Source organism: Paenibacillus oceani (assembly GCF_014705615.1).
GTDB classification, from domain to species: domain Bacteria; phylum Bacillota; class Bacilli; order Paenibacillales; family NBRC-103111; genus Paenibacillus_AB; species Paenibacillus_AB oceani.
The window spans coordinates 1-57,671 of the sequence record NZ_JACXJA010000010.1; the positions used below are offsets into that span (position 1 = coordinate 1).

The window sequence follows — 57,671 nt, forward strand, 5'->3', positions numbered from 1 at the left end:
CTCTCTTCCCTCTCCTTGTCTCTTCAAGGTAAATTCCTCTTTTAATTCCAGTTTCTTTACCTTTCACTTTTTTGTACCTAAGTAGTTACTACAAAACACTCTTTACTTAGAAAAGCCGCCGCGTACGTAAGATCATTCATTGTGGCAACATGGCAGAGGTTTCGTTTTAAGAGGGGGCTGAATAAGAGGTAACAAAAGGCAAAATAGTAATTAAAAGGTAAAAAGAGAAAATAAGAGTGTTTTGCACCCTTTATTTTGTACGAAAACCCGCCTGGACACGGAATAAGAGCGGTTTGAGGCTTCTAAAATTGACGAAAAGGATGTACACCCCATCGGTTGGTTGAAATAAGGGGGACAAACCGCCTTTATTTGACTCTATCATCCCATTCGGTCGAAAATAAAGGGTACCAGAGACTCTTATGATGTAGCCTGCCCGTGTTTCGTATAGAAGCAACTGGGCTCACCATCACACACATTTTACTATAACGTAACACTCCGTTAACGATGCGATAATAGTCGGCTTGTATACTAATAGAAACGATGAAAGGAGGTGCTGCGGAAATGTACTACGAAGAAGACCGGGTTCCTTTCGACCAGCCGGACGAAGTAACCGAAGACAGCGCCAAAGACAAGAGCCAGGACCCGAAAGAAGCAGTTGTCTAAACGACAGTGCTTTTTTTATTTGTACATGTCATTGAAATGATCTGCCCTCGCTGCGAAGAACAATAGGCTTCCGAGGAAAATCTTGGGACAACCTCCCCCTTTCAGTCCGCAAACCTCTATTCCCCAATCGCTAATTAATAGGCAGATCGATTCGTCCTGCGACGCCCCCCGATCGCCACGAGACAAACTTTCGCTTCCAATAGAACCTCTCCTTTCTCTATAAAACCCATTGTTAGTTGGTAGTGAACGATTTCGATACAGTCGTTTGATCCGCTTCCCGCCACTCCTCTAGGAACCTTTTCCGGCTGGGTGAATATCATAGTGTAGCACACTTCGGGGGAGGGATGCGTTTGTACTACTACGATCCTAGATGGGGCAGATGGATGTATAGCCCTGCGGCGCCACGGCCGCTTCTTCCTGCTTATTCCGCCAACGTTCATCCCGGCCTCACCGCCGATCCCCTTTCAGGTTACGCATCAGCCCCTGGGAAGGAAGCTTCGACAGCAGCGGCTTCCGACTCCGATCAAGGAACAGACGACCAACGCGCGGCCCGTGCCGGAAAAGCAGGCGACGTCGTCGTCATCTGCATCAACGGACGCAGCGGGATGAACAGCCCCGGAATATCCAAGCTGCGCGATACGTTGTACATCCGTCTGTCCCCACTCGGCGTCCCGGCCCGCAACGTCTTCCGGAGAAGCTGGAACCAGAACGAAGACGGCAATCCGCTGGGCGCCCCGTGGATCTGGGATTTGAACAATGAAATCGAGGAAAGAAGCCGCAATCCAAGCTATTTGGCCATCATCGGCCATTCGTACGGCGGTTGGGCGGCTTGCCGGCTGTCCCGGGTTACGCCGAAAGTTCCCAATTATATCGGTCTGATCGACCCGGTGTTCGGCCCGGGCAACACGATGAACGCCGCCGATATCCCCAAAGCTCACATGATCAAGAACTGGTATCAGCGCAACGGAGTGACGAGCGGCAACCCGTGTACCGGCTTCGGCATGATCCCTTGTTTTCCCGTCGAAAACGGTCTGTCCTGCGGCTATCAGGACGTTCCCGGCGCGCAAAATATGCTCGTCCGTTATATGCGCAGCTGGGACGGCACGCCCACGACCGTCGAGTGCCCGGGCATCGGAGAAGTGCCGGTACCGGCAACGCACGGCAATATCGATGACGACCTCTGGATTCAGCGGCAAATCACCGAGCATATCGTTCAGGATGTTAAGAAGCTGCTGTACAGCGGCTCCAAGCGTTGACAGATCCCCGGCAAGCCGGCAGCTCCCGTTACAACGAAAGAAGCCTTGAGACCCGCCCGGAGCGCGGGAGCCGAAGGCTTTTTGGCTAATTTATCGACGCTTTCCTTCCATCACATTCCGGTGCCAAGGCCATTCTCACGAGGAAGGCTCCTCCATCGCTGCCCATCCCCCTTCACCGGCTATTCTCCAAGGTTTTTATAGTAATACACCGTAGCATGAAGCTCACCGTCTGCCGATCTGGCATACCCGGGAATCCGACCGGCCATCGTATAGCCGATCGAGCTGTACAGCCGGTTGGACGGGTCCCCTTCCCTCGTGTCGAGCACGAGCAGCGTCCTGCCTAATTCGGCGGCTTTCGCTTCAGCCTGAAGCATCAGCCGTCTGCCGATTCCATGCCTGCGGTAATCGGGGTGCGTCATCAGCTTGGCGATCTCCGCCCGGTGCGAGCCGTTCGGCTTCGTACACAGATGCATCTGCACGCTGCCTACGACCCGACCGCCGGCCAGCGCCGCATACAAGACCACATCCGGGCCGGGCACGCCCTCCCAGTACCGGGTCGCCTCCTCAGCTGAAAGCGGCGGCATAAAGCCGACCGATGCCCCATCCTCCACGACACGAATTAACAGCTCGGCGAGCTCGTTTATCCTAGAACGGACCGAATGAAGCGGTACGATTGTCACGTCCATTTGCATCCTATCGCCTCCATTGGAAGTTTGCACTGCATCGTCTTAGTATAATCCGCCACAGCTGTCAGTCCAATCTTCAAGGATTATCGCACGCACAGAAACGCCCCTGCCGTCGCGGTCGCACCTTTCACCAGCAATATGGACCGGTGAAACCCGCTGCAAGCTGAAGGTGATCGGTACGCCCGACCGGAGAATCCGTGCTTCTTTCCCAGACACGAAAACCGAGAGAGCCTCCCGGTCCCCTCGGTATTAACGCTATATACGCCCATCTTCGATGCCTTCTCCTGCAGCCTGCCTCTTCTTACAACACCCCGTAAGACTTGAGCGTCTTCAGCCGCTCCACAGTCACAAACCCGCGCCATTCCTGCTCCGCAGCGATGCTCGGCGGCTGCCAGCTGATCGGCCATCCTCCGTCCTCCTGCTGCTGTTCGGCGAGCGCCTTCAAATGAATCTGCTTGTCTTCCCCGGATACGAATTTGCCGGCATAACTTTCCCGTTGAGGCGCCCAATCCAGCACTTTATGCACATATCCAGAAGCGTGCGGGTCCTTCTCGATAACGCCGGGACCACCCAGCCAATCATCGACTTTACGCCAATAGACGGCCGCCCGCCCGGTATCCGGCGTATGCCGGAGAAACTGAATCCAATGCGTGCCGTCATGAAAGCCCGACGGTTCGTTCGACTCCATATAGCTCCATACATAACGCACATTCTCCTCGAACCACCGCTCCCGCACGATCGCCTGGTCCCCGTAATACTTGTACAGCAGGCCGAAAACCGTGCCTGTCGGGTTCATCGAAGGACAACGGTCGTCCTCCGTCGACCACCACGACGTATGGGCGTAACCATGGACGCTGCTTCGAATGAGCGGCAGCCCGCCGTTCTCAAGCGTAATCGTCCGCAAATACCCGGCGATCCCTTCCATCATCGCCGGATCGAAGCAATCGATCTCCTCCATCACAAGCAGCGCCATCTCGGTCGGGACCGGCTGGCTGTGCGGATCGCGAATATCCGGCTCCAGCGCGTTGCCGAACCCTCCGTCGGCATTTTGGTAAGCTCGGAGCGCCTGGATGACCGCCTCCTTCGTTCCCCCTTCGAAATGATACTCGTACCGCTTCCGGTCCAGCAGCCGCGCATGGCTGTACAGGAACGATCCGGCTTTGTCCAAAATGGAATGGGTAGTCATAACTTGATAAGCCTCCTTTGAAAATAGATCTGATTACAGCGAGTTACGCTCCGAATCTGGCTTGTATCGTTCATACAATTGCCCGGCCATCTCGCGAATCCCGGCGCGAAGCTCGTCCGGCTCCAGCACATTCGCCTGCATGCCTAATGTAAAGAAAAAACGAACCGCCCAATCCCACTCGGAGGCGGGACAATCGAATTCCACCGTCCACTCATCATCGGCTATTTGCTTGACATGCTCTCCGATATGGTAGTCCTGTTCGGCCAGCAACGCGCCGCGGTAGGTCAGCTTGGCGGCGATGCGCACAGCAGGCTTCGCCGGCGCTTCCTCGTCTTCCGCCCTCTGAAGCTGTTCGTTCCCCCCCTCATCTGGCTGGGCGATCACTTCCAGCTCCTCGATCCGGTCGACACGGAAGTTGCGTACTTCCTTGTGCAGAGGGGAGAACGCCTCGCAGTACCAGAACCCGTGCGCCGTATAAATTTTGCGGGGATACAGCCGGAGCCGCCGGTGATGGTTTTCCGACCGGTACAGCACATGAACCCAACGGGATTCGGCCGTATGCTCGAGCAAGGCGGACAAGTGGGGCGTTTTCGTTTTGCGGACGGGCACTTCGAGCTCCATTCTGTCGAGCAGCGGCTCGACCTGCTTCAGTGTTTCCTCCGGCAGGACCGACCGGATCTTGTCGAGGACCGTCCATCTGGCCTGGTTAAACGGGGTTTCCATTATGTTCGTCATCGCCCGGAGCGCAAACAGGACCGTCAGCGCTTCCTGGGAATCGAGCTGCAGCGGCGACAGCCGGAACCCTTCCATCATCCGGAATCCTCCGGACGGTCCCGTCATCGAATACAGTGGGATGCCGATCTCCGACAACGACTGCATATCCCGCAAAACGGTCCTTTTCGAAACTTCGAATTTGTCGGCCAGCGACTGGGCCGTCTCCGGTCTTTGCTGCAGGGCGATCAGGATCGCCATCAGCCGGTCTGCTCTCTTCAACGCCTCTCCCCCGTTTCTTACTACCCCATTATATCCGTATATTAGTGACAGCTTGGATGTCACTAATTGTACCCGGCTTCCAGCAAAAAGGAGAGCATTTGTTTCAAATTCGCACAAACCCGATTTTTTGTTGTTAAAAAAAGGGAGTATATTGATAAAAAGGTTGACTTGACGTCCTTCATTCAATACAATAACAGTACGCTTAATTTCCGATTCTCCAATCGGAAAGCGGGGGAACCATTCTTTAGGGGCGAATCGTCCGGTCCGTTCATCGGGACCGCGTAGGGAACCATCTTTCCCGAGTCCGTCAGCTAACCTCGTCAGCAGTAGATGGGGTCATTCTGTATGTTCATTCTGCACACATGACCCTGGATACAGGGTCTTTTTCTATTTGTATAAGACCCTGTCGAGCGCAGTAGGAGGACATTTCCTCTTCGCCCGGGGTCTTTTCTTGTTTGCATCCTTGACCTCAATCATTATCTTCTGCTGACCGGAACGGCAAATTACGAATGGATTGGACGATAGTAGCACGGAAGGGAGGAGTCGCAAGCACACGGTCCCTAAGATCTGACTAGCATGCCGGGTAGATCGAAAATTAGAAAAACGGGAGGAATGTGCATGGCACAGCCAAAGTACATTACAGATATCGATAAAATTGCAAACATACCGGAGACGGAAAGAAAAAGACTGAAGCAAATTACCGAGAAATTCGTGTTCCGTGTCAACGATTATTATTTGAACCTCATCAATTGGGAAGATCCCCGAGATCCCATCAAAAAACTGGTCATTCCGAACGAAGGCGAGCTCGCTGAATACGGGCGCTGGGACGCCTCCGATGAAGATACGAACTATGTCGTGCCCGGCTGCCAGCACAAGTACCGGACAACGGCTCTCTTGATCGTATCCGAAGTATGCGGCGCTTATTGCCGTTATTGCTTCCGCAAGCGGCTGTTCCGCAACGACGTCAAGGAAGCGATGTCCGACGTCGAGCCCGGCCTCGCTTATATCGCCAAACATCCCGAAATCAATAACGTGCTGCTTACGGGCGGCGACAGCCTGATCCTCGCTACCCCAAAACTTCGAATGATCCTGGAGCGGCTGCGGGAGATGGAGCATGTGAAAATTATCCGTCTCGGCTCGAAAATCCCCGTCTTTAATCCGATGCGGATCTACGAGGACGAGGAGCTGCTGGAGACGATTCGTACTTACTCCACGGCCGACAAGCGCATCTATGTCATGGCCCACATCAATCACCCCCGCGAAATAACGCCGGAGGCGAAGCGCGGCTTCCAGGCTTTGCACGAGGCGGGAGCGATCGTCGTCAACCAGACGCCGGTGCTCAAAGGCATCAATGACGATCCGGCCGTACTCGGCGAACTGCTCGACCGGCTGTCGTGGGCGGGCGTCACCCCGTATTATTTCTTTATTAACCGGCCGGTGGCGGGAAACCGCGATTTCGTGCTTTCGCTCGAAGAAGCGTACCGGATCGTGGAGCAGGCGAAAGCCAGAACGTCCGGTCTCGGCAAGCGCGTCCGCTTGTCGATGAGCCATACGTCCGGCAAAATCGAAATACTCGCGGTTGAAGACGGCAAAGCATATTTGAAATATCATCAGTCCCGCGACGATGAATACGGCAAATTTATGGTGCTCGACTGTCCGAAGGACGCCGCCTGGTTCGACGATTTGCCGGGCAACGAGAAGTTTTGGAAGAAACCTAAGAAGAAAACGAACGAAGTGGTCTCTGTCAACGAGCTTCCCGACATGCCTGCAGCCAGAGTGGCTCGTAGCAGATAAAAACGCCAGCAGAAAAGCCGTCCGGCTTGCATAATGACCGGACGGCTTTTTGATAATCTCACTAACATTTCATGTTTCAGCAAATTGCGTTTATTCTTAATTTTTTCCGCTAACTCCATGTTTCCTTCCATCAGTACTTCAAGCCATTGTTTGTTTAGCAGATCAAGTCTATATTCAGCAAGCCAAATATCTTGGACCTGCTGTTTCGTTTTCACTTTTTCTTCTTTCTGAGTTGTAATCATAGGATACTCACCTTTTCATATTCTCATCACTACAAATAGAATATGAAAAAGATGTGTTGGCAAAATGTCGGAATTTTATTTATACGGCAAGGTTAAGGTGACGACCGTACTTTCGGACGAAGAATGCTTCAAATAAAGCGATCCATTTTGCACCTTTGCCAGCATTAGCGAGAACGGAAGCCCTAATCCCAATCCTGTTTTATATTTTTTATTGCTGCCTCGATAAAAGCGTTCAAAGTTATAAGGTCGATCCTCTTCCGGTATTCCTCTCCCGCTGTCTTTCACATCTATACCCACATACCCGTCTCCACCCTACGTTCCATGGCAAGCAGCTTGTGCTCTACTCCATGCGGCATGAATCTGTTGTTCCTCGAAACGATGCTCAGTCGCAAATTGAATCAATGCTTCTATAGAAGCCGGGATATCTATTGAAGGAATATCGACCATGATTTGATTCAGGGTCGACGTATCATATTCGTAACATGGTCCTGTAAGATAAGGGCTAAAGATACTTCCTACTGACCTATAGTAGATTTTCTCAAGGCCTTTCAGGTTAATAGGCTTCTTATCGACAAATGCATAATTTGTAAATCCAACCACATCCAATATACGGGATAAATACTCCGCATGATGTATTGATTTGGTCTGGACAATGTTTAATTGACTCCGGTTTGTGTGACTCAATCTCAAGCAAGCTTTTGCTACATAATCAACCGGAACGATATTCATCCCCGAGTTCGGGTTGATATGAATTCTTATCCCGTCTCCCGTATTTTTCTCTTTCATCATCCAGAAGAAACGTCCCCACCCGTAAATCACATCAAATTTAGAAGTATAATATAGAGGGGCGGTTAGCAATCGGCCAACGACAACACTTGGCCTCGCAATTTGAATCGTCATCTGCTTCTTGGCACCATACTCTTGAATCATCGTTTCAATAGCCGCTTTAGATTGTTCATAAGGATTTCGATATACATCGGATGGAGAGTGAAGAAGATGATCATCGATTAATCCTGTTCGAATACCCGATGAGAACGCCGTACTGATAAACATAAACCTGCAGTCATAGCTTTGCAGTGCATGCAGAAACGACTGTGTGCCTAAAAAATTATGGTGAAACACGTCTTGTTCTGCTGCTTGACCCACATGCAAATTTACACTTCCGGCACTATGAAACACTTGGAGTCTAACACGGTCTGGAATATGCTTCTTTAAAATCTTTGCCAAGTCACGGTCTCGAATATCGCCCTCTATGATCTGTATATAATCCATGGCATGGTTGACAGATCCCTGTTGTAAAAAATCAGGAGTCCATGCATTTTGCAACAAACCGCGGATAAATGCCGCTCCATCTCTGCCTTCTTGCCTGCGAATAAGCAAATAGATTTTCCCCTGCTTATGCCCTCTTATGTATTCGGGTAGTTGTTCGTACAATATATGCTGACCAATTAATCCTGTACTTCCTGTAATTAAAATATTCTGTTCCATTGTATTCTCCGATCTGGCCAGACTCTCCCTCTTCTTTTACGAGAAAGCGACCCGCGCCTATTCCTTAAGGAATCTATCTGCTTCTGCTATAGTGAAAAAATTCTGCCCAGAAAAAGTGAGTTGCATCCGGTATACAGTGCGCTTAGTGAGCGTTGGGCTAAGCGGCGGCACCTTCTTTGGCATTAAGCTCGGCGATGAGCTTATCTCCCTCGACATCCAGGTTTAGCAGCAATCTGTCCAGCCATTTAGGCATCCACCAGGCCTTGTCACCGAAGATGGTCATTTTAGATTCTACCACATTATGGAAAGTAATCTCTGTGCCCGTATAAAGCGCCTCGATCGGTTGATTCATTGGTACTGGAGGCACCACGGTTGAAGCGAATGCCTTTAGTGAAAAAACAGTTGAAAACCCGCTTACCACTAAGACCATACATAAGAACAATAATAATTCCTTTCTCAACCCCTTCGTAATTCGCATATCATTTCTCCTCCTGATCCAAATGGAAATTCCGATTAAATCCGCCCCTTTTCGCGGCAATTGCTCTCATTTCAAGCAAGTATAACCGACAAATGTCGAGATCTTATGCAGATTTTCCTCTTTTTTTGCGTGAACTTCTTCAAGAATCTGCTAGATCACGGTATAATTTTAGGTAAACGGTGTATTCTCGCGAGTGGAAGCAGAAGCAGACTACCTTGAAATGATGTGATTGGAATGGAACCGAAATTGTTGCTTGTGGAGGACGAACCGGACATGCTTGAGGAGATGCAAACCTATCTGCAACGTGAGGGGTTTCAGGTATTGACCGCCTGTACCGGCAAGGAAGCGCTCACGATTGCCAGGTCTGAACGGCCTGATCTCATCTTGCTTGATTGGATGCTCCCAGAGAAAAGCGGCATCGACGTATGCCGGGAAATCAGACAATCCTCGCATTGCGGGATTATTATGATTACGGCCCGATCGGATGAATCGGATAAAATCGTCGGTTTGGAAATCGGCGCGGACGATTATTTGACGAAGCCGTTCAGCCTGCGCGAGCTCACTACGCGCATCCGTGCTTTACTTCGCCGCTTGCGTGGACCTGAAGACAAGTCGATGTTCTTGGAAAGAGACAACCTGATCATTTCCGAGGCCAAATGTCAGGTATTCAAGGACGGCCAGGAGATTCAACTGACACCGACAGAATTCAAAATTTTGTACACGTTGGCGGCGCGTCCCGGAATGGTTTTCAGCCGCCTGCAATTATTGAAAACCGCACTCGAGAACGAATATATGGGCTACGAAAGAACGATGGATTCCCATATCCGGAATCTTCGCCGCAAGCTGGGAGACGACCCGGCCAATCCCCGTTATGTTCAAACGGTTTACGGCTTCGGTTACCGATTCGGTGTATAACCATGACGCCCACGGTACGCCAAAAAATATTTGTCTACATGGGACTGCTCGTTTTTATTATCGGCGGTGCCTATGCCTTATATAATCAGGTTTACTTGGAGTTTTTGTTCGATCAATTTCGTAAGGAAGAAATCAGTGCAACTTTTTTGAATGCCCCGCCCGGGGAACAAATCGAGATCTTGAAAATTTACGTTATGGGCAAGATGAAGCTGTATTGGTTTGGGAAATGGGGCATTTTCTTAGCTACCTGCCTATTCTTCAGTTTATGGATTTCGGGGGTGCTGACGCGTCCGCTTCGAAAGCTCATTGCCGCGATCGAACGCGTTGCACAAGGGGATCTGGAGGTGAGCGTTCCTGTACAAACAAAAGACGATTATGGGAAAGTTATCCAGACATTTAACGATATGACGCTTCGCCTGCGGGAAGCTGAGGACGCCCGCAGACGATTGGTGGCCGATGTCGCTCACGAGTTTCGCACGCCGCTGTCCATTATGCAGCTTAAACTGGAAAATTATCAGCAGGCCGGTCATCATGTCCCGCCTGAAATGCTTCGGATTCACGATGAAGTGATTCGATTGAGCCTGCTTGTAGATGATCTTCACGTCTTGTCGCTCGCAGAAGCGGGCCGGTTATCACTCGATCGCAAACCGCTCGATCTGACGGCACACCTTGAACGAATCGTGGACGACGTGAAATACGAAGCGGAAGAAACCGGGTTGGAAATTCGCCTCTCTACGACTTCAAGGCCGGTGACCGTAATGGCCGATGCCAGACGGATTACGCAGGTATTCATCAATTTGTTGACGAATGCAATCCGCTACACGCCGGAAGGCGGAAAGATTTCAGTTGTCATTCAAGACAAGGTCGTAGATCGCAATGCAGTCTATACATGTGTCTCCGTGATCGACACCGGCATCGGTATTCCGGCCGAAGAGCTGGCTCACTTATTCGATCGTTTTTATCGCGTGGAAAAAGCCCGTTCACGGCATACAGGCGGAACGGGGCTCGGATTATCGATCGTTCATCATTTTGTCAGAGCCCACGGCGGGTTCATCCGCGTCGTTAGTGAGCCTGGTCAAGGTACGACATTTACCGTTTATTTGCCTATTAATAATGATCTTTAACATAAAGACTCTTTTCTGAGATAAACAATGTTTCGTTCACATGTTACCGCCTATCTAGTTACCCTGAAAAAGTCTGGCTTAGTCGAAACATCCTTGAACTAAAGTGGCCTCACTTATTTAGGAGGGATTCGATTGCGAATCAACTAGGCTGCATTACAATAAAAATTCGTATTTCCGTTTGCCATGCAATATACGCCTGATCTGCACCACATCACCCATGACCACATAGAACACCAGATAACTATGCACAACCAGCACGCGGTAACCTTTGGCTCGAAGAACAGGGGTTTTCATCAACGGATACCTAAATGGCAACTCCCCAAGTAATGCCGCATGCTCCACGATCTCATCGTACAATTTGATTTCATCATTTATGATAATTTCAACCTCTAGTTCTCAGCAAAAAACCAAGTGCTAAACAGGCACTTGGTTTTGACTGCATTTGTATAGGAAACTCATCACAAAGCAGCGTCAGGCTCGAACCCGTTTCAAACGATAGTATGCTCCGTAGAAAAGCGAGTGGTCACTCGGGCAAGCCTGGTTACCTTGCCAATGGCGACAAGCAGGACGGGCAACGGGCATATACCGGTCGGAACGTTAAACAACTTGACGAAGGCATCGACGTCGAAGCAGACCATCGGGCCCGAGTCGAGACCTTTCACTTTCGCCTTACACAGCGTCTTACAAATCTGCCAGATCGTTAGCGAGCAGCTTGCCCCCAATTCCCGTGTTGACGACGGTTGCGACGAAGTCTACTCCGGCAAGTGCTAAAGCGCCTTTAGAACCGGTGAGTCGCAGGGGACACAACAAATTGGGGAGCCAGGACACCGTCTCATTTGCGATCTCCAAACCGGGTTTATCTTTGTTGGGAAGAGCTACCAGATAACGTATGGCCAGCCCCGCATCAACGATGGAGAGCACCCAGAAAAACCCGGTAATGGCTTGATCTCTTCGCTTCATTCGCTGCATGTTTTTGGGATCCATAGCTGAGCCGAAGGATACAAACAGTGAATCCAATATCAAAACAGCCCCCCGATAGTAGTGCAAAATACGCTCGGAGCGCGCTAGCTCACTATTATCTTTGTCAGCCTCAGTAGGCGCGGGGATATCTCTAGTGATAAAGTTGGCCTGCCAACTAAATATGCTGAGCAGCATGCTCACGGCTTCCATCCCAAAGCTGCCGCTTTTTTCAAGTGAATCATCGGCCTTTTCAGGGACGGCATCTAATCCAGTAGTGATGAAACCGTTAATAGCATCTGCTACCAGAACAACAATCCCCCATGAGCGAATCTCGCTTTCTCGCGACGGATCGGGATCATTCTCGGGATCAGGAACGTTCCCGGCATCATCAGACAGTCGCTTGACAGTTGACTTATCTAATTCCGTTGCTTCCAATCCTGCTGCTACTTGACCCGAGAAATCAGGCGTTAACATACCCTTAAACGGTCGTTGGTTAAAGGCAAGCTTGGATACGATGGTGACCGGAATCGCAAGCAGCAAGCCCGATAGATTCAGCAGCGTCAGCTTCCCAGCGCCGATCCGCTCGAACAGCTTCGAAATAAAAGGAATCTTAATCTCGCGGGTAAGCAAATCTTGAAAGAGATTAACCATTTCCTTAACAACATCCAGAAAGCCAAGTGCCATATCCTCGACCAGATCCAAAGCCTGGATGACGACATCTCTGACGGCTTGAATCATAACGACCAGTGCCTGCTGCGGCTTGAGAGGATTTGCAATGATTTCCTCAATGGTGTCCTTCACTCCTTCAAATGCCCGCAGCAGAATGTCCTCTTTGTCCACAGCCCCTTGAACGAAGGTCGAGAAGTATTGGTCTAACGGTGAACCTCCGCCCGTATTCGTCCCCATAGCCGGTACCGGGCTGGCGCCTGATTGTCGAGAGTTGCCCAGCAGCTTGAAAAGAAACCACTCGGCAGCTTCTGGAAGCTCAAACTGAGAAGATCGTGCCTCTGAAGGATTACCACCCAGTGTCCGGACCAGGATGTTCATATTTTCTTCCACGGTATGTTGCAAGTTGTCTACGAAGTCTGAGACGGGCTTTTTCGCATCTTCGGCCAGTTGGACGGCGAAATCAAAGCTTGCGTTCACGGAGCTTACCAGATACCTATGTGTATTCAGAATATCGCCCCAGTTGAACAGGAACTGTAAGAACTCAATGAATTGTTTGATGCCCTTAACGACCTTTTCGACAATCGCCTCAACAAACTCCGCAACCTTTTGAGCCGTATCAACTATAAATTCAATCAGGCCCTCAGCGGTCTGGACAATGAGGTGAAAGCCCTTTTTGGCAGCCCCAATCACAACAGACACGGCTTTTTTGACCGCATCTTTGATCCGTGAAAACAAGCGTCTGCGGGAGCGTACAAGAGCTTGATCTTGAGTCGTTGCCTGATTTTTAGCAGCCTGACCCAGCAACCGTGTAAACTCATCCGGGCTGATCTCTTCTTCGCTGATACGAGATGCAGCTAAGGACGAGCCGGAAGTTAATGCTCTCGGAGTATTCGACTTATTATTGTTACCGTCAGCCTCAAACTTGAGCATCCATGGATTGCTGATGGCATCACTGGAAACAACCCGGTTGACCGACTGAATGCCGCTGTTCCCGCTTCTAATGCTGAGAGGCGCCTCGTCGACATAGGTTACATTAGCAAGCACCTTCTTGATCGTGCTTTGCACGCTGGCAACATCTGCCTTGCTATGCGCCTGACGATCAACAATGAGGTCGCCATTAGCATCCGTCGCATTCCACAGCGCATCGTCTTCCAGCTCAGCAAGCTGCCGATGAACCTCTCGATTCGGGAAGATGACAACCCGCTCATTTTCGGCCATCGCGCTGGTGCGGATCTTTAATCCGGGGGTGTCGATGCCCTCGGCTTCGGAGGTAATCATAATGCTGTTCATTATATTTGGCGTAAGCGTTACAGAGCGTTCCTCGTCTATCACATAGGTAGTTCCCTCTACTTCAATTTGAATCAGATCGGTTGCTGAAATTTCCACCTCGCCAGCGCCAGGTGAAAACTTGAGCATCGTTCGATAGGCCGAAAACTCCTCAAGCTCGTCGCCCGTCATTCTGTAGTCCTGGCTTAACTTGGATGTATATGAGGACAACACAGTCTCGGGTGCGATGGTTCTAAAGATTTTGACAGCGGAGATCACATCATTCCCGATTTGCGATTCCTTGAGGTCTTGAGCGTGTTCGACGATATCCTCTATTTCCTTCTCTCTATTGGCTTCCTTGACTTTGAAGTCTTCATTGACAAATAAGGTCACGCCCGTATCTGGTCCCAATCGAATGGACGACGCTTGATTATCCAGACCCGGAAATTCTTGAAAGCTCGTAAAGCTGCCTGGAAGATTGGTTGCACCGTCAGACAATATCCACGTTTTCCCTCTATAAGCCCGGTGCTCATAGAAGGCAACTTCCCCTGCCGACAGGGTTCCGACTTGCCCTTCATGATCAGCCATTTTGACGACATTGGCGAACAATGAGCGCTCTTCTTGCTGCTCGGTCCAGCTGAACGTGTTGTCTGCGCTCAGTCTCAGCCACTTATTATGCGCCTCATTGACAATAAAGAACTGCGCATGGTCCTTGTCATAATAATCAACAAAGAGCAAAGCGGGCTCTGCCCCCGGCGTTATGACAAAATCCGCGTTTTCCTCGTCGGAGCCCGGAATGAGTTGAGGCTTATCATTCCGAGGATTGAAGTGGAAGCGTAATAGCTCGCTTACGGATTGACGGGGCGCTGTCGTGAGGGAGGATTGCCCCAGGCTCAAGTACTGGCCGTTCGGCGCTTTGATGATCCACTTCCCTGTAAAAGGCTGCCCTGCTGCCGACCAAATACGGATCGATCTTGGGAAGTCGGCCAGCTTCGAGAATCTGATTTCCGTGAGGTCGGCGTATAGCTTTTGGGCCACTCCGCCAAAACTGGCTTGTTTATAAAGTGTGGCACCTGTATTAGGACCAAGCCTTAACCTTTGAAAATTTGGCGATAAGCGAGTCAAATCTTCTGCATCATGCGAGAGAATAACGGCTGCATCATCAACCGCGACCAGCTCGATTTCACCTGCACGCAAACGCCGGTTCACCGGCGTCACCAAGCTTTGCACCTGTGCGGCACCCAGAGCGGTGTGGTAGATACGAAGGTCCTCGTATTGCGCGACCGCAGCGCCCCTCTTCCAATCGCCCAACCTCAGATCATTTCCGTTGTTAATATTGGCAACACCTGATGTTGATACGCCTTCCGCCGCTAGCTCCCCATCGATGTATACCTTTAGCGTTTGCCCTTCTCTCACAACGGCTATATGATGCCATTTTTTTTGCTGGAGCACTTGAAGGTCGTTAGTTTTAGCAATTGCGTAATTTTTCGCTTTGTTATCTTCATCGACTTCAAACAGTATTTTTGCTTTTTGCTGCCTCAACGAGAACCAATTACCATGCCCGCTCACCGATCGATTGCCGATGATGTCGAGATCATCCTCGCCATGGCGGTCCATATATTTCATGCCAAAAGCAACTGTAAAATCGTCAGTCCCGAACTGGCCGACCACGTTGCCAAAATGAATATGAGAATCATTGCCGCGTATGGTGACGGCATGGCCGATGCGGCCATGTCCCTCCCGCAAGACGCGCTGGAATTTCCCATTAATCCCGTTTATGCTGTCAGTTACTACGGCCCCCTCTGTTTCGTCGAACTGCCAGTGATATTTAGGCTGAATGGTCATAAGTTCCCTCCTTGGGTTTTTAATGATTTTATCGAAGCTAGAAGCTTCACGGTGAAGGTTTGAGCTTCCCACTCGACCCGATATCTTATCGCTTTCGCTGCTTCCACGGAATGAACAAATCCTTTTAACCTACCCGCATCGCTCCAAATGAGCTTTACATTTTGCAACTACCGCTCGGTTAAACTCGTTTTCATGCATAAACGATCCGTCAGGAAATTTTGGCGTTCTTTTGCCGGGGGTACTCATTCCGTGTCCGTCATCTAATGCAACTAAATATTCCACATTTCACTCTCCCTTCAACGGCTTAAACTGAATTGGGGACCAGGATTCGCGGCTCCTCATCATCCAGTTTAATCCATAAATGTCGAGATCTTATGCAGATCTTCCTCTTTTTGCGAGGACATCTTCAAGTTCCTGTTCATTCAAGGTATAATTCGGGGTACCAACTAATTTGAAAAAAATATTCGTCTACATGGGACTGCTCGTTTTTATTGTCGGCAGCGCTCATATCTTAAACAATCGGGCTAACTTGGAATCCTTGTTCGATCAATTTAGCGATGAAGAAATCAATGCAGCTTTTTTGGAGGCCTCACCTTGAGATCAAGTCGAGGGATGGAAAACTTACGTTATAAACAACATGAAGTGGTTTTGGGTTGGAGAATGGGTCATCTTCGTAGTAACCGGCCTAGTCTTCAGCTTATGGATTTCAGGGGTTCTGACGCGTCCGCTCCGGAAGCTCATTGCCGCTATCGAACGCATTGCGCAAGGGGATCTGGGGGTTAGCGTTCCCGTATAAACAAAAGACGAATACGGGAAAGTCATTCAGACATCCAATGACATGACGCTTCGCCTGCGGGAAGCCGAGGACGCCTGAAAAAGATTGGTGGCCGATTTCGCTCACGAGTTTCGCACGCCGCTGTCCATTATGCAGCTTAAGCTAGAAAATTATCAACAGGCCGGTCACCATGTCCCGCCGGAAATGCTTCGGATCCACGATGAAGTAATCCGATTGAGTGTACGACATTTACCGTTTATTTGCCTTTGGATAATGATATTTAAAAAAGGCTATTTTCCTGAGTTAAGAAATGTCTCGTTCTCATTTTTTGGACTACAAGTTACCCCTCTGGCTTCGTCGATGATCGGAAAGGCATCACGAAAATGAAAAACGAATACGAACATATGATTAACGAACTCTACACCGCTTTTGTCACCAATTTTTTCGCCTCACTTATGATATGGTTCACCGTATCATTGTGCCATGCAGAAATAGTGTGCCGCAGTGGAAGGTGCTATCGAATCGCTTATGATATCTGTAGTTCTACTAAAGAAGATAGACCGTCCGGAAAAATCACCGGACGGTCTATCTGAATGACAACAGTCACTTTTTAGTCGATAAATTCCGTATATTGCAGAAATCGCTTCAGCATGGTCGTCGCCTGCGCCCGGGTTGCATGTTCGGAAGGCATATACGTGCCATCGGGCATACCCGTGATGATACCTGCTGCCACAGCTTGAGCAACCGTATCTATAGCCCAGGTAGAGATCGATGCACGGTCAGTGAACTTTACCGGTGCTCCCCTATCCATTGCTCCCCCTTTGCCTGCGAACGATAGCGCTTTGGCCAGCATCACGGCCATCTGCTCGCGGGTGATCCGCTCATTCGGCGCAAATCGGCCAAGCGACATGCCGCTCACGAGGCCAGCGTTCACCGCCGCCTCAACGGCAGGCATGTACCAAGCATTCTCCGTCACATCCGCGAAGCCGGAAGTTTGCCCGCCAAGGTTCTGCGACAGTCCCAGCGCGCGAACAAGCAGCGCAGTGAACTCCGCCCGCGTAATGTCCGCATCCGGTGCAAATTGACTGTCTGTGATGCCTCTTACGATCAGCTTGGACGCCAGAAGCTCCACATCGGCCTTAGCCCAATGTCCGCTCAGGTCGTCGAACGTCCTGCCCTTCGATTCCAGGACAACGTACATACTGTTGTGCGGCACATTCATTATAACTTCCTGTGTACCATCCGGGCGGGTACCTGAATGCGAAGGAACGAACGTGAGCGCATTTGTCTCCCGATCATACAGAACGCCCGTCAGGTTGCGATTCGCGGCGCCTTCCTCCGTCACGATCGCCCTCGTCATATATGTCCCGCCGAAATCGCGGATCTCCTCCGTCTGACCGTTCGCCTCTACCATCACCTTGAAATCGATGACCTCACTCGCCAGGTTAAAGCCTTCCATAACGGCGAGCTGCCGAATCTGCGTCTCTGTGACTTCGTCCGCGCGCTCCAAGATGATGTTCACCAACAAGTCTTTCAGTTCGACGCCGAGCTGTTCCGCCAAGCCCGCCAGATTAAGCACATGGATGACGAGCTGGTAGCTGGCCCGGTTCAGCTTCACCTCGATAATCGCATTCGGGAACGATTCAGCGCCCGCGGCGATTGAAGCGGCAGGAAGCTCTACCAGAACGACCCGCTCGGAATCGTCCACCTCGATCGTGAGGACCGGTTGCTTGGCATCCTTCAAATGATTCAGCGCTTCATCCAGTGTCTCTTCATCGAGCGAGACTTGCTCGACAATAGCACCATCCGCACGGGTTACTGTCTTAATCGCCACTGCTTCAATCACAGTCGAGTCAACCCGCAAGCTCGCTTTCCCGACCGGTTCCGATGATTCGCCGCTTGATCCTCCAGAAGTTCCGGCGTTGCTCGCAGCGCGCGTAACCGTGACGGAATAGGTCTTCCGTTCCCCGTTCAGCGCCGTTATGTCAATCTCGATTGTATTCACTCCCGTGTTCAATACCAGCGGCTCGCTCGCGAGGCCGCTCGTCACCGTTGATGGCGTCCCGCCTTCGACACGTACGGTGATGATATCCGTTGCGTCGAGGGTCACCGGGGTTAAGGTGATGCTGCTCACGTTGTCCGCCACGCTTGCCTTGTAGTCCATCGTGGATGGGTCAAACACCTTATCCAGCGTACCCGCCGAAAGCACAAGCCCGTTCAATTCCGCCGCAGACGTATCCAGTCTGAACCGCTGGGATACAGTGCCCACCATATTGCCGACCGTATCCTGTGCCCGAATGTGCAAGTACCAGTCTCCATCCACTCCCCTTTTCGTCAAATCAGCCCCGCTCGTGAACGGCGCCCAGCCATCTGCCGGTACAGTGTCGCTTTGCGACCAAGCAAATGCCAGAGCAGCCAAATTCAAACCGCTCTCCGTATCGCTTACCGTTACCAACGTTGATCCGCTTAGGCTCCACGTTTCATTACCGTTCGTGCCGAACTCGATGCTCGGGTCGGTTTGATCGATCTTAACCGTCAGGGCATCTTCCAATGCGTTGCCCGCCTCATCCCGGGCTTTGACCTTTATCATTTGCGTTCCGGCTCCCGAGATGGAAAGTGGTTCCGTATAATTAAACCAGATTGCGCCATCGTCCAACGAAAATTCCAATGTTGTGACAGCAATTCCATCTTGATGAGTGGCGTAGACCTCCGCCGTCACAGTTCCGTTCGTCCAATCTCCGGAAGCGTATGAATTGCCGCTCTGATTGTTGGCAGAAATCGTGATAACCAACCCGTTCCGATTGATCTTCACCGTTCTGGTTTCTTGCCCTTCATTCCCATCCTCATCGGTCGCTTTAAAAGTCAGGGTATGAATGCCTTCCTCACTGTAAGTCACCTCTCCAACAACCGGCAGCCAGGAAGCGCCCCCGTCTTCCGAGTATTCAAGCGTTGCCAGTCCGCTGCCGTTATCCGTTGCGTATACACTGACGGTCACGCTTTGATTCGTCCACGTATCGTTCGCGTACAGCGATTCATCTGCCTCTTTCATTTGGATCGTAATCGCTGGAGCGGTATTATCCAACCACTGTGCATACAACGTCACATTGGCTGTGCTCATGGTGTAGGTCGAGCCGCCCGCATATGACGTACCGCTGCCATCCGCCGCGGTATTCCAGCCCGCGAACGTATAGCCTGTCCTGCTCAGGCTGCCTGTGTTGCTGAGCACGGTGACGCTGTTATTCGGGCTATACGCGTTATTGTCTGCCGGTACGCTGCCACCGTTGCTGCCGTTGCCGTCATATGTGACGGTATACCGCTGCGACACGCTGATTGTATACGTCTTGCCCGGCAAGAGATACGGCTCCACCCGGACGGAAATTGCCGTAATGTCTCCGGTCAAGGGCACGGCAACAGGTGTGCCGCTTGTCTGCTCCTTGTCATTAACCAGCAATGTGGAGTTGACCGCGTTGGACAATATAGCCGTCACATCGATGCTGGCGGCAGATGAACCCACAAGCTGGTAGGTATACGCCGTGACGGAAGGGGCAAATGACGGGCTCAGCTCACCCGCATCCATCACAAGATTGCTCAGATTCGCGCTGCCTGGTACATTTATCTGACCGTAACTATTAAATCCCCATGCGATTACGCTGCCGTCCGATTTCAACGCCATGGAATGATGTTCCCCCGCAACGATGGCCGCCACACCGAATTCCGCTTCAGCAGGAACTGTCCTTTGACCGTTTGCATTATATCCCCATGCTATGACGCTTCCATCTGCTTTCAGCGCCATTGAATGATGATTTCCCGCGGCGATGGCTACCACACCGCTCTTTGCATTAGTTGGCACGGTCGTTTGACCGTAAGCATTATTTCCCCATGCCACAACACTTCCGTCTGCTTTCAGCGCCAAGGCATGAGAATACCCCGCAGCGATAGCCACCACATCGCTTTGAAATGAAGCCGGCACGGTTGTTGGAACGAAACTGCCAGAAATCCATGCGACAACACTGCCATCGGCTTTCAGTGCCATCGAATAAGTAAATCCCGTGGCAATGGATATGACTCCGCTATGCGCTTCCGCCAGCACAGTAGTTCCTCCGTATCCCCATGCGACGACGGTACCGTCCGCTTTCAGTGCCATCGAATGAAGATCTCCTGCGGCGATGGCTACCACATCGCTTTGCGCTTCAGTCGGCAAGGTAGTTAGACCGTAACTACTAGTTCCCCATGCGACAACCGTGCCATCCGCTTTTAGTGCCATCGAATGATTCGTTCCCGCAGTAATGGCCACCACTCCGCTTTTAGTGTCAGACGGAACGGTTCGTTGACCTTTATCGTTCAGTCCCCAGGCGACCACGCTACCGTCCGATTTCAATGCCAGTGTATGACCAAATCCCCCAGCAACGGCAATCGTTTTGACAGGCGAAGACAGACCTGCCGGGACTGTCGTTTGACCGAAATAACCCCATGAAACTATGCTGCCGTCCGCTTTCAGCGCCAAGGCATGAGAATTTCCCGCAGCGATGGACACCACGCCGCTTTGCGCTTCCGCTGGCACGATCCTCTGACCCTGACTATTCGACCCCCAGGCAATTACGCTGCCGTCCGCTTTCAGTGCAAGGGAATGAGTATCTCCCGCTGCAATAGACACAACGCCGCTTGCTGCTCCAGCAGGAATAGTCGTTTGGCCACGAACATTAGATCCCCATCCAACTACGCTGCCGTCCGCTTTCAACGCCAATGAATGAAAATATCCCGCAGCGATGGACACCACTCCGCTTGTTGCCGAAGCCGGAACTGTCGATTGACCGTTGGTTTGAAGTCCCCATGCCATTACGCTGCCGTCTGCTTTCAGCGCAAGTGAATGATAGGCTCCCGCTGCAATGGCCACGACGCCGCTTTCTGCCTCAGCCGGAACCGTCGTTTGACCGTAAGTATGATCTCCCCATGCAACTACGCTGCCGTCCGATCTCAGCGCCAACGAATGATAATATCCCGCAGCGATGGACACCACTCCGCTTTGGGCAACTGCTGGAACATTCAATTGGCCTTTATTATTTGTTCCCCAAGCGACTACGCTGCCGTCCGCTTTCAGCGCCAACGAATGAAAATATCCCGCGGCGATTGCAATTCCTTTGACTGGGGAAGACCTCTTAGCCGATACGACAGCAGGTGCAGTGCAAGTCCAGAGTATGATGAGTGCCAGAACGACCGTAAACAGTTGTTGGCTTCTCTTTGGAAGCCGTTTATTTTTTGACATCGATAGAACATCCCCTTCTCTATTGTCATATTAAACATAGAGTCTTTCACCGTTTCCCATTTTTTCATCCTATCACCTGCTGGAATACTAGAGTCTTAAAGGATGATTAAAGGATTTCATCATAACCCGGTGAAAAGCTTGGCTGTATTGTATAATGAATAAAACGTTAGACAATAGAAGAGAGAGTGCCATGGAACAACCCCACGTACTGATTGTGGATAACGAGCCGGAAATTGTTCAACTGGTCAAGCTGCATTTGCGAAATGGTGAGATTCATACCTCTGAAGCAGCTTCTGGGAGAGAAGCCATTTCCATCCTGGAGCATTACACCGTTGATCTGATCGTGCTGGACTTGATGATGGAGAATGTGAACGGCTGGGAGGTATTACACTATTTGCAGTCCCGCCAGTTAAATACGCCCGTCATTATCCTTAGCGCTAGACACCTGGAAGAAGATAAAATCAAAACACTCGGTTTAGGAGCAGACGATTATGTCACCAAACCGTTCAGCCCCGGTGAGCTGACGGCTCGCGTCAAAGCCTTGCTGCGGCGTTACAAGCCGGCCATGTACGGGAATAAGATCAGCTGCGGGAGCCTCATCTACGATCGTGCCGCTCAGCAAATCGAGAAACCAACCGGCACCATTTCCCTGTCTCCAATCGAAGGGATGATGCTGGAGCTGTTTATGCGTCAGCCAGGACGTATTTTCACCAAACAAGAGATATTCAAGTACGTTTGGAAGCTGGATCAATTCGATTCAAATTCAGTGAATGTGTATATCAATTTTTTGCGCAAAAAAATAGAGACTGACCCGGCAAATCCACGTTATATTGAGACCATACGCGGCGTTGGCTATCGGTTTGTGGGGGGACAGCATGAATCTCAGAACTAAATTGTGGTTAATGGTCATTGTGGCCAGCTTTACCGGGCTTGTCTTGTTTGTAGCCAGTCTCGTGATCATGGGTTCTTTTACTGCACGCGGGTATACACATGAATCGCTGAATCGAATAGGAAACGAACTGGCGGAAGAGGCGGGCAAGCAAGATATGGAACCCGACCGTGAACAGATAAAAACGCGAATCCAAACGCTGTTGGATCGTACCCAAAATGAATACCCGCAAATGAGTCTGGAGTGGTTTTCCAAGGATGGCACGTTGCAGTACGCTACAGATCAGCGAAAGGAAGCCTATACGTTCGATGAGATGATGGAACGTTTTGTAGGTATGCCTGGGAAGCTATGGGGCTTTGACAACGAATTGGCGACCTTAGTGTTTCATTGGGCGCTTGATAATGAACCTCAGTATCTAATCATGTCAATGCCCAGCAAGGAAATGCGGGGAACTCAAGCCTTTGTTTATGTACGGCAATCCTGGATGCTTCTAACCTTGCTAATTCCGCTCGGCATCTTTTTTATCACGCCGATCATTTTTTCGCTGCTCTTTTTTACCCGGATTAACCGCAGACTTAAAACGCTGAACAGGGCCGTACAAGATTTCGATGCACGACGTACGAAGATCGTGCTTGATGATCGTGGAAACGATGAAATCATTCAACTCAATCGCCATCTCAACCACATGTCTGAGCGCATTCTGGATCAGGTGGCGCAGATTCAAGACAATGAGCGCAAGCGCCAGACGTTGATCGCGAACCTTTCCCATGACCTGAGAACACCGCTCACCATGATTCAGGGGTATGCGGAGACGCTTCACGACGGTTTATATCAAGATGACAAAGAAATGCGGGCCTATGCGGAAATTGTATTGCGCCGGTCTCGCTACATGAATGAGTTGCTGCAGAAGCTGCTGGAGATTTCCCATATGGACATGTATTCTGCTCGTATCCATTTGAAGCAAACCAATCTGTCCGAACAACTTAGAAAACTGGCGGCAGATTACATTGCGTTGTTAGAAAATCACGGTATGTCCTTTGAAATTGAAATTCCTGAACAATCCATTCTGGTCATGATCGACCCCCCTCTTATCGAAAGAGCTGTGCGCAATCTGGTCGAGAATGCGATACAATACGGCCGTACCGGCGGATACCTGGGGCTTTCCCTGCGCCAGGTTATCTTTGCGAAATCTAGCGACCGTAGTGAAGGACTAGATAGTCGGAAAGATTACGAGGTTGAAATTAGCGTAACGGATAAAGGACCCGGTATTCCCGTCGAGAAGCAGGAGCTTATCTTTGAACGTTTCACCCGAGGATCGGATGCAAGGGAAGGAGAAGGTCTCGGCATCGGGTTGTCCATCGTCAAGGATGTCGCCAGCATCCATAAGGGAAGTGTGCGGTTGGAGAGCAAGCCTGATGTTCATACGATTTTTACGCTCGTTATCCCTCATTTCCTTACAGGCAATCACCCTTGACCACTCCATCCCGCTTCAGCACAGCTGAAATAAACTGAGGGGGATGCTGAAAAAAGCGGGGGAATGTTTCCTTTCCTGATGGAGTAATCATGCATGCAACCACGTTCAAAAAGAAAAGGTGGCCTGCCGACATACATCAGCGCCCCCTCTCTCTTTGCTCATATAAAAGCATATCGCTTCAAATCGTTTACAAGATGGAACTCAACATAGGCAACGACTCTTTCTCCCATAGCCAATTCAGACGGAAACGCGCCGCTGCATATGTATCGGGAATTATCTTTGATCTCGGCGGATTTTGAGCATTGCTCCAATGCCTAGTGTCCGCTTCATGCCGCTCTCTCCCAATGACCCTTCCGCCCGCATCTCCCCACGCTACAACCGAATCTCGCCGTCGCCCGCCGCCGACTTCACGATCGCATCGGCAATTTCCACCCCGTGAATCGCATCCTCGAACGACACGTAGTCCGGCGCTTCTCCTCTCCCCAAACAGTCGCACAAATAAAGGAGCTGCTCGCGGAGCGAACCGGCCGTCTGCTTGTGGAGCGTCTTGATATGGATATTCGTATCCGGCGTCGTTCGCCCGGTCTCGTTCCACAGCTGCAAGCCGGAGTTGGACGTTTCGAAAGACGCGGTTCCGCCGCTGCCGATCACTTCGATCTGATCGGCGATCGCGATGCCCGCCCGATCCGGCGTCATCCAGTTGCTGTGCAAAAAGGCGAGAACCCCGTTCTCGAATTCGAGGCACGCCCATAGCACTTCCGGAGCTTCCGATCCGGAGGGCGATCTGCCGTACGCCCGGACGGTCCGGACCCGGCTCTGCGCGTACCAGACCGCCAGATCGATATCGTGGATCATCAGCTCGTAGACGGTGTGCGTCCGGCTGTAGGTAGCGAATAAATGCTGCTCCCTGGCCCGCTTCATATACATGCTGACCGGCCGGCCGATCTCCCCGTCCGCTATCGCCCGCCGGATGTCCGCATAACGCGGGTCGAACCGCAGCAGATGGCCCGGCATCACGTAGCGCCCCTGCTCCAGCGCGACCCGGTGCATCTCGGCAGCTTCGCTAAGACGGGTGGACACCGGCTTCTCCACCAGCACGTGCTTGCCGGAGCGAAGCGCCTTCACGACCGGATCGAGATGCAGGTGCTCCGTTGTCACCACGCTGACGAGATCGATATCGTCCCGCTCAAGAAGCTCGTTGTAATCGGTATAACACGACGATACATCGTACTTGATCTTCGCCACGTCCAGACGATCCGGTCTCGGATCGGCGACGGCCGCCACTTCCGCGTGCGGAAGCGCATGAAACGCCTCGAGATGGCACTCCCCCCAGTTTCCTAACCCGATAATGCCGACTCTGACTGTACTTGCCACGATCCAGCCCTCCCCTTACGGCCGCAAAATGATTTTCCCTTTCGTCACCTTGCCCGCGACCAGATCTGCGAAAGCGGACGCCCCTTCCGCCAGCGGGCGTTCCTCCGTCCAGCCGTCCTCCGTAATTTTCCCGGAAACCAGCAGCTGGACCGCGTCTTTGAAATCTTGCCGCGTGTAGCAGAACGATCCGAGCAGCTCGATCTCGGAACGGATCGTATAGTTGATCGGCAGCACCGTATCGTCGATGCCCAGACCGATATTCATTAGCGTCCCGCCCGGATTAAGCAGTCTGACGGCCGCTTCCCGGGTCGGCTGAAATCCCGCCGCGTCGATGACGACGTCCGTACCCCCCCCTCCGAAAGCTGCCTGCACCCGCTCTTCCAAATTGTCCTCGCGCGCATGGGCCGTATCCGTTATGCCGATACTGCGGCACATCGCCAGCCGGTCCGGATTCGTATCGACGACCATCACTTTGGAGGCGCCCAGCAAAGCCGCCGTCTTCGCGCACAACAGCCCGATCCCTCCAGCGCCGAAGACGATTACATTTGCAAAAGGATGCCGCTCCATCGCCCTTCGGGTCGCCCGCAGCGAGCAGGCAAGCGGCTCGGCCAGGGCGGCACGCCGGGAACTCATCGCCGCCGGAACTTCAGTTAACGTATCAACCGGTACGATCGCCCATTCTGCGAAGCCTCCCGACCGGTGGATGCCGATAATGCGCCGCTCGCCGCAAAGCTGCGTCAGCCCTTTCAGACAGCGGTCGCACGTTCCGCAGAACAGCAGCGGATTGACGACCGCCTTTTTGTTCAGCCATGCCTCGTCTCCCGGATCACCGACCTGCTCCACGATCCCGCAAAATTCATGCCCCATAATAAGCGGCGGGACGCGAAGGCTGTTATGTCCCAGATACCCTTCAATCTCCGATCCGCATATCCCTACCGCCTCGATCCGCAGCAGCGCCTCCTGCTTCCCGGGAACCGGGCGGTTATGCTCCTCCAGCTTCATCGTTTCAGGTGCCGTCCAAACCAATACGTTCATCCCGCTTGCCTCCGTCTCCATGTTTTGCTTTATTTCGGGTCCTCCGCAAACCAGCTCGTCCCGATCTCCCGCCGCTCGCTTGCCTCATTCTTCCGCAGCACCTCCATACATTCCTGATAGGAGCGCTGAATATGTCTGCGCATGATCTGCTCCGCCGAAGCCGGATCGCGCGCCACCAGCGCCTCGATCAGCTCGCGATGATCGTTGTACTCCTTCTGCTTCGTGGAAGTCATGCCGAGAATCCGGTTGACCAGCTGGATCTGAAACGAGATCGATTCGTACACCTGGATGAGCCGGGAATGCCGGGAAAGCTGGATGATGCTCTGATGCAGATGCAGCGATTCCTTAAGCAAGGTCGGTTTCGTGTCGTCGTGCAGCCAGTCGCCCATCTGGCCGTAAAATTCGACCAACTCCCGGATTTCCTCCTCCGAGGCGTGCTGTGTCGTCAGATGGATGGCCAGCGCTTCCAGAGAAGAACGCAGCGAATAAATCTCGAAGATGTCGGCCGCCTCCATCTTTTTGACAACGGGGCCTTTGCTCGGAACGATCGTAACGATCCCTTCCCCGGACAGATGGCGGATCGCTTCCCGGACCGGCGACTGGCTGATGCCGTACTCCTTGGCCAGCTTGATCTCGACGATCCGCTCCCCGGGGTTCAGCTCGCCGCTTAATATTTTCCGCTTAATAAGCTCTACGAGCTCGTGGCTCATGCTTTTTTTCTGAAGCAGGATTTTCGGTTCCGTTGGTTGCACAGGTTCCAACTCCTTTCTTCACGGTAATTTTATATATAATATATTATAGTTTGCGCATCATCGTCAATTGTTATTAAAAAAACCCTAAGAAAAGGGAAGAAAAAACTGAAATGCTATTGACAGAGAAATCGATTACCGTTTATATATTATGTATAATCTACTTTATATTATTTACAAACCGTTCGTTTTCCGCTTCTACTCCCTCATTACATCCCTGTTTCGCCGCCATCGACATCCATGTATGCGCTATCATAAGCTCCGGAATTGATATGTAGGAGGTGCCCGCACGATGGACGAGTAATCGATGAAGCGGCAGCTTGCCGCTGGTCCTGCAGAGAAGTACCTTGTAGCGTTGCCAAGGCTGGACGTATGGAAGATGGATAACCAAGCTAAAGGAGAATGAATATGACAAACAAACGGCTGAAATGTTTATTGTCCGCGGCTGCCCTTGTATGGATCGCTGCGTGCGGAACTGGTTCGAGCGATAACGAAACGAAGTCCGCCGAGTTGCCCGAATCCGCCCCGCCGAAGGCGGCAGAACCTGCGAAGCCGAAAGAACCTGTAGAACTGGTCATCTTCTCGAATACCGGAGATTCCCAGGAAGGATTCAACTCCATTCACGGCAATATCATCCGGCAGAAGTTCCCCGACTACACGTTCACCTACATCCAAAACAAACCCGGCTCCACGCTGCCCGAGCTGATCGCCCAGAAGCAGCGGATCGATCTGATCTATCAGAACATCTCCTACTTCTACGAGCTGGGATCAAGCGGAAACTTGCTGTATGACATGACGGAGCTCGTTCAAACGAATAAAATCGATTTGGGCAAGTTCGAACCTACTCTGATTGACGGCATCCGAAACTCCGGGGGCGGCAAGCTGTACGGTCTGCCGGTAACGAACGTCGGATTTGTGATGTATTACAACAAAGAAATCTTCGACAAGTTCGGCGTTCCGTACCCGAAGGACGGGATGTACTGGGATGAACTGACAGAGCTGGCCGCCAAGCTGACGCGCAAAGAAGGCGACAAGCAATATTTGGGCTTTGCGACCGATCTGTTCGCTCTTATGAACAATCCGTTGTCAATCCCTCTGCTTGATCCCAAAACCGAGAAGCCCACCTTCACCCAGGACGGCTGGAACAAGCTGCTGGAAACGTTCGTCCTGAAGCCCGCCGACAATCCGGCCTACAAAGACCGGACCGCTGTCTTGAAAAATATCCCGTACCGGTTCGAATTTACGAACTCGCAGGAGCTGGCCATGTTCGCCTTCATCTCCAAGTTTCCCCAAGCCGTACCCGAAACGCTGGAGAAAGTGAACTGGGATATGGCCGCTCTCCCGACCTTCCGGGATCTGCCCGGTGTCGGCACGCAGACGACGCCGGAAATGTTCGGCATCACCTCGATGGCGAGCAATAAACAAGCCGCGATGGAGGTCATTCATTATTTAACGACGAAGGAAGCCCAGATGATGTATTCGAAAAAAGGGCTGATGCCGGTCATCAACGATCCGGAAGTAAAGCAGGCGTTCGGAACCGGGTCTTCCTTCCAAAATATTAACTGGAAAGCGGTTTATTATAACAAGCCCGCCCCGATTACCGTGAGGACCAATTACCAGCTGACTGTCGAGGGGATATTACGGAAACATGCCGTTCAGCTCGTCCTGGGCAATAGCGATCTGAATACCGCCTTGCGGACCGCATCCGAGGAAGCGGAGAAAGCGGTAGCCGAGTTAAAAAGGTAAGTGCCGGCAAACCGCCTGTAGTACGACATGCCGTCCGATTCGCTTATACGTCCGGACGGTCTTTTGACGTGCAGCGCCCGGATACGGATGTATCGAGTCAACTGCTGCCCGCGGTCGTGTGAGGAGCTGGGGGCGTTAGGGCGGCTATCGGCTCCAACTAGGGCCGGGTGAAGCTTTACCGGAAGCTTTGCTTCCGTTATGAGTTGCATACAGCGGAAAATCGCCAAATAGCGGAAGCTTTTGTTCCGCTATTTCCGTGTAACCGTCTCTTTCACCCCGTACGGCCAAAATAACGGAAACCCTATTTCCGCTATTAGGTGAAAATGATCAGTTTGGCAAAAATAAAGGAAGTTACTCTTCCGCTCAAAGCAACCAGGGGAGCGGCCGCAAGCCTCTCCCCTTTTCCTTGCTCCCGTCTGACGGCGGCCCGCCAAACTCCACGCCGCGCCGCGCATCATCACAGCGTACCATTCCGTACCGCTGCACAACGCTTCCTTTCTCCTATAACGCCAGTCCTCAGAAGCTTCTGGAAATCTCATACCAGACGCCGGCGGTCCGCTTCAAGGTTACGAACTGATCTGTGCTTGCCCCAGCAATGTTTGCGCTCCCCTTGGTCCGGATCGTGGACGGTCCGTATACAATCGTCGTATTGGCGTCCAGCCGAACGACGATCGTCTGATTGTCCGCTCCGTCGTCAAACATCGTGACCGACGTGGACGACGTGTTGGCGAAGACGAACGAGCCGCCGATCCCGACCGACGGTGTCGTATCGCCTGCGGCAAACGTATGCGGGTCCGTATCCAGCGCGTCGTTGCCGGCACATTGCCTGAAATGCCCCCGGCCGCGCGTTAAAAACAGCTTGCTGAGCGTCGCCATGTGGAACGAATTGTTTTTCAGCGTATTGCCTGTCAGCTTGCCGCTCGTTTCTTCAAAGCAGTACAAGTGATACGCATAGCTGGCCGTGTCCGTCACCACATTGTTCTGGATGATATTGTTTTTGGTACTTGTCGTTCCGAGCTGCGATACGTAGATCGCGCACATCGCTCTCCCCGTATAGCATGGACCGATGATGTTGTTCTGGATGATGTTCGACTCCGAATCCTTCGTCGCCCATACGGTCCCTACCGAAGGCGGGCCGTAGTTGGGCCGCGAATATTTCGCTCCTGTCGGAAGGGGCCGAATCCAGTCGTTCTCCAGAGCGATCCCGGCGACGTAATGTCTCGATATCGCATTGCCGTCCACTTTATTGCCGATCGAATTAACCGCCAGATATACGCCGTAATTCGTAAAGCTTTCAATCGTATTGTCGGCGATCAGGTTGTCGTAGGAGCCTGTGTTGACATTAACGGCCGCTTCGCCGCCGATCGAATTGTAGCCGTCGAGCTGTTTCATGAGATTGGAGGTGACCAGATTTTTATAAGCCCCGTATCCGAGCAGCACGCCCGAGGAGAGGAAGCCGATCAGTTGATTGTCCGAGATGATGTTATTGTTGGACGACTGGGCCACATAGATGCTGCGATGATTTTGTTTGTAGCAATAATTATGCGATACGACGCTGTTCTCGACAGCTAACAGGTTAATCGCATAGCTTCCATTTAATAAGATGTTGTCGGTGATGATGTTTCCGACGCACGGACGGGTAGGCGGCACAATGTTGCCGTTATCGTGGAACCCGCCGAAGTTGGCCGACTCCCCGATCAGGTCGATAAGCAGTCCTCTTTGCGTCGGCTTATCGTAGCCGTCGATGTAATTGTGCTGGATCTTGTTGTAGTTGGAGCTGAACCATAACAAGATGCCGTAATGATTCAACGAAGCATGATTCGTAAATCCGTAGATGCGGTTATGAGTGAAGGTGCAGTTGGAGCATCCGTCGGCTTTGATCGCTTCCCGGTCGCCGCCGGACATATCGATATTCGCCTGCAAAGTAAAGTGCTCGACAGCGGTTCCGCCGAACAGGTTCGGCCCGTCCAGCTGGACGACTCCGTTGACCGCCGTCCCTTTCCCCTTGATCACGCCGTCGCATATAAGCGATACGGTTCCGTTTTTGATCCGGATCGACTGCACCAGATACGTTTTCCCGGACGGGCAATAGACGGACAACCGATTGGCAGCAGCATAATTCAAAATCGCCTGAAATGCGGCCGTGTCGTCCGTCACCCCGTCCCCGACCAGCGGGGCAAGCGGAACCGGCGGGGTCATCACGTCAATGGCCTGCACCGTGTCCGCCATCACGTCCATCGTATTCATCAATCCTCCTGAAACAACTGCGGCGCCTGTCATGCCCAGAGTAGCCAGCATCGCCCTCCGGCTGATCCGCTTGTTCGATTTGACCTGCGTATAGTCCGATCCTTCTGGAGCAGTAGCTTCAACCGTATTCCCGTTCGCGAATCGATGCTCATCCATAGAACATTTCCTCCCGGTTTTCTTATTTGGTTTTCTGCTTGTACGCCTCGATCTTTTTCAGTCCGTCTTCCTCCATCATTCTCAGCGCCGTGTTCAAATCCATCTTGCCTAAGTTGAACTGGTTGCCGATCGTATAATAAGTGGTGAGCAGATCGGCGTCATAGGCCGGCTTGGGCGGAATCGGCGCGAATTTGTTATAAAAGATCGCTTTCCAGTTCCGGTCCTTGTAGAACGAATCTTTGCCCAGCTCCATCTTCACCTTGTCGTTATTCAGCACCGGCATCGTTCCTTTCCGCGCGATGTCGGACTGGAATTCGTCGGAGACGAGATATTTCAGCACTTGCGCCGACGCGTCTTTGTTCTGGGCCATCTGCGTAATTCCGTAATAGCTCGGATACGACTGGGAGCCGACGCCCGGCAGCTCCTTAAAGGTCGGCATCGAGACGATGTCCCAATTGATGCCTTGCAGTTCCTTCTCCCACGCATAGATCAGACTGGACAGGTAGAGAAACATTCCAACCGTCTTTTCTTTGACGAATGCGTTGATATCCGGTATTTTGTTTACTTTCTCGATGGCGTCCTTGTAGCCGGGAGCATTCATCGGCTGGACGTAAAACGCGTCGAAAAACGTTTTCCAGCGCTCATCCTTATTAATCGCGGGTGCACCGGTCGCCGGATCGGCGCTAGGTACGGAGAATGGGCTTAAACGAAGGGTGTGAAAAGGTGAGTGCGTAAATCCGTAATACTGAACGCCGTTCTCGACCCGGGTCAGCTTTTTGTTCAGCTCCATGATTTCGTCCCAGGTCATTCCGTCTTTCGGGAACGGGACGCCGAATTTATTGAAGAGATCTTTGTTGTAGTAAAGCACCAGATTGGTGGTCGTAACCGGAAGGCCATACAATTTCCCGCCGGACGCTTGCTTTACGGCATCGACAACGGTGGAGTCCAGCCGCGTCAAATCGATTTGGTGCTTCTTGATCAGCTCGGTCATGTCGTATTGAATATTAACGGGAAAAGCCTGGGCCTCAAAGTTGCCGATCGATTGATAAAAAATATCGAACCGGGTTCCGGTCGTAATCAGGTCCGTCAGTTGGGTTCCTTGTCCGGCCTGGATGTACTTGATCGTATAGTTCGGAAACTTCTGGCGGACCAAGTTGCCCATCCGGGCGTCGAAGCTTTCCGGCAGCTCCCCGTTATTCGAATAAAACACAATTTCGGCCTTCTCCTGGGTGTAGTCGATCGGAGCCGGTTCCTTCTTGTCCTCTTCCCCGCCGACTGCTCCGGTTTTGCCGCAGCCGGCGGCGATGGAGGCAGCGAGCATCATCGAGATCAGAATCGCGATATATTTTTTATTCATCGGTGAATCGAACCCTCTTTCTCCATATATTCGAACTGAATTCTGAAGGGAAGACCCTCAAGTAAGCGCTGTCAATAAGCGGGCTCGAAGGTCTTCAATCTCTGGCAGTCCTGCTACTCATACAGGTTCAGTAACAAAGTTCAGGCCGTAACCGGGTAGTTAACCCTCATTCATAATCGATAGCGAACATATGGAAAATCTCGATCTGCGGCACATTAAATGCAATATATTCGCCTTCGCGGACGTAATCGACCGGAGCTTCGCCTGGAAGAAGTACGACCCTCGACGGTTTCCGGTCTCCTGTGTTGACTTGGACCCGGACGCCCGATACGGGGATATTCGGCTGCTCCTGCTGCATATTGATGACGTTGATCGTATCCCGCTTGCCCGACTGGTGGCGGAACATCGTGATCTCGACAGGTTTAGGCGCATTGGTCTGGAAATAGGCCGGCTTCGTAAGCAGAGAGCGGATCAGATTAATAAAGATCGAACGCTGCCCCTCCTTCGCCATCCTCTCCAAATAACCGGCGGCATACATCGATTTTCCTTGACCGTACCGGTTCACGACGACCCCGGGATATGTAGTCGGAATTTCCGGCGGGCTGCTGATCGCCGACGCAAACTGGTGCGGATTGTCCGGATTCAGCTCGGGCAGCACGATCGTCGCCAGCGGCTCGGCCCCTTCGTGTTCCTGGACGATCAGCTGATTGCAGTTCACGGTTAGCGGGTAATAGTCGTCATAATCGGCAAAGTACGGCTTGCCGCTTTCGGTCGGCGCGTAATAGGCAATATCCTCCCAGGTCGTCCGCTCATAGGTAACTCCAAATACGTCGGAAAGCATGTAATTGTCATGCTGCTTCCCGGTTTTGTCCACCAGGGACGTATTCGCGCTGGCGTAGATGCTGCCTCCGGCTTCCACGAATTTGCGGATCGCTTCGATCTCGTCTTCATCCATCATCTGCAGGTCGGGCAGGATAAGCACCTGGTATTTATGAAGCTCCTTCAACCGGTTTTTGGTGATGACACCAAACGGAAGATTGGCGTCGATCATCGCTCTGGCCGCATTTAACGCCGCCAAGTGATGCGGTGTGCTTGCCGAATGCGGCACATTGTTCACTGTCTTGCCGCTGTCGCGCAAATCGATCAGCGACTCGATATTCGTATAAATCGCGATATCTTGGCAATATTCGGCGTCGTAGTCCATAAAGGGCTCGTACCGGCGGGTTTCCCCGTATATTTCGCCGAGCATCCGGTACATCTTCTCGTTCATCGTACCGAGCGGATCGATCGCGTCGATAAAGCTGAAGGCGCCGTTATTGGCCATCGCCAAATAAACCAGGTTTTTTAAATAATGCTTCGGCTTGTAGACCGTATGCTCCAGCAGGTTGGCGTCGGCGACCGTCGTCATAAATTCGACGGAATGGTTTTTGCTGGCGCTGTGGAACAGCTTGCACACGTAGTTAACGATCTGGGGACCGCCTGAGATATCGCCGCTTAAATAATCGTTTTGGTCAAAAAACTTCAGCGAAGCCGCCTGATGCCAGCCCACATAATAACCGGCCACATTATGCCCCAGGGAGATGCCCGGCTTCCACCGCTTGGCCGATTGCGTGACCAGCTCGGCAAATTCGGACTGCCACGCTTCCCGGCGCCGCTGGAACTGAACAAACTGCGGATCGTTCCAATCGACCACTCTCGGAATCTCGCTGATTCCCGTCTCCGCCAAATACCGCTTCCGGCACGCCGAGCAATAGCATACTTGCGACAGCATGATCATGTCGATCCATAAGCCGTCGAATTCATAGTTTTTGCACAGCTGCTCGACATCGGCCAAGACCATATCCCGGTACCCTTCGTGGTTGTAACAGCATACGCCGTACCGGCCCGGCTGCCCCCAGTAGTAATCGCCAGTAGTCAAGCCGACTCCGTTCACCGCCCTCCATTCCGGATGATGATCGTACGCCCACTTCGACCATATATTATAGTAGACGATAGAAGGAAGTCCCGCTTCTTTGGTCAGTGTGGTGATCTCGCGGACGATGTCTCTGCCCTTCAGCCCTTTATGCATCTTGTCCGCCTTGGTCGGGAAGTTGGTGAGTCCTACACAGGAGTTTGTATAAAAGTAAATCGCGTCCACCTGCGCCAGTTTCATCAGCTCGATATAACGCTTGGAATCAAACTGCGATAAAAATCGCTCGTCCCAATCCGGGATATGCATGTCCACCAAACATCTGCGGTGACTTTTCTTAAACCACGGCTGGCTCATCGGTATGCCCCTCCTACTGTTCACTTCCTGCATTCTTTACATCTTGCGTTATTTACTTCTTGCTCACTTCCTGTAAATCCATTTTTTTCCGGAGCTCGTTACTTTCCCAACACCTTTTCATGCAAGAGTCTGTTTCCGGCTAAAGCTTGATCCCCGCAAAGTAAGATATCGATTTCCAATCGCGTGCAAAATCACCACCGTTCAGAAAATGTATTATATATAATCTATATTATAGCATAGTTTGCCTATAGTACAATATTTTTTTGCCAAATCAAGTATGAACCTCCCCGCCTATCTTCTCAGTAGAAGGTCCTCCTCCACCTCCTGAAAATAACGCCCCTCCGCTGATCCCTAAGCCCGAACCGCCCGCAACAAAAAGGCCGTCCCGGAAGGTGCGGCTTGCAGCCTCCGGGACAGCCTATACGAATCCTGATCCTGATTCCAGACCATACAGCGCCTGCATATGCGCTGCGGGGCAACCGTTGCATTGCAATGCCGACATTACATTACAATGATTACATTACAATGCCGACCTTGCCGCCCTCCACCTGCACTTTGTAGCTTCTCGTGCGTACCTTCTCGCTGAATACCGATTTGCCGGTCTTGATCTCGAACTCCCAGCCGTGCCACGGACAGCGCACCAGTTCCCCCTTGCGGCCATACTCGTACTCGTAGACGAGGGACGGCAGCGTCGTGCCGCATATCGGGCCTTTGCATAAAGGAGCGCCTTCGTGCGGGCACCGGTTATGCAGAGCGAACAGCTCGCCGCCGACACGGTATACGCCGATCGACCGGCCCTCCACCTCCACGATAATCCGTTTGCCTTCCTCGATCTCGGCTTCGTCAGCCACGTAGTAAACTGCCATCGTAGTCGCTCCCCCTGTCTACAGCTGGTACAACCGCTTTGCGTTGTCATAGTAAATTTTTTGCCGCGCCTCCGGGCGGAGCCGCTTCAATATTTCCGTCGGCACATCGTTGTCCCAGTGCGGATAATCGCTCGAGAACATCAGGAAGTTTTCCGCGTCGATCATATCGAAGATGGCAAGCAGATCTTTCGGATCGTCCGGCTCCTCGATCGGCTGCGTCGAGAACAGACAGTGGTCGCGGATATATTCGCTCGGCATCCGTTTCAGCCACGGCACCGAGGAGCGAAGCCCTTTGTAGTTTTTGTCCAGACGCCACATCAGGTGCGGCAGCCAGGCGATGCCGCCCTCCAGCATCACAAACTTCAGATTCGGAAATTTCTCGAAAACCCCTTCGCAGACGAGACTGATCAGGTGCGCCATATAGTTTTGGGACAGCGCCGTGTGCCACTCCAGATACCGCGTAGGATAACCGGACGGCGTAGGCGCATGCGTCCCGCCGGCTCCTTCCGTCCCCGGATGGATCGCTACGGGCAGCCCGTGGCGCTCGGCCGCCTCATAGATCGGATGGAACTGGCGCTGGCCGAGCGGAGCCCGCTGGCCGCTTCCCATAATGACGCCCACCATCCGCGGATGATCGGCCATCCGGTCGATTTCGCGGGCAGCGAGCAGCGGATCGTGCGCGGATACTAGAATCGAACCGCGAAACTCGGGATATTTCAGCCAGCGCTCGGCAAGAAAATCGTTGTACGCGGAGGCGATCACCGCCCCGTGATCGGGATCGTGCATCGCGGATACGCCCATCAGATCCCCGGTGAGGATCGCAACTTCAATCTGATATGGCACCAGCAGGTCCTGAATCAGAAATTCGGGGTCGGAAGCGGACGGGCCTCCGGAAGGCGGCCTGCAGTCCTGCCGGTTCACGCCGAGCGGATTATAGTAGCCGTGGCCGGGGAGACCCAGCCCCGAGCTCTCGACCCGGGACCTCCAAGGCTCCGGCAAATAGGGAAGAAGATCCCTCGGGCTCTTTAACGAGTTATGGACGTCGACGTCAATTACTTTTTGATTTGGATTCATTGTGGATTCACCCTGCCCTTTCACAGTCGGTTCGGCTTGTTTGGGAATGTGTCGTTCGTGTCGTTCGCCGCTTTCATATTTTTATTGTAAATCGCTTCATATTGAATTACGATTGGTGATCATAGCATTTTTTTAGTGATTCTTCGTTTTTGGAATGGCAAAGGAGGCAGCTTAGCGGATGGAGATCTATAATATCGCTTTTCAGCAAGCCGTTAACGGCAATTGGGGGGTGCCGGAATCCACGGTGAAGCATCATGTGCTCTTCCTTATCGTTAGGGGCTCCGCGACGTACCGTTTCGGGGACGAGACGGTTCACATCCGCAAAGGCGAAGGGTTGTTTTTCCCGAAGGGCTCGTTGCGTTCAGCCGTATCGGACGGAGAAGAGCCGATTCAACTGTATTCAGCACACTTTAGGGATACTCTTCCCGAAGATCTCGCTCTGCTGCAAAACGGGATATTCCAGCTGATCCGTCCGCTCCATTACGACTATCTGAAGCAGCGGTTCTCGATGCTGAATGAATGCTGGATCGGTAAAATGCCGTACTACGAGCTGATCGCGCGCGGCATCCTGTCGGAGATACTCGGGATCGTTCAGCGCGAGCTGACCGGCGGCGCCCACTCGGCTTCCCGCCGCAACCTGGCGCATCGCATCCAGCAGCACATCGTCCAGCATTACAACAAGCCGCTTCGGATAAGCGAGCTGGCGGAAACGGTGAACCGGTCGCCGACCTACGTCTCCACCGTGTTCAAGGAAGTAACCGGACGCACGCCGATCGAATACATGCACGAGGTACGCATCTCCGCCGCCCGCGAGCTGCTGCTTACCGACAACATGACGATCGGGGAAATCTCCGAATCGCTTGGCTATTGCGATCAGACGTACTTCAACTACATGTACAAAAAAATCGTCGGCCATCCGCCCTCCCATACATTGAAAATTCAGAATCCGCTGTAGAGACGAGACGCGCTGGGCTTGCCTCCGCCTCGGGCAGCGCCTCCCTGGTGTGCACAGAGAAGGCTGCGGGATTTATTGAAAAGGGGCTGTCCCGAGGGTCTCAAAACAGGGGGAGGGTCCCCCTTTCAAACGAAAGGACCTCAAATTCCACTGTAACGTGGGGACTGAGGTCCTTTTTCGCGAGAAAAATCGGTTCTAGGCGAGGCCCGAAAAATCGCAGTACGGCTTTGGAGACAGCCCCTTCTCTGACGTGCAAACCCATACGCCAGCGCGCGGGAGGGAACGGGAATTTCGGCTCAAACCGCACATTGTTGAGGTTTTGCGGGAACAACCCGCCTTTTATTAAAGCCCGTCCCCCTCTTTCCTGCGAGCAGGCCGTATTCGACTTGGCTGACACGGATTGCGGACTGGCTTTAACACAAATAGGAGTCTTTGGCCCCCCTATTTTCGGCATATTCGGATGATGGATAAAAATAGAGGCGGTTTGCACCCCTTATTTCAACCAACTGGTCGCATCTGCACCCTTTTCGCCGATATTAGCAGCTTCAAACCGCTTTTATTCCGTGTCTCCAAGCGTGTTTTCGAGCAAAATAAGGGGTACAAACCGCTCTTATCCGGCTCTCTTTCCCGCTTGAAGCAGGGCAAAGGCAAAGTGCCGGACGGTCCCCGATGAAGACTTACCGCACCAGCCGACTCAGCAAGGAAGGGGGCCTCTGCTCTGCGATCGGCGGTGTGTCCAGCGCAAAAAAGTAGTCCATAAACAACGGATGAAGTACCGCAATACGCTGCGGCCGCTCCTGGCAGGCGATTGGCACAATTGCATTTTACGATAGCTCCACCGTTCCGCCTTGTCAATCTGTAAAGCTGCCGCAGTTATCCGTTCAACAAAAAGAACCACTGCCTGCAGATCGTTCCCCGCCTGCCGCAATGGCACCTTTCATTTTCTTTGAACCACACCGCCGCTATTCATTGACACATGCAGCTTTCCGTTCGTTCTCTCATGCCTCCATCCGGTTAACCGGCCATCGCCTTGCATGCCAATGCGCAGGAGTAGCACGCTTCGGCGCAGCGCTGACAAGGGTCGTGATCATGCTTTCTGCATTCTTGAGCGCAAGCTTCGCATACCTCTGCACAAATCATACAGATTTGCTTCGCATACGAGCTGTTCAACGACATCGCCTGGGCGGCGAAGGCGCAAATCTCCGCGCATTCCCGGCTGAGGCGTATGCTTGCCTTCAACATGCCGGCATGGTATTCCTCCAGGCAAGCCTGGTAACAATGATTGCAGGCCATCACAGCTTGCAGGCATTCTTCCATACAACTCTGTATTTGTTCGGTTGACATTAGCGGAACCTCCCATCGGCCGTATACTGTTTCTTACCCCGGCGAGTCTGGTTGAAACCACCATGCGCTCCGCAATTTTCGACTAAACCGCCGCCTCCAGCCATTTCCTTATCACTTCGGTCAGCTTGTCCCGGCCTGCTTCGACATCGCTCCTGCCGGCAAACTTGACGATGGCCCGATCATTCGCCGCCCAATCGAGCAACCCGGTATCGTCCTCGATCAACCGTTTATTCTCCGCATGCCGCTTCGCCTTCGCCCCGCAATGAAACACCAGTCTGAACATTTCTTTTCCATGAAGCTGAAACGTGATTCGGTCTTCGCCGTTCATACAAAAGCTAGGAGCATTCCACTTGATATGCTCCGTCAGCCGGTCGTCCGCCCCCAGAATGATCGTCCGGACGTCTTCGATCTCCGGCTTCAGCGGATGTTCGAGCTCATTCAGGAAGAGCAGGACCTGCTCGCTGCCGGTTAATTTGGCCGTTTTCTTCAGATTCGCTGCCATATACGCGTACGCTCCTTACCGATCTGCCGCCGGGCCCGGGACGTCTTGTTCCCCCCGATTTCGGCCGGCGATCCTGCCAGCCGCGATCGTATGCGGCTTGTCGCTCGTTATGAGAAAGGGCGGCAGTCATCGTTTATTGGTATACCGTCGTCAGTTCCATTTTAAGCCAAACTGCTCTTTTCGTATATGCCTAGTTACGTATATATAAGATCCCGGCTGGCGGCCGGCGTATCACAGCCTGTATTGCCCGGTCGCATCAATAAAGGGGCGGATGCCTGTCCAATCGTCCTTCCAGAAGTCGAAACGGATGTAAGCTTCATTTCCGTTGTGAAAACCGGTTCGGTCGAAAGGAATATTCGTCAGGCGGTCGATTTCCGTCTGCAGCGCTGCCCCGCCTTCGCCGTCTCTGCGCACAATCAGACCTCGGACCCGGTCGTCCGCGAGCAGCGTCAGGAAGTTGCGGTGTTGTTTGCCAGCGAGCTTGTACTCGATACAGTCTCCGCGCTTCGGAACGGATACGAGGATGTTGGGCTTCCATGCCTCGTGGTTCAGTGCTCCAGCACGTTCAGGAACGCTTTCGTCACGTTATTCTCCAGCTGAAGAACCGGAGATTCGCCTGACCGGCCGCTCGTCTGGCCGCGAAAACCCGATAAATCATCCGTTTGCGGCCAAACGCGCACGAAAAATGCGCCTCCTCAGACGGGAAGGCGCATCGTTTGCCATTGCGATAAAGGGGGTACCGGGATGTGACCCGGACCCGGAATCGAGCTAGCCCCGCGGGAAGGGGAGTGCGCTAAGGCGCAAGCCGATTCCGCTAGCCGGCTGCGATAGCAGGAAGGCACAAGCCGATTGTGAATGCTAAACCGCTTACCCTTCCTGCTGCTGGTGCTGGTGTTGCTACTGCTTCCCTTTCTCGGCTTCGACCAATTTGTTCACCGCTTCCTCCGTCTGCTTCAGCGCTGTATTGACGTCCATCCCGCCGTTCAGATATTGTCTGAATACCGTGACGGCCGCGCTTTCCGCTTTGCTGCGATAGATCGAGGCGACCGGGTACGGGACCGGCTTGCTTTTGAAGATCGAAGGCAGGTCTTTGTTTTTCAGAGCCGGGTTCTCGCTGCCGAGCGCATCCTTCACCTTCTCGCTCCGGAGCGGAGACAGTCTGCCTTTCTGGGACAAGGCGAGCTGCACCTCTTCTGAAGACATCAGATCGATGACCTTGGCGACGTCATCCTTGTACTTGCTCGGTTTGGTGCCGACCGCAACATACACGCTTGCATTGCCGTAAGTGTTCGGCTGCTCGGGATAGCTCGGGTATTGGGCGACGTCCCAGTTCAGTCCTTCCTTCTCCGCACTCGCCAGCTGGTTCAATATATTCAGATCGAGCAGGATCGCGAGCGTTTTGCTTTTCATAAACTGATCCTTAGGCGATTCCGCTATATAGCCGTTGCCCGGGATGTCGTAGATCGACTTCGCCAGCTCGAATACTCTTCTCCATTTGTCGGTATTGATAATCGCTTTGTCCGTCTTCGGATCGATGACCGCAATCGATAAAGGCTGCGACATCCAGATGATCGTAGATCCGGGATCGAGGCCGCGGTATTGGGTTCCACCTTCTTTACGCGTCAATTTCCGGGCCGTATCGAGCAGTTGATTCCAGTTCATCCCGTTCGTCGGGTACGCGACCCCGAATTTATCGAAAATGTCTTTGTTATAATACATGGCGTGGTAGTTGACGTTGACGGGCAAGCCGTACAGCTCGCCTTTGTCCGAAGCGTTTTTGACATCGTTTATATACGTGGCTTCGAACCGGCCCAGATCGCCTCCGTTCGTTTGGAACTGAGGCGTCATATCGTATACGAGCTCTTTGTCCCGGTACGAAGCCAGATTGCCGTTGAAGGTGATGATAATATCGGGGGGAGTGCCGGCCGCCAGCAGCGCATCGATCGTCGTCCCCTGGCTCTCGGGGTTGTAGTTGATCGTGATGTGCGGATACTTCTTCTTCAAGTGCTCGTTTACGATCGCCTGGAATTCCTGGTCGACGACGGCTCCCGTTCCTTGAACCGCCAGCTGCAGCGTGATCGGATCTTTGTTGACCTCCGGTTTAACCTGCTGTCCCTTCTCGCCGCCTTCCTTGCCCCCGCATCCGGCCGCCACCGTCAATACGGCGATAGCCAATACACTTGCCGAAACCACTCTCTTTTTCATTCGAGCCCCTCCCTGATCATGGTAAGTGCCACGCGTGTGTTTCTAATTTCATAGTAAAGAATTTTGTAAGCGCTTTACATGCACATAATGATCAAACAGCTTATACTTTATTTCAAGCAGGGCGGCAAAGGGGCAGCGGCTCCCGGCGGGGCGGGCTTTGGGCCTGTGGGGGGGGAGCGAATTCCCTCCTCACCTCGCGCGACTACCGGTGCGCGGTGCCCAGTCACTCAAGGGCTGACCACCCCTTGCTTGCTCGCAGGCGTAGGGCCACGGGCAGGGGGATGGTGCAAAGCGTTTTGGCTCATTCTGCTAAATATTTCTGCTTCCCTGCGGGGAATCATGTAAACTTCGACTATTTTCAGAAAGAATCCTGCATCTGTGCAGGAATTTGCTCCAGTCCGAACAGAAAGGTTCAACTTTGCTGAAAATTTAGTCTCTCCGGCGCTTTTTTGAGATCAGCTTCTCAACGACAAAACGAAGCTTTTTTTACAAGGAAAAACTCTGCGTAAGCGGAGGTTTCTCTGAAAAAATATTTTACTTATCAAGTTAACGCTTTGGCAATGTCAAAACATTCCTTAAAGTTGAAATAAGCTTCCGACCGGAACCCTTCTCCACCGTGCACGCCCCCACTAAGCGGGAGCCTACCTTGAAAGCAGAAAATGCGCATTCTTGCTGAAACGAAATGCGTGCGGGACCTGTAACAAATTAAAAGCTTTGTCACCCTTTATTTGGGTCATTTGGATACGATAGGTACGAATAAAGGCGGTTTTCACCCCTTATTTCAACCAATCGGTCGGGTACGCACTCTTTTCGCGGATATTAGGATACCCAAACCGCTCTTATTTCCCCATCCGAGCGGGTTTCGGTCAAAATAGCGGGTACAAACCGCTCTTAATCGAGCCGACTCCTTCCCGGCTACATGCAGAGCAGAATGCCGCTTTTCTCGAAATAACGCTTCGGGATCGGACCTCTTATCCCATTCGCACACGTTAGTATCCTCATAAACCAAAACCGAAGGAGCCGCCCCTAAGGGGTCGTATCCCAGGGAAGCGCCCCGATTTTCCAACGAAAGGACCTCAACTTCCACGGTAACGTGGAGGCTGAGGTCCTTATTCTTGAGGAACACCGGTTGGAAGCGGGGCGCGAAAAATCGCAACATAACTTGGGAGACCGTCACCCAATCCCCATTTGCATCAGCACTAGCACCAGCATTAGCGTCAGCACCAGCACCAGCACCAGAAACTAGCACCAGCACCCTCATCATCATCTCTGAGTCAGACAGCCAAGGCGATTATTGGCTTCGCGAGAGCTTCAGCAGCTCGTACAGCGCCGTAACGAACTCGCCGCAGGTGACAAACTCCGGACCGCCCTCCTCAAGAGGACTGCGGTACTCGACTCCGAGCGAGCGGCGGGCGGCTGCGATCCACCGTACCGCCATCGGCCGCGACAGGTTCGGCTTCGCCGCCCAGTACGTCCGGTACGGCTCTTCCTCCGCCAGCTTGCGCGGCCCGATATCCGTGCCGGCCGGTGCGATCCGGTCCGTCGCGGGAAGCGCCGGCAAGCGAGCGCCGCCGGGCAGCGCTCTGGCCAGGTTCAGCCACATGGAGGCGTCGGCCAAGGTGCAGCTCTCGTCCGGGCGCGCTTCGTAGCTGGTGAAAAACGACTTTGTCCCGAAATATTGCAGCGCCGCGTGCGCCGGGTGATTCGCCTTCACATCACGGAAATAGGTGATCAACTGGTTCGCTTCGATCAATTCGTCCTGCAGCTTGTCGATGCAGATCTGCTGAACGCAGTTCCCGAGCGTCTGGCTCATCGAAGCGGCGGCTCCGGCGGCAAAGCCGAGCTGCAGCCAGAACGGCTCCATCCGGATCGTTCCGAAGCCCATATGCGTAGCCGATACCGCGACCGGAACGAGCAGATTCGTTACCTGCTCCGGCACCATTACGCCGAACGGAATCTGATACACTTCGGTCAGCTTGCCGAAGCCGAGGAACCCTTCCAGCGCCCGATTTTGCCCGATCGGCTCCCGCTTGCGGGTCGCATGGGAATCGATCGCATAGTCGCCGGTCGCTATACTGTCGTAATGCACGGGCGACCGGTTCAACCCCGGTGCGAGTCTGGCATCGTTTTCCGTAAACACGTACCGTCCGACGATCCTCCTTGCTTCCCGCACATAGATTTGCGGTGGGAAATGGCCGGTCTCCGGGAATTCGTCCGCCGCATACCCCCATTTCCGCGCCTCCGCCCGGAACGTCTCCGGCAACTCTCCGTCCTCCTGAAGAAACCAGAGCAGCCCCTGGATGTATTCCCGATGGCGAGTCGCGATCCGCTCCCGCTCCGAACGGTTTCCTTCCGGGTAGCCGTAATTTTCGCCCGGCAGATCCGTCGAGCACGAACAGTTATGGTGATTGTTCGTATCCGTTTTGCCGTTGGGGATAGGCGACAGCTTGATTACATCGCCGAATGTTTTCAGCCGGCCCGCCGCAATATCGCCGAGCAAGCTGGTATATTCGTTGCGGTCGTAATGAGCCGGTTTGGTAAACGGTACCCGGTTATCCGGATTGTTCGTCATACAGAGCCGGAAATTGTACGCTTGCAGCAACTCGTCGCCTTCCCCCGTACTGCCGGGAAGAATCTCCTTCGTGTTGTATTCGCAATACAGCTTGCCGGCCAGCTCCTCGTTCCATTCGTCACGGGATTCGCGTCCGATCCGGTACGGCACACCGGCCATGGCCGCCAGATCCCCCTCATACGTGGCGTCGATAAACTGATGCGCATGGTACGCCGTTTTCTCGCCCGACCGCACATCCTCGGCCTCCATCCCTGCAATCCGTCCGCCTTCCATCCGAACGGAGAGAAGCTGCCGTTCAACTAGTACGGTAATCCCGGGCTCATTTCCAAGCAGCGTATGCATCACTTTACGCGCTACGGAAGGCTCGAATCTCAAGCCTTCGCAGCAATCCTTCACCTGCTGCGACTGCTCGCCGTATACGGATACGTAGTGCGCATGCACAAGCGTCAGAAATTCGCCGAACACCGATCCGGACGTATCCACCGAACGGATGTCGGTCTCTCCCAGACCGCTCGTCATCAAACCGCCGACGAAAGCGGAAGGTTCGATCAGAAGCACGCGTTTCCCGCGCCGCGCCGATGCGATGGCCGCACCGATGCCGGCAGGTGTTCCTCCATATACGATCGTATCCGCCTGAGTGTGTAAAGGTTGCACAGTAAACTCTCCTCTATGTTCCCATATTGTTCGATCTCGTTCTCTCGTTTCGTTTCACTTCTTCGCCCGATCTTCTCGGTCCGTTTGCTGGGTGCCGTTGGAATCGGTTCCGTCTGTAACCCATTATAAGCTTCTGTTCCGCCGCTTCCAGTTTCATTTTAGTTTAATCAAAAACCCGGCAGCAGCAAGGCATCCAGCGATCGTTGAAGGGAATTACATAATGTGGGGGAGCTGATCCTTCCATCCCCGCCCGAGCGGAAAGGTTCCTCTGTCCAAACCGAGCCGCCCTCCGGACTGTCAATCCGAGGTAAGCTCTACACGACAAACCCGCAGGACACATTCCTGCGGGCTCCCGTCACTATTCTGCTAATACGTTCAGCTTCACACTGCCTCTTGCCCGCGGTCAGCCTTCCGTTGACAGCTTCGTCCAATCCAGCATAACGCCCATAACCGAACTCCGGTTTTTGGCCAATAGATCGTAAGCGGCAGCCGCCTCAAGCGGAGAATACCGGTGCGTGATTAATCCGGACACCTCCATCCGGCACTGGAGCAAATAACGGATAAACAAGCCGGCCATCTCGGTATGGGTCCAGGACCGGTACGTCATAGTGCCGTGAATACCCAGGATCGACACGGAATTTGTTACGACGTTATGCCCCATCTCCTGACGCGAAGGCGTCGCCGTATCCCCCAGCAATATTACGCGTCCCAAAGGTTTGACGAGCTTGGTGGCCCGGGCCAGAACCGCCGGATGACCGGTTACGTCGAAGACAACGTCCAGCATTCGGCCTTCGGTTGCATGACGGATCTCTTCTTGTGCTTCACCCGCATCCATAGCGAGCAGATGAAGGCCCGGACGTTCCTGAATCAGCTTCAGGCGGTCCTTCGCCGGGTCGATGGCGAAAAGCTGCTGCACCCCGGAAAGAGCCAAATATTGCGTAACAAGCTGTCCCAATAGGCCGAGTCCGATCACGCCGACCGTCTCCCCGAGCTGCAGCTCCGCTCTTCTTACGCCGAGCTGCGTCGTCTTGGCGAGATTGATCCACGCTCCCTGCTCGTCGCTGATCCCTTCCGGAAGCGGGCATACCCGCCCGGCGTCCGTTTTAAAGTATTGGGCGTGCGCATTCTCGACAAACACCCGGTCGCCCTTCTGTATGCCGCGAACTTCCGTTCCAGCGTCAAGCACTTCCGCCACCATCGAATATCCGGGACGAAACGGATATCGGACCCAGCCCGCCCAGTTCGTATCCGCGTCGAATACGCCTTTGAGACATTGCATCTCCGTGCCTGTACTGATCAGCGAACAACGTGCGGCGCACAAAAGCTGCGAAGGCCCGAGCGAAGTTTCGAGCGTTTCCTTGCGTACCTCTACCTTTTCCTTGTCTGCGAATACGATGTTTATGGTGTCCATCCTGGAACCTCCTCAAGTCGGAATAAATTCCTCTTGGGAGTATTGTATAACCGGGAGGTGCAAACAACGTAGAGCATGCCTTTGTTGAAGTTTAACACTTTTACAGGTTGAACAGCCTTTTGTATTGCCTCGGGGATATGCCGGTATATTTCTTAAACAACCGGGTAAACGTCTGAATATCGTTAAAGCCGAGAATCCGGCTGATTTCGGTAATATTCATCTCGCGCATTTCCAGAAGCTTCTTCGCCTTGGCGATCTTGATTTCACGCTGGAGCAGAATCGGCGATGTGCCGAACATTTCTTTGAACCGGTTGCTGACATAAGTCGGATTCATATGTAAATCTGCGGCCAGCTCCTTTAACGAAAGCGTTGCCCCGGGGTGATCTCATAGATTCGATCCCGGACCCGCAGCTTGGCCGAGCCGCTTTTCACATAGGTCATCATGTAATAGTGCTCGAACACGCGATTACGGTAATTCATCGCACGGAGCCTGTGGATATCGAATTGAAGCACGTTCAGCTCCGCCGTTTCCAGTAAATCGTTTCATAACCAGTCCGTACATGCCTCCGCCCGCTCCTGCAGATCTCGAAACAACACGCCGGCATGATAGCCATCGCATACGGCATGGTGAAGCTGTGCCGATAAGGGGATCATTATTTTCCCGTCTTGCGGGAAATATTTCCCCATCGTAAAAATAGGCAGCAAATAGGTTCCCTCGTTATAGATGTTCAAGTTAAAGCCCGTGAAGCTGACCCAGGGAATACTGGAGATCGGGAACGTATTCGGCGGCTCGTTTGGTTTTGCGGCCAATCCTTTGACGTTTCCATACTTATTGCTGTCGTCCAGATAGCGGTTGTAAAATGCATGAAAATCGTCGCAGTACGAAGTCCATATGGACGAAAAAGTTTTATCGTCGTCATGGAAAATCGTATAGCCGGGAGACATCCGGTCCCAATAGCCTAACCGGCCTTCGGCATCGAAACAGGTGCGAAACTCGAGGTGGCGGTTCACCACGGCGGTGATCATGTGCAGCAGGGCCGGGTACAGCTTGATCCTCTTTAGCCTGACTTCGGCCAGCAGCCTCGTAACGTCAAGGTTTGCCGTCATGCTGTACGTGCATCGGACACGGTCTAAATAATGTTCAAAGTAAGGTTTCCGGCTCCATGTATCCAAATCAATCCGAGTGAAATTCATCGTATCGTCCCTCCTAGAATAGTGGATTGCTATTTTAGGAGGCTGAATCCACTGCTTTAATCATAACCTCATCACATTCCTGTTCGTTTTTGTGTTCATTATACCATCCGGCTTGCCGCGGCTCCAAAGGACAGTTTGGCTATAACGGTCGCGAAAAGGCGTGTGCGGCTTTACGAGTCCGCTAGGATAAGAAAAGCTTCTAGACAAAGCCATTTCCACGATGAATGCCTCTGGCGAAAGCGAAGGATTTTCAGGGTAAGGCAAATGGCGTGTCATTTTACCGCTGTAACGCCTTAGTAAAATAAAAACGCTAAAAAAGGAACCCGCCGGCAACGGGCCGCGGGTTCAAGGTTTATATTATAAAAGGGGTCTATTTCATAGTAACGTTCGAACCTTAATGTAACGTGAATCGTTTGTTACATTTGGATTACAAAATCGTAACCGCTAACACAGAGCTTGCAGGAAAAACGTTAACGGACTTGGACATAGCTTTTGTCAAAAGCGTTTGTCTGTATGCCATCCGGTTGCGAAGGTGGAAATGGAGATGGAGATGGAAACCAGGGCCTGACTTTTGATTTGCACGCGGGTGAGGCGCTAGGCAGTATTCCTGCATTTAAGAATGATCGTCCGGGGGGGAAACGCCTGGAGGACGCTCTTTTTATCAGAGGATCACGTGTACACAATTGTCGGATTCGGGATAATCGGTTATACTCTAACCCTATTGAATCGGCGTGAAGCATATGCCGCTTTAATACGAGCGTCTGTTTATGGATGCCGTATTGGAGCGGCTTTTTGTATGGATGAAAGGAGACGGGGCAATGAGCTTTTTTACTAAAGCTTATGAGGAATGGCTGCAACAAAAAATGGCGAACGAGAAAAATCCGAGAAGGCGTGAATTCCTTGAAAAAGGATTGACCCACAGCACCGTGGAGTTTCTACGATCCTGTTGGTATCCAACAGTCGGGAATTTGGATCATCTGTACCCCGAATGGGAAGTTAAGGATGTTCATAATGCCGTACGTTATCTCGATTTGGCGTATATTCCGGGAGGCGCCAAAGGCTGCATTGAAATCCAAGATTATCGCTCTCACGCCAGAGACATCGGTGTTTCACGCTTCAAGGATTTGTGCAAGAAACATTCCATGCTGGCACTCGACGACTGGACACTGCTCACTGTCGCCTACCTCTCAGTAGTCGAAGAACCCGAATTTTGCAAACAGCTTGTACTAGCTTTTATCGGAAAATTTATCTCCACTCCTGTATAGTCCGACTTGGATTGGGCTGAAGCAGAAGCGCTTCGATTCGCGCGCCGTCTGCTCCATTGTTTTTCAGCCGCCGAACTGGCCGGTCACCTTCAACTTTCCGATCGTCACACACGGCGTATCTTGCATGGCTTAGTCGAACGAAATTTGTTAATCGTAGTCAGCGGGAAACAGCGATATCGGACGTAGCGGCTCTGTTGGGAGCGGAAGTCGTGAACGGTGTATGAGAACAAAAACTCTAACGGACACAGCGGCCGTTATTACGGTGAATTTCGATCATTTTGATTTCTAACGGACATAGATGCACTTATTTGGTAGGAAACGTATCTTTTGGAGGTGGTTCGGAGTAAATAAGCGCTGTGGTGACCGTTACATCTAAAAAAACTGTTTCTTAGCGAAATAACCTCCACCATGTCCGTTAGAGTTGGGTTTAGCTTATATTCCGGGCCGTTAGAGCACGGTTAGCTGAAACTCTAGGACATTAGAGCACGGTTAGCTTAATTCCGGGCTATCAAAGCAGGGTTAGCTTAATTCCATGCCGTTAGAGCATGGCTAGCCTAATTCCGGGTTGTCAGAGCATGGCTAGCTTAATTCCAAGCCATTAGGAGCATGGTTAACTAAAACTCCGGGCTCCTCACCGCTTTAACAAGGTGAAGAAGATCTACATGCAATCTTGGGTTCGGAAAGCGGCGCTTCAAGCCTGCACGGCCCGTTTGTCGGCCACCCGTTCTGCGATGCGGCACGTTCGCATGCAGATTGCATTTCAACCCCTGCCCTGCCGGGCGTACAAAAAAAAGCTTCTGCGGCACCCGTTCCCGCAAAAGCTTCTTAGCTTCTTCTTCCCTATTCGACAGCCTTCACCCCAGCCAGGACGCGACCCGGTCCCTCAGCTCCTGAGGAGGCTCCAGCCCCAGCACTTTACGGTACGTATGCTCGAATACCGAAAACTGTCTGACAATCTTCTCCTTATCGCCTCTCATCGCATAAAGCCCCATCAAGGTCCGGTTCATCTCCTCGTGTACCGGGTACAACGATACGTACGCTTCCAGCCGCTGCTCCGCCTTCAACCATTTCTGCTTGGCGAGGTCCTCGGCAAGCAGATAACGAACGAGCGCCGTATATTTGTTGAAATGGGCTTCCTCCAGAGGCATTTTCCACAGGTACGGCTTCCCGTCGAGCAAAGGCCCTTTGTACAGGGCGCACAGCCGTTCCGCTTGCTCCGCATCTTTCGGATCGCCCGTCAAAGCGTCGTATTCCTTCTCAAAGGCTAACACATCGTATAACACGTGTCCCGTATCCAGCAGGTAGCCTTCGTTAGACTTCTGTATATCCATGCCGATTCCGTTCTCTTTCAATAGTTTCTTCAACCGGTAGATCGTGTTGTGCAGATTATGGGATACCCGCTCCTCTTTCATATCCGGCCACAGCATATCGGCGAGCTGCCATTTGCTCTGTTCCTTACCCGGATGACACAGGAAATAGGCGAACAGCTCCTCCGTCATGCGTGTCGGAAAACGAACCGGAGCTCCCTCCGGACTCCGGACATCCAGTCCCCCAAAGCATTTGATCGCAGAAGTCCAATCCCTGTGCCCGTTCAGGACGACGGGACGATGCAGCTTCAGGAGACGCTCCGCGACCCGTTCGATTGCCGCCGGCGTTACAGGCTTCAAAATATAATCCAGCGCGTATACATCGAACGCTTCCAGCGCGTAGTGCTTGTAGGCGGTTGTAAATACGATTTTGGTCCGTTCCGATAACCTGCTGATGTTTTGCGCAAGCTCGAGCCCGTTCATCCTCGGCATCTCCACGTCCAGAAACGCGACGTCCGGCTCGAGGCGCGGCAGATGGTCCAGCGCCTCAAGCGGACTAACGAACGTTCCTGTGATCGTAAAATAGGGGTTGCGGCCGATGATGACCTTCATCAAGTCCAAAATCGGCTTTTCGTCTTCGACAATAAAAACTTGAAACAGAGCTATTCCTCCTCTCTCAGTAAGTCAGCCCGTCCTTAACTGGCCGGCAGATACATCATTACTTTAGTTCCGAGTCCCGGCTCGGAGCGGATCGTCAGAGCGGCACCCGGTATCGTATCCAGACGTTTGCGGATATTGGAGATGCCGATGCCGCCGGTTTTTCGCTCGCCTGCAGACAAGTGATACAGCAAATCGTCCGGAATTCCGACCCCGTCGTCTTCGATCGTTACTTGAATATATCCCTCGACTTCGCGAATCGCAAGCGTTACCTTCCCGGGTCCTTCTTTTTCGAACAGCCCGTGCCGGATCGCATTTTCCACGAACGGCTGGATGCATAAGGAAGGAATTTCGATGCGGTTCAGTTTCGGGTCGGAGGTGCAGACAAAGTCGAACCGCTCCCCGAATCGGGCTTTTTCAATCTCCACGTACGCCTCGATCAGCTCCAGCTCCCGATATAGAGGGACGAACAAGGTAGAACGGTCCATGTCCAGAATGTACCGCAAATATTGGCTGAGCATAGTTAGCAAATAGGCCGCTTTTTCTCCATCCGTGTAGCAAAAGGAGATTACGCTGCTGAGCGCGTTGTACAAAAAGTGCGGTTTGATTTGTGCCTGATGAAACGCGTGCTCGTTGCGAATCGCCTCCTGAATCGAAGTTTTCATCGCGATCAGCGTCTGAATTCGGGCGATCAGCGTCTCCCCGTCAAACGGCTTGGTTACATAATCGTTGGCTCCTGCCCTGAAGCCAAGCGCAATATCCTGCGTAGTATCCTTGGCGGTCGCAAACAGGATAGGCAGATCCAGAATTGAATAGTGTGTGCGCAGCGTCTGGCACAGCTCAATGCCGGACGTTCCCGGCATCATTACATCCAGAATGACGAGATCGACATCCGGATGCTGTTTCATTTTGTCCATCGCCTCTTTGGCCGAGAACGCGACAACCACATTGTAACGATGCCTCTTCAAAATGGTAAGCAAGCTGTGGATATTGGAAGCCTCGTCGTCAACGATCAGTATCGTATCCCCCTGCTGGTTTACAATATCCAGCGGAGCATCGTCGAAAGCGACCCGCCGCAGCTCTTCATAAGCGGATGCCGCTTCGCGGTACACCGGTATCCGTTTTACGGCAGGCAGCGTGAAAACGATGCTCGTCCCCCGGCCAACCTCCGACCAGGCCACCCGAATGTCCCCGCCCATTCGTTCGACCAGCTTGCGGCTGATGTACAGGCCGACGCCCATACCGGTATAACCGTCCTGCGGAAGCAATCCATCCAGTTGTTCGAAATATTCGAAGATCGCATCACGCCGTTCCGGCGGTATACCGGTACCCGTATCTTCGACATGTAGATAAACTGTCTCATTCTCCACGGTCGCGGTGATCTCGATCGTCCCTTGGTCCGTATGCTTGATCGCATTATGGACCAGGTTGTATAACACTTGGCGCAGCCGGTTCTCGTCGGCCAAAACCCATACGTCGGAGTCGACCTGATTGACCAGCCGGACGGCTTTGCCGGCAAGTTCGAATTGCAGCACGTCGCATACGATTTGCGCGGCAACCTTCACGTCCACCACCGTTTGCTGCAAGCGCAGCTCCCCGTGCTTCAAGCGGGTCACGTCAATCAAATCGTGGATCAGCATCGACAGCTTCATGGACGTATCTTTGATCAGCCACAAGTTTTGCTTTTGCTTCGCGGTCAAATTGTTCTCCTCGTCGTCCAGCAAATAGGAGGTCATATTCATAATGCCGTGAAGCGGAGTTTTGATTTCATGGGACGTATTAGTCAGAAATTCGTCCTTCAACTGATTGGATATCGTCAGCTGATGCGTCAAGCTTTCCGTTTTGGCATAAGCGTTCGAGAAACGTACAGCAAGCAATATATTCATGAAGATGATGAAGCTGATGACGCCGAATTTCCCCGCCAGATCCGTAGGAACGAGATTTTCCGCATACAGGCTTCCATCGACAAGAAAGAGGAGGAGCGACACGATCCCGCCGATAAATAGGGCCTGCTCCCTGCGCTCGGACGAGAGCCCTCCGCTTTTGCCGTACAAATAAATCATTCGGCCGATGATGCACAGAATCGCGATACCGAGGTATACATAAAACAAATATTTCGCTTGGATGTGTTCGTGGTAGGGCAGCACGACAACCGCGGCTACGTATACGGCAAGCGGAGCCAGTACTGCCTTCCTCCTCCGGGGCGACATCAGACGAGGGTCCACCGTGCAGAAAAATAAAATAATGACCGCCGCGCTGAGAAATTCGCTTACATCCAGCAGCTTGTAGGCGATTTCGAACGGGAGATCCGGCAGCGTCCGTTGCAAAATCTTCTCGCCGAACAGCGATTTCTGCACGACCAGGATCAGCATATAGAAACCGCTGAGCAAGTACGACCGTTCTCTTCGTCCGATAAAATAAAGACTGAGGTGGTAGGAGCCGAACATGCCCAGAATGAGGATCATCGCAATGTCGGTGCCGAGCTGGATTCCGTTCATCTTGGTCATTGCGTGGTGCAGCCCGAACGGGATCGAATTCACGATGCCTCCGGTGACAAAAACGTGGTTCGACACCTGGATCACAATTTCAACTTCGCGGGAACCGGTGTGGAAAAATGTAGTATACGGCGTATTGCCCGGACGGTATTCGTCAATCCCGGCTGCTGGCAGACCGCTCTCTCCTTCCGGTTTGCCATTGATGAACAGCCGGTGGGACATGCGGACGCTTCTCATTTTCAGTCCGAAAACTTCGTCCGTTACGGGAACGATTACTTTCAGCCGATACGTGCCGTACCCTTTGCGGGTCATGCCGCTATCCGCCAGCTTTCCTTTCCACGTGCCGGGCACCGATAAATAAGCGGGCTCCGGGCGTGTGCCTTGGCGAAAATCCAAAGGCTCCAGCAGTTGATCTTCATAAAACTCCCATTCTCCGTCCAGACGGACAAGCCCTGAGCCGCGAAAATCCCAATCCGATAAATCCAATACCCCCTGCTTGGGAGGCGGCGAGCTTGGATTCGGTATGGATTGGGAATACACTCCGATAAACAAAACGATCGAAATCGCAAAGATCGAGCTGATTCCAGCGAGCTTCCGGTAAAACTCTCTACTCAACGGTTGTTCCCCTCTTCTTGGAAGTCGACAGACAACCTCTACTATACCACGCCGATCTCCCAAAAAAATCACAAAAGTGCAGTAAAAAACCTCCAGATCCGCTTGTACGCTGCGGGGCCGGAGGTTCTTCTCCAAATCTTATTCGGTTGTAACGGAGGAGCGTTACCGGTATCCGGACGGATCTGCCGGCTTGCCTGCCTGCTGCACTTCAACGATATACCGCCAGCAGTCCGGCTTCGAACCGTCCAGATCGCAAAAATCGTATTCCTGCGCAAGCTGGCCGCTGGACACGGAACGACCGTTCCATCGGTGCACCGAGGGGTCTTTCGCCAAAGCCGCAACGGCGCGTCCGACGAAACGCGGCGTCTCGGAGATCACGAAGTGAGGCTCCTTGGCCAAGGCGTCCGTCCAGTTTTCTTCCTTCACGCCGAAATGGTCCAGCATCAGCTCCGAACGCATCCACCCCGGAGTGACCGCTACCGCCGTACAACCGTGGGGAGCCAGCTCTTGGGCCAGCGAACGGGCGATCCGGATCACGGACGTCTTGGCCAGGTCGTAAAACATCGATAGCCGGTAGTTGCTGTCATTGTATTCGGCCGTTCCGTCGGTTACTTCAATCACCAGTCCGTTCTTGCTGCGGATTAACAAGGGCAGCGCATAATGGCTAGTAATCAGGTGCGTGTCGATCGCAAGCCGCAGCATGCGAAGCCCTCCCTCCAGGGAGTGCTCCCATAGCGGCACGTTCCACTGAACCAGATTTTCGCCTCCCCATATATCGTTTACGAGGATGTCCAGTCGGCCCTGCTCACTCTCGATGCGGTCGGTCAACACCCGGACCTGGCCGGGATCGAGATGATCCGTCTGAACGGCAATGCCATGTCCGCCGGCTTGGGTTACAAGCTCAGCCGTTTCTTCAATCGTTTCGGGACGGTTGTATTCAGAACGCCGGGAGCGCGTCGTACGGCCTGTTATGTAGACCGTTGCTCCGGCCGCTCCCAGTTCGACAGCGATCCCCCGGCCGGCCCCGCGGGTCGCCCCCGCCACCAAGGCTACTTTTCCGCTTAAACCTTTCATCGTCTCTCCCCCTCGGTCTCTTGTTCTCTTCCTCATTATACCGCAATAAATATGACAACCTCTGTCATATTGGATTCTCTTTTTTTTCTGTTTTCCTTTTTTTTCAAGTCGGGAGATACACGATTCGAAAGGATTCGACTGCGGAGCATGGAACTTTATTATAGGCCCTTTTTTTATTGCGGCCTTTCCCCATCTAGCCGTTAACACCTATTAATAAGGAGTATATCTGATTTGCCGAATTTTCCAAACCGAAATACCAAATGGAGATATATAGCGATCGCCGGTGTCTTTTTTATGATCCTGACCGGCATGCGCCTAATATGGATCGCGTCGTTTCATAACCCGGATCAGCCCCATGCCGTTCACGGCCAGCTTGATTTGCGAAACTGGGAGGACTGGGACAGCCGTACCTTTACCCTGGACGGCGAGTGGGAGTTTTACCCGCATACGTGGCTGATCGCCGGCGAGCGGGGAGCGGCGCCAGGCCAACCGGATTGGATACGGGTTCCGGGCGGCTGGAACGATTCCTTGCAGCGGGGAAGCAACACGCCGTACGGCTATGCGACCTATCGGCTGCGCATCCTGGTCAGCCCGGAACAGGACCGGAACTACAGCATTCGGATTCCCAGCGTGCGAAGCTCATCGGCGTTGTATGTGAACGGCCGGCTGCTGTCCGCCTCGGGTCAGCCGGGGGAAAGTGCAGAGACGTATGTCGCGCATAACGTACCTTACTCCTCCTCCTTCACGGCGAACGGCGACAGCGTAATCGAGGTTGTCATCCAGGCGGCCAATTACAAAGATCCCCGGGGGAGCGGGATCGTCCGTTCCATCAAGTTCGGGACGGAGGAGCGGATGGCCCGGGAGACGCTGCTCTCGATCAGCATGCAGCAGATTGCGGCCGTCGTTTTTCTGATCCATGCCGTCTATGCACTCATCCTGTATCTGGTAGGACGCCGGGACCGGAGATTGATCGCCTTCTCCCTGCTGCTGGTCAGCGCGATGTTCATGTATTTGCTGGGCAGCGACGAGAAACTGCTGTCGTATTGGTTCCCGATCAACTATGAATTCAGCTTTAAGCTGGTCCATTTTGCCATGATTACAGCCGCGTTTGCGCTGCTTCAGTGCATCAAGCACCAGTTGACGGCCTTTTGGCGCAAATGGGTCCCTTGGCTCTCCGCTTTTTGCTGTGCAGCCGCCTTGTTGTCGCTCCTCCTGCCGGCCAGGTATGTGGTGACGATTCAGTTCATATATTCGCTTGGCATCGGGGTCTCGATGCTGCTCACGATCTTGTCCATGCTCCGCACCTCCATCAAGGAACCGAAAGATAACGTATTGCTGCTGCTGTCCGTCATCGCGTTCATGAGCAACCTCCTCTGGTGGGGGATTTTGATGACGACCGGCATTAAAGTCGTTTATTACCCGTTTGACCTGATCGCTTCGATCGCTTGTTTCGCTTCGGTCTGGTTCAGACACTATTTTCAGGTGCATGCGGAAACCGAGCAGCTCGCGGCCAAACTGCAGAGGGCGGATAAACGGAAGGACGAATTTTTGGCCAATACGTCCCACGAGCTGCGCAATCCGCTACATAGCATCCTGAACTTGTCGCATGTGGTATTGGAACGAGAGCAGCAGTCGCTGAACGGGAAAAGCGTCAAAGATCTGAAGACCGTCCTGACCGTGGGGCGCCGGATGTCCATCATGCTTAACGATCTGCTCGATGCCATGAGCCTTCAAGAATCGGGTCCCCGGCTGCAGCTCCGGAGCTTCACGCTGCAGCCGATCGTCACCGGCGTCACGGACATGCTTCACCCGATGACGGAAGGCAAGCCCGTACGGATCGTTAACGAAATTCCCGAGCATTTCCCGAACGTGTACGCCGACGAAAACCGGGTGATCCAAATCGTGTCTAATCTGCTGCACAATGCGTTGAAATTTACGAACGAAGGCGAAGTAACGATTCGGGGGGAGGTCAAACACGGAAAAGCCCGCATCGCGATCGCCGATACCGGCATCGGGATGGATGAGGAAACGCGGCAGCGGGTGTTCGAGCCTTACGAGCAGGCGGACTCCGCCAAGACGATGATCGAGGGCGGATTTGGCCTCGGCCTCAGTATCAGCAAGCAGCTGGTCGAGCTGCATGGCGGAACGCTGCGAGTCCGCTCCGCACCCGGACAAGGTTCGGAATTCGTGTTTACGCTGCAGTTGGCGGGACAGGCCGAATCGTTGGACGTTAAGGCGAAGGAGTCGACAGAATCGGCTGTACCGGCAGCTGCGGTCGCCGCCCCTTCTTCCCCGCCGCTTTGGATGGAGAAGACGCTGACGGGATCGGCTTGCGCGGGCGATCGGCCTCATCTGCTGGTCGTAGACGACGACCCGGTAAATCTGGGAGTGGTTGAGACGATTTTATCGTCGGACCGTTATGCCATAACGTCGGTGACAAGCGGCAAGCAGGCGCTGGCTGCATTGGATGCCAAAGAATGGGACCTGGTCTTAACGGACGTCATGATGCCTCATACGTCCGGGTATGAGTTGACCCGTGTCATTCGCGGCCGTTTCTCCGTCACCGACCTCCCCGTTCTGCTCCT

General features: G+C 52.8%; 40 protein-coding genes, 1 pseudogene and 1 riboswitch (1 of these 42 running past the window's edge). Of the genes and pseudogenes, 11 read left to right on the forward strand and 30 right to left on the reverse strand.

Going from position 1 to position 57,671, the window contains the following annotated elements; translation table 11 throughout:
* Positions 1 to 1,013: 1,013 nt before the first annotated feature.
* Positions 1,014 to 1,919, forward strand: coding sequence for a hypothetical protein (locus tag IDH45_RS09510; protein ID WP_190926921.1), 906 nt, complete (start codon positions 1,014 to 1,016; stop codon positions 1,917 to 1,919).
* A gap of 179 nt (positions 1,920 to 2,098) precedes the next feature.
* On the opposite strand, the gene IDH45_RS09515 is transcribed toward IDH45_RS09510, so the two are convergent.
* From IDH45_RS09515 to IDH45_RS09525, 3 genes are all read right to left on the reverse strand, one after another.
* Positions 2,099 to 2,611: a GNAT family N-acetyltransferase gene (locus IDH45_RS09515; RefSeq protein WP_190926922.1), complete on the reverse strand. Its 513-nt coding sequence runs from the start codon at positions 2,609 to 2,611 to the stop codon at positions 2,099 to 2,101.
* Positions 2,612 to 2,906: 295 nt separating this feature from the next.
* Positions 2,907 to 3,791, reverse strand: coding sequence for a prenyltransferase/squalene oxidase repeat-containing protein (locus IDH45_RS09520; RefSeq protein WP_190926924.1), 885 nt, complete (start codon positions 3,789 to 3,791; stop codon positions 2,907 to 2,909).
* A gap of 33 nt (positions 3,792 to 3,824) precedes the next feature.
* A complete protein-coding gene (locus IDH45_RS09525) occupies positions 3,825 to 4,784 on the reverse strand; it encodes a helix-turn-helix transcriptional regulator (RefSeq protein WP_190926926.1) in 960 nt (319 codons plus the stop codon).
* Between the two features lie 189 nt (positions 4,785 to 4,973).
* Positions 4,974 to 5,125, forward strand: a riboswitch (cyclic di-AMP (ydaO/yuaA leader).
* A gap of 277 nt (positions 5,126 to 5,402) precedes the next feature.
* On the opposite strand from IDH45_RS09525, the gene IDH45_RS09530 reads away from it, so the two are divergent.
* On the forward strand, positions 5,403 to 6,578 hold the full coding sequence (locus IDH45_RS09530; protein WP_190926928.1) for a KamA family radical SAM protein: 1,176 nt from the start codon (positions 5,403 to 5,405) through the stop codon (positions 6,576 to 6,578).
* A gap of 317 nt (positions 6,579 to 6,895) precedes the next feature.
* On the opposite strand, the gene IDH45_RS09535 is transcribed toward IDH45_RS09530, so the two are convergent.
* The 3 genes from IDH45_RS09535 to IDH45_RS09545 all read right to left on the reverse strand — a co-directional run bounded on the left by IDH45_RS09535 (position 6,896) and on the right by IDH45_RS09545 (position 8,786).
* Positions 6,896 to 7,117 carry an ATP-binding protein gene (locus tag IDH45_RS09535; protein ID WP_190926930.1) on the reverse strand — a complete coding sequence of 74 codons (222 nt, stop codon included), beginning with the start codon at positions 7,115 to 7,117 and terminating at the stop codon, positions 6,896 to 6,898.
* Between the two features lie 15 nt (positions 7,118 to 7,132).
* Complete coding sequence (locus IDH45_RS09540) at positions 7,133 to 8,308, reverse strand: SDR family oxidoreductase (RefSeq protein ID WP_190926931.1); 1,176 nt, start codon at positions 8,306 to 8,308, stop codon at positions 7,133 to 7,135.
* A 157-nt stretch (positions 8,309 to 8,465) separates the two neighbouring features.
* Positions 8,466 to 8,786 (reverse strand): hypothetical protein, encoded by a 321-nt coding sequence (locus tag IDH45_RS09545; RefSeq protein ID WP_190927281.1) that lies wholly within the window; start codon positions 8,784 to 8,786, stop codon positions 8,466 to 8,468.
* Between the two features lie 234 nt (positions 8,787 to 9,020).
* Here IDH45_RS09545 and IDH45_RS09550 point away from each other — a divergent pair, with 234 nt between their 5' ends.
* Both IDH45_RS09550 and IDH45_RS09555 read left to right on the forward strand, forming a co-directional pair.
* On the forward strand, positions 9,021 to 9,701 hold the full coding sequence (locus tag IDH45_RS09550; RefSeq protein WP_190926933.1) for a response regulator transcription factor: 681 nt from the start codon (positions 9,021 to 9,023) through the stop codon (positions 9,699 to 9,701).
* A gap of 2 nt (positions 9,702 to 9,703) precedes the next feature.
* Positions 9,704 to 10,825, forward strand: coding sequence for a sensor histidine kinase (locus IDH45_RS09555; protein WP_190926934.1), 1,122 nt, complete (start codon positions 9,704 to 9,706; stop codon positions 10,823 to 10,825).
* A gap of 153 nt (positions 10,826 to 10,978) precedes the next feature.
* Here the strand turns inward: IDH45_RS09555 and IDH45_RS09560 are convergent, their stop codons facing one another.
* Both IDH45_RS09560 and IDH45_RS09565 read right to left on the reverse strand, forming a co-directional pair.
* Positions 10,979 to 11,182: a type II toxin-antitoxin system RelE/ParE family toxin gene (locus tag IDH45_RS09560; RefSeq protein ID WP_223836513.1), complete on the reverse strand. Its 204-nt coding sequence runs from the start codon at positions 11,180 to 11,182 to the stop codon at positions 10,979 to 10,981.
* A 324-nt stretch (positions 11,183 to 11,506) separates the two neighbouring features.
* On the reverse strand, positions 11,507 to 15,565 hold the full coding sequence (locus tag IDH45_RS09565) for a LamG domain-containing protein (protein WP_190926936.1): 4,059 nt from the start codon (positions 15,563 to 15,565) through the stop codon (positions 11,507 to 11,509).
* Positions 15,566 to 16,202: 637 nt separating this feature from the next.
* On the opposite strand from IDH45_RS09565, the gene IDH45_RS33895 reads away from it, so the two are divergent.
* The gene (locus IDH45_RS33895; RefSeq protein ID WP_223836514.1) at positions 16,203 to 16,361 is read left to right on the forward strand and encodes a HAMP domain-containing protein; all 159 of its coding nucleotides are present in this window, start codon (positions 16,203 to 16,205) and stop codon (positions 16,359 to 16,361) included.
* Between the two features lie 589 nt (positions 16,362 to 16,950).
* Here the strand turns inward: IDH45_RS33895 and IDH45_RS09575 are convergent.
* Positions 16,951 to 21,603, reverse strand: a complete 4,653-nt coding sequence (locus IDH45_RS09575) for an RCC1 domain-containing protein (RefSeq protein WP_190926938.1) — start codon at positions 21,601 to 21,603, stop codon at positions 16,951 to 16,953.
* 190 nt (positions 21,604 to 21,793) lie between these two features.
* On the opposite strand from IDH45_RS09575, the gene IDH45_RS09580 reads away from it, so the two are divergent.
* Together IDH45_RS09580 and IDH45_RS09585 are read left to right on the forward strand one after the other, a co-directional pair.
* Positions 21,794 to 22,495, forward strand: coding sequence for a response regulator transcription factor (locus tag IDH45_RS09580; protein ID WP_190926940.1), 702 nt, complete (start codon positions 21,794 to 21,796; stop codon positions 22,493 to 22,495).
* A complete protein-coding gene (locus IDH45_RS09585) occupies positions 22,479 to 23,966 on the forward strand; it encodes a sensor histidine kinase (protein ID WP_190926942.1) in 1,488 nt (495 codons plus the stop codon). The genes IDH45_RS09580 and IDH45_RS09585 overlap by 17 nt, the downstream gene beginning before the upstream one ends.
* 372 nt (positions 23,967 to 24,338) lie before the next feature.
* Here the strand turns inward: IDH45_RS09585 and IDH45_RS34940 are convergent, their stop codons facing one another.
* The 3 genes from IDH45_RS34940 to IDH45_RS09600 are packed head-to-tail and all read right to left on the reverse strand — an operon-like array spanning position 24,339 to position 27,127.
* Positions 24,339 to 25,340 carry a Gfo/Idh/MocA family protein gene (locus IDH45_RS34940; protein ID WP_190926944.1) on the reverse strand — a complete coding sequence of 334 codons (1,002 nt, stop codon included), beginning with the start codon at positions 25,338 to 25,340 and terminating at the stop codon, positions 24,339 to 24,341.
* A 15-nt stretch (positions 25,341 to 25,355) separates the two neighbouring features.
* Complete coding sequence (locus IDH45_RS09595; RefSeq protein ID WP_190926946.1) at positions 25,356 to 26,375, reverse strand: zinc-binding dehydrogenase; 1,020 nt, start codon at positions 26,373 to 26,375, stop codon at positions 25,356 to 25,358.
* A gap of 29 nt (positions 26,376 to 26,404) precedes the next feature.
* Entirely contained in the window at positions 26,405 to 27,127 is a 723-nt protein-coding gene (locus tag IDH45_RS09600) for a GntR family transcriptional regulator (protein ID WP_190926948.1), read from the reverse strand.
* Between the two features lie 405 nt (positions 27,128 to 27,532).
* Here IDH45_RS09600 and IDH45_RS09605 point away from each other — a divergent pair, with 405 nt between their 5' ends.
* Entirely contained in the window at positions 27,533 to 28,870 is a 1,338-nt protein-coding gene (locus IDH45_RS09605; protein ID WP_190926949.1) for an ABC transporter substrate-binding protein, read from the forward strand.
* A 516-nt stretch (positions 28,871 to 29,386) separates the two neighbouring features.
* Here the strand turns inward: IDH45_RS09605 and IDH45_RS09610 are convergent.
* From IDH45_RS09610 to IDH45_RS09630, 5 genes are all read right to left on the reverse strand, one after another.
* On the reverse strand, positions 29,387 to 31,273 hold the full coding sequence (locus IDH45_RS09610; protein WP_190926951.1) for a NosD domain-containing protein: 1,887 nt from the start codon (positions 31,271 to 31,273) through the stop codon (positions 29,387 to 29,389).
* Between the two features lie 22 nt (positions 31,274 to 31,295).
* Positions 31,296 to 32,630: an ABC transporter substrate-binding protein gene (locus IDH45_RS09615; protein ID WP_190926953.1), complete on the reverse strand. Its 1,335-nt coding sequence runs from the start codon at positions 32,628 to 32,630 to the stop codon at positions 31,296 to 31,298.
* 166 nt (positions 32,631 to 32,796) lie between these two features.
* Positions 32,797 to 34,896, reverse strand: a complete 2,100-nt coding sequence (locus tag IDH45_RS09620; RefSeq protein WP_190926955.1) for an alpha-amylase family protein — start codon at positions 34,894 to 34,896, stop codon at positions 32,797 to 32,799.
* A 515-nt stretch (positions 34,897 to 35,411) separates the two neighbouring features.
* A complete protein-coding gene (locus IDH45_RS09625; protein ID WP_190926957.1) occupies positions 35,412 to 35,762 on the reverse strand; it encodes a Rieske (2Fe-2S) protein in 351 nt (116 codons plus the stop codon).
* An 18-nt stretch (positions 35,763 to 35,780) separates the two neighbouring features.
* The gene (locus IDH45_RS09630) at positions 35,781 to 36,836 is read right to left on the reverse strand and encodes an amidohydrolase family protein (RefSeq protein ID WP_190926959.1); all 1,056 of its coding nucleotides are present in this window, start codon (positions 36,834 to 36,836) and stop codon (positions 35,781 to 35,783) included.
* 178 nt (positions 36,837 to 37,014) lie between these two features.
* Between IDH45_RS09630 and IDH45_RS09635 the strand changes: the two genes are divergently transcribed.
* On the forward strand, positions 37,015 to 37,791 hold the full coding sequence (locus IDH45_RS09635) for an AraC family transcriptional regulator (RefSeq protein ID WP_190926961.1): 777 nt from the start codon (positions 37,015 to 37,017) through the stop codon (positions 37,789 to 37,791).
* A 1,014-nt stretch (positions 37,792 to 38,805) separates the two neighbouring features.
* Here IDH45_RS09635 and IDH45_RS09640 read toward each other — a convergent pair.
* The 10 genes from IDH45_RS09640 to catA form a co-directional block, all read right to left on the reverse strand.
* Entirely contained in the window at positions 38,806 to 39,135 is a 330-nt protein-coding gene (locus IDH45_RS09640) for a four-helix bundle copper-binding protein (RefSeq protein ID WP_190926963.1), read from the reverse strand.
* A gap of 82 nt (positions 39,136 to 39,217) precedes the next feature.
* Positions 39,218 to 39,637, reverse strand: a complete 420-nt coding sequence (locus IDH45_RS09645) for a DUF1801 domain-containing protein (RefSeq protein WP_190926964.1) — start codon at positions 39,635 to 39,637, stop codon at positions 39,218 to 39,220.
* A gap of 231 nt (positions 39,638 to 39,868) precedes the next feature.
* Positions 39,869 to 40,051, reverse strand: a complete 183-nt coding sequence (locus tag IDH45_RS09650) for a hypothetical protein (protein WP_190926966.1) — start codon at positions 40,049 to 40,051, stop codon at positions 39,869 to 39,871.
* A 134-nt stretch (positions 40,052 to 40,185) separates the two neighbouring features.
* Positions 40,186 to 40,317: a hypothetical protein gene (locus IDH45_RS34615; protein WP_263364798.1), complete on the reverse strand. Its 132-nt coding sequence runs from the start codon at positions 40,315 to 40,317 to the stop codon at positions 40,186 to 40,188.
* A gap of 217 nt (positions 40,318 to 40,534) precedes the next feature.
* Entirely contained in the window at positions 40,535 to 41,842 is a 1,308-nt protein-coding gene (locus IDH45_RS09655; protein WP_190926968.1) for an ABC transporter substrate-binding protein, read from the reverse strand.
* Positions 41,843 to 43,133: 1,291 nt separating this feature from the next.
* Positions 43,134 to 45,068 (reverse strand): FAD-dependent oxidoreductase, encoded by a 1,935-nt coding sequence (locus IDH45_RS09660; protein ID WP_190926969.1) that lies wholly within the window; start codon positions 45,066 to 45,068, stop codon positions 43,134 to 43,136.
* 403 nt (positions 45,069 to 45,471) lie between these two features.
* The gene (locus IDH45_RS09665; RefSeq protein WP_190926971.1) at positions 45,472 to 46,479 is read right to left on the reverse strand and encodes a zinc-dependent alcohol dehydrogenase; all 1,008 of its coding nucleotides are present in this window, start codon (positions 46,477 to 46,479) and stop codon (positions 45,472 to 45,474) included.
* A gap of 100 nt (positions 46,480 to 46,579) precedes the next feature.
* Complete coding sequence (locus tag IDH45_RS09670) at positions 46,580 to 46,831, reverse strand: helix-turn-helix transcriptional regulator (protein ID WP_223836530.1); 252 nt, start codon at positions 46,829 to 46,831, stop codon at positions 46,580 to 46,582.
* Between the two features lie 5 nt (positions 46,832 to 46,836).
* Positions 46,837 to 46,992: a cupin domain-containing protein gene (locus tag IDH45_RS09675; protein ID WP_190926975.1), complete on the reverse strand. Its 156-nt coding sequence runs from the start codon at positions 46,990 to 46,992 to the stop codon at positions 46,837 to 46,839.
* A 30-nt stretch (positions 46,993 to 47,022) separates the two neighbouring features.
* Positions 47,023 to 47,673, reverse strand: a complete 651-nt coding sequence (gene catA / locus IDH45_RS09680) for a type A chloramphenicol O-acetyltransferase (protein WP_190926977.1) — start codon at positions 47,671 to 47,673, stop codon at positions 47,023 to 47,025.
* A gap of 818 nt (positions 47,674 to 48,491) precedes the next feature.
* Here catA and IDH45_RS09685 point away from each other — a divergent pair.
* A pseudogene (locus IDH45_RS09685) lies at positions 48,492 to 49,124 on the forward strand (transcriptional regulator).
* 668 nt (positions 49,125 to 49,792) lie between these two features.
* Here IDH45_RS09685 and IDH45_RS09690 read toward each other — a convergent pair.
* The 3 genes from IDH45_RS09690 to IDH45_RS09700 form a co-directional block, all read right to left on the reverse strand.
* Entirely contained in the window at positions 49,793 to 50,911 is a 1,119-nt protein-coding gene (locus tag IDH45_RS09690) for a response regulator (protein WP_317891184.1), read from the reverse strand.
* 29 nt (positions 50,912 to 50,940) lie between these two features.
* A complete protein-coding gene (locus tag IDH45_RS09695) occupies positions 50,941 to 54,012 on the reverse strand; it encodes a hybrid sensor histidine kinase/response regulator (RefSeq protein WP_190926979.1) in 3,072 nt (1,023 codons plus the stop codon).
* A 162-nt stretch (positions 54,013 to 54,174) separates the two neighbouring features.
* Complete coding sequence (locus IDH45_RS09700) at positions 54,175 to 55,086, reverse strand: SDR family oxidoreductase (protein ID WP_190926981.1); 912 nt, start codon at positions 55,084 to 55,086, stop codon at positions 54,175 to 54,177.
* 231 nt (positions 55,087 to 55,317) lie between these two features.
* On the opposite strand from IDH45_RS09700, the gene IDH45_RS09705 reads away from it, so the two are divergent.
* Positions 55,318 to 57,671: the 5' portion of a hybrid sensor histidine kinase/response regulator gene (locus IDH45_RS09705; protein WP_317891181.1), read on the forward strand. It continues 766 nt past the right edge of the window; 2,354 of the gene's 3,120 nt are visible here — the first part of the coding sequence; it begins with the start codon at positions 55,318 to 55,320; its stop codon lies beyond the right edge, outside the window.

Bases quoted from the DNA above. Each gene is read 5' to 3' on its own strand.
- IDH45_RS09515 (WP_190926922.1), bottom strand. From the start codon at position 2,611: ATGCAAATGGACGTGACAATCGTACCGCTTCATTCGGTCCGTTCTAGG.
- IDH45_RS09520 (WP_190926924.1), bottom strand. From the start codon at position 3,791: ATGACTACCCATTCCATTTTGGACAAAGCCGGATCGTTCCTGTACAGC.
- IDH45_RS09530 (WP_190926928.1), top strand. From the start codon at position 5,403: ATGGCACAGCCAAAGTACATTACAGATATCGATAAAATTGCAAACATA.
- IDH45_RS09540 (WP_190926931.1), bottom strand. From the start codon at position 8,308: ATGGAACAGAATATTTTAATTACAGGAAGTACAGGATTAATTGGTCAG.
- IDH45_RS09545 (WP_190927281.1), bottom strand. From the start codon at position 8,786: ATGCGAATTACGAAGGGGTTGAGAAAGGAATTATTATTGTTCTTATGT.
- IDH45_RS09550 (WP_190926933.1), top strand. From the start codon at position 9,021: ATGGAACCGAAATTGTTGCTTGTGGAGGACGAACCGGACATGCTTGAG.
- IDH45_RS09555 (WP_190926934.1), top strand. From the start codon at position 9,704: ATGACGCCCACGGTACGCCAAAAAATATTTGTCTACATGGGACTGCTC.
- IDH45_RS09565 (WP_190926936.1), bottom strand. From the start codon at position 15,565: ATGACCATTCAGCCTAAATATCACTGGCAGTTCGACGAAACAGAGGGG.
- IDH45_RS33895 (WP_223836514.1), top strand. From the start codon at position 16,203: ATGAAGTGGTTTTGGGTTGGAGAATGGGTCATCTTCGTAGTAACCGGC.
- IDH45_RS09575 (WP_190926938.1), bottom strand. From the start codon at position 21,603: ATGTCAAAAAATAAACGGCTTCCAAAGAGAAGCCAACAACTGTTTACG.
- IDH45_RS09580 (WP_190926940.1), top strand. From the start codon at position 21,794: ATGGAACAACCCCACGTACTGATTGTGGATAACGAGCCGGAAATTGTT.
- IDH45_RS09585 (WP_190926942.1), top strand. From the start codon at position 22,479: ATGAATCTCAGAACTAAATTGTGGTTAATGGTCATTGTGGCCAGCTTT.
- IDH45_RS09595 (WP_190926946.1), bottom strand. From the start codon at position 26,375: ATGAACGTATTGGTTTGGACGGCACCTGAAACGATGAAGCTGGAGGAG.
- IDH45_RS09605 (WP_190926949.1), top strand. From the start codon at position 27,533: ATGACAAACAAACGGCTGAAATGTTTATTGTCCGCGGCTGCCCTTGTA.
- IDH45_RS09610 (WP_190926951.1), bottom strand. From the start codon at position 31,273: ATGGATGAGCATCGATTCGCGAACGGGAATACGGTTGAAGCTACTGCT.
- IDH45_RS09615 (WP_190926953.1), bottom strand. From the start codon at position 32,630: ATGAATAAAAAATATATCGCGATTCTGATCTCGATGATGCTCGCTGCC.
- IDH45_RS09620 (WP_190926955.1), bottom strand. From the start codon at position 34,896: ATGAGCCAGCCGTGGTTTAAGAAAAGTCACCGCAGATGTTTGGTGGAC.
- IDH45_RS09625 (WP_190926957.1), bottom strand. From the start codon at position 35,762: ATGGCAGTTTACTACGTGGCTGACGAAGCCGAGATCGAGGAAGGCAAA.
- IDH45_RS09630 (WP_190926959.1), bottom strand. From the start codon at position 36,836: ATGAATCCAAATCAAAAAGTAATTGACGTCGACGTCCATAACTCGTTA.
- IDH45_RS09635 (WP_190926961.1), top strand. From the start codon at position 37,015: ATGGAGATCTATAATATCGCTTTTCAGCAAGCCGTTAACGGCAATTGG.
- IDH45_RS09640 (WP_190926963.1), bottom strand. From the start codon at position 39,135: ATGTCAACCGAACAAATACAGAGTTGTATGGAAGAATGCCTGCAAGCT.
- IDH45_RS09645 (WP_190926964.1), bottom strand. From the start codon at position 39,637: ATGGCAGCGAATCTGAAGAAAACGGCCAAATTAACCGGCAGCGAGCAG.
- IDH45_RS09655 (WP_190926968.1), bottom strand. From the start codon at position 41,842: ATGAAAAAGAGAGTGGTTTCGGCAAGTGTATTGGCTATCGCCGTATTG.
- IDH45_RS09665 (WP_190926971.1), bottom strand. From the start codon at position 46,479: ATGGACACCATAAACATCGTATTCGCAGACAAGGAAAAGGTAGAGGTA.
- catA (WP_190926977.1), bottom strand. From the start codon at position 47,673: ATGAATTTCACTCGGATTGATTTGGATACATGGAGCCGGAAACCTTAC.
- IDH45_RS09700 (WP_190926981.1), bottom strand. From the start codon at position 55,086: ATGAAAGGTTTAAGCGGAAAAGTAGCCTTGGTGGCGGGGGCGACCCGC.